The organism is Lysinibacillus xylanilyticus, from assembly GCF_001183605.1.
Classification (GTDB): Bacteria; Bacillota; Bacilli; order Bacillales_A; family Planococcaceae; genus Lysinibacillus; species Lysinibacillus xylanilyticus.
Genome location: NZ_LFXJ01000010.1, coordinates 576,715 through 634,385, shown reverse-complemented (window position 1 = coordinate 634,385; position 57,671 = coordinate 576,715). Strand labels below are relative to the sequence as shown.

Below are 57,671 nucleotides of genomic sequence, written 5' to 3'. Positions count from 1 at the left end.
TCAATGAAGTATAAAGCGCGTTCTACAAATGATATGATTTCTGAAAGTTTCCCAGTTTCTTTAACATTAGGTATCGAAGCTATGCTATTATCAATTGGTTTCGGTGTATTAATAGGCGTAATTGCCGCGCTTTATCATAATAAATTCCCGGATTATTTAGCAACGTCCTTTGCGGTGATATTTATTTCAGTACCTTCATTTATCTTAGCTGGTTTAATGCAGTATTTCTTAGCCTATAAGCTAGAGATGTTCCCAGTTGGTGGTTGGAAAGGCTTTTCCTACAGTATACTACCAGCCTTTGCAATCGCTTTCTCACACATGGGCTTTATTGCAAAATTAACACGCTCAAGTATGCTGGAACAAAACCATAGTGAATATGTAAAAATGGCTCGTGCCAAAGGGATTGGAAAATGGACAATCGTTTTCCGTCATACTTTACGTAACGCTCTACTGCCAGTTGTGACTTACCTTGGGCCACTAACTGCAGCTGTTGTAACAGGTAGTTTCATCGTTGAAAATATTTTCGCAATCCCTGGATTGGGTAAATACTTCGTACAAAGTATTACGAACCGCGATTACACTGTAATCATGGGAACAACAGTGTTCTATTCAATTATCCTATTATTTGCGGTATTTATTGTTGATATTCTATATAGCTTTATTGATCCGCGAATTAAATTGAAGGGAGCGAAAAAACAATGACGCAGCAACAAATTGACAAAGAAATGTTTAAAGTTGTCGGTGGAAATAGTGAAGCAACTGATAAATTGGCTGATAAATCCGTTTCCTTCTGGAAGGAAGTATTTCTCCGTTTTTCTCATAATAAATTGGCGATCTTTGGATTGATCATGTTGATAATAATTGTTTCAATGGCAATTTTAGTACCAATGCTTTCACAATATAAAGACAGCGATCAACTTGGTGTCTTTAATAGTCCACCATCTGCTGATTTTTGGTTTGGGACAGATGATTTAGGTCGTGATATGTTCGTTCGTATTTGGGCTGGCGCTCGTATCTCTCTATTTATCGGGATTACAGCAGCTGTTATTGACTTAGTTATAGGTGTTCTTTGGGGAAGTATTTCAGGTTTAGCAGGCGGTCGTGTAGATAATATTATGATGCGTATTGCCGATGTTTTAACAGCTGTTCCTTACTTATTAGTTGTAATTGTTTTATTAGTTGTTTTACAACCAGGTTTATTTCCTATGATTATTGCCCTTTCGATTACAGGCTGGATTAATATGGCTCGTATCGTCCGTGGTGAAGTATTATCCATTAAAAATCAAGAGTATGTACTAGCTGCACGAACTTTAGGTGCAAGCACTGGACATTTAATTTTAAAACATTTAATTCCAAATGCATTAGGTGCTATTTTAGTAACAATGACTTTAACAATTCCATCAGCAATTTTCACAGAGGCATTCTTAAGCTTCCTAGGTCTTGGAGTTCCTGCTCCACATGCATCTTGGGGTACGATGGCAACTGAAGGAATGAGAGCCATCAATAGTGCACCATGGCGCATGATTTTCCCAGCAATTTTCATCTCACTAACAATCTTTGCGTTTAACGCAGTTGGTGATGGCTTACGTGACGCACTAGATCCAAAACTACGTAAATAAGGAGGTGGCCGAAAATGATTAAAACAATTTTAGAAGTAAAAGATTTAAAGATAAACTTTAAAACGTATGCAGGACTTGTTCATGCTGTTCGTGGTGTAAACTTTGACTTAAAAGAAGGCGAAACACTAGCAATCGTTGGTGAATCCGGTTCTGGTAAGAGTGTTACGAGTAACGCATTAATGAAACTAATTCCACAGCCACCTGGTATTTATGAGTCAGGACAAATTTTATTTAATGGCCGTGATTTAGTACCTTTAAGCGATAAAGAAATGTCAAAAGTACGCGGAAATGAAATTGCAATGATTTTCCAAGACCCAATGACAAGCTTAAATCCAACTATGAAGGTCGGACGTCAAATAACTGAAGTTATTTTACAACATAAAAAAGTATCAAAAGCTGATGCTAAAAAACGTGCAATCGAACTTTTAACGCAGGTAGGTATCCCCTTCCCTGAAAAACGTTATAACCAATATCCGCATGAATTTTCAGGCGGTATGCGTCAACGTGTTGTTATTGCCATCGCACTTGCGGCTGATCCTAAGCTTCTAATTGCCGATGAGCCAACAACAGCATTAGACGTTACCATTCAAGCACAAATTTTAGAGCTAATGAAAGAAATCCAAAAAAATTCGAAAACATCTATCATTTTCATTACCCATGATTTAGGTGTCGTGGCAAACATTGCCGACCGTGTTGCAGTTATGTATGCAGGTCAAATCGTTGAATATGGTACTGTTAATGATATTTTCTATAATCCTAAGCATCCTTATACATGGGGTCTGCTTGGTTCAATGCCAGACTTAGATAACGATACAGATGAGCTATTACGCACGATTCCTGGTTCACCACCAGATCTTACGAACCCACCAAAGGGCGATGCGTTTGCTGCTCGTAATGAATATGCAATGGCTATTGACTATGAGCAAGAGCCACCGATGTTCCAAGTAAGCGACACACACTTTGCCAAAACTTGGATGATGCATCCTGATGCACCAAAAATTCCGCTTCCAGATGCAGTTGCTAAACGTATTGAAGGATATTTAGCAAAGGAGGCACACCAAAATGACTAAATCGGGCGTAAAAAAAGTTCTTGAAATTAAAAATTTAAAGCAGCATTTCGGTTCAGAAAGTAACCCTATTAAAGCTGTCGACGGTATTAGCTTCGATGTATACGAAGGAGAAACACTCGGTCTTGTTGGAGAATCAGGCTGTGGTAAATCAACAACTGGTCGTTCAATTATTCGCCTGTACGACATTACAGGTGGGGAAATTATCTTCGATGGTGAGAGCATCCATGGGAAAAAATCTAAAAATGAATTAAAGAAATTTAATCGTCAAATGCAAATGATTTTCCAAGATCCATATGCTTCATTAAACCCGCGTATGACGGCTGGAGAAATCATTAGTGAAGGCTTTACGATTCACGGTCTTTACAAAGATAAAAAAGAGCGTCGTGAAAAAGTTAATCAACTGTTAGAGGCTGTTGGCTTAAATAAAGAGCACGCAAACCGTTATGCACACGAATTCTCTGGCGGTCAACGTCAACGTATTGGAATTGCTCGTGCACTAAGCTTAGATCCAAAGTTTATTATCGCCGATGAACCTATTTCTGCACTTGACGTTTCGATTCAAGCGCAAGTTGTTAACTTATTAAAAGAACTGCAAAAAGAACGTGGCTTAACATATCTTTTCATTGCCCATGACTTATCAATGGTTAAGTATATCAGTGACCGTATCGCTGTTATGTACCGAGGTAAAATCATGGAAATCGGTAAAGCAGATGATATTTATAATCACCCTGTTCATCCGTATACAAAATCATTATTATCAGCAATTCCACTTCCTGACCCAATGTCAGAAAAACACCGTCAACGTATTCCGTACAAGCATACAGAAGTTGACGATAGCGCATCATACCATGAAGTTAGCGATCAGCATTACGTTTATGGTACTGCAGATCTTGTGAAAACTTGGGTTGCTAATCGATAATAACTTATAAATCCATCCATTGGTATTTTCCAGTGGGTGGATTTTTTGTATGAAGAAAGCTCGTACTAATAACAAAGAGTTGATTTCTTTCCGACCTGAGTGTTTCTTTCCTAGGATTGCGATGAGAAACTTGTGGCATTGTTCTAGAAGGCATTATCACACGATATGATACCTTACCTCTGCTCGCTTCAAGGTAATCGTGATTAATCCTCAGGGAGTCTCTAATCAACCTATATACATGGCACACGCTTTAACTAATATCTCCCCTACCTCTGGCGAAGAGCGTATAGTTATGAAAAACAGTCTTTCTCCCCATATATGAAGAAAGACTGTTTTTTTCTGAATAGCTTATTTTATTGGAGCGTCTGCTGTTAATTCAATAGTTTGAAGATGGTCTTGTGTATCATTTGCATAATCAACATTGTAATTTTTCACACGTTTATTTACTGGAATGATTTCCGTACGGAACATCGTTGGTATTGTTGTTGCTGTTTTACTCATATATTCTTGCCATGTACGGAATGCTTCTGAACGATATTTTGGATCCATTGCTTTTGCTGAATCAATGTCTTCTAACATTGTTGTTAAATCAGCAGCAACGTAACGACTCATGTTAAATTCTGCACCCTCACTATATAAACCTACCGGTGATGGATTTGTACCTGTTCCCCATGCAGCCATAAACATATCGATTTCTGGGTCATCGGCTTTTACTTTATCGTAGAAAGCATTGAATTCGATAAGACGGCCAGTTGTTAATTGCACATCTAAGCCAACTTCTTTCCAGTTCTGGCGGTAGTATTCTACAATCGCTTCATCTGTATCTGAACCAGCCATTGCAGCTAATCGAATAGAGAATTTCTTGCCGTCTTTATCTTCACGGATTCCGTCTCCATCTACATCTTTATAGCCAGCTTTATCCAGTAATTCCTTAGCCTTTTCGGAATCATAGTGATAACCCTCTAACGTGCCATCATAGTAAGATGCAAACACTGGCGGAATTAATGAATTTGCTCTTACACGTAGACCTTGATAGAATTTTTCTCCAACAGATTCAATATCCATCGCATAGCCAATCGCTTGACGTAAATTAACATCATTCATTTTTGATTTCTCATTAAAAATATTTTTACGATTTGCTTTATCGTATTTCCCTACTTTAAACCCTAAATAAGAATAGGCTAACTCAGGACGACCTAGAATCGCTACATTTGAAAGACCTTTCAAACTATCATATTGATTCGTTGGGAACGAAGTTGCGATATCATATTTTCCCGATTTCATAGCTTCACCGATTGAACTTGAAGGAACAACTTCGATAACCACTTTATCTACCTTTGGTTTACCTTGATAGTAGTATTCATTTGCTACAAGCTGAACAGACTCTCCATTTTTAATCTTGTCAAATTTAAATGCGCCAAGTGTTACAGGATTTTTACGAACTGCATCTGAAGCAATTAGGGCATCTTTAACTGGGATTGACGCTAGCTGATGCTTCGGTGCTGCATAACCCCATAGTCCATCACCACCTGAATAAATAGCCGGTGACACTTTCTTGAACGTAATTTCAATAGATTTTTCGTCAATTTTTTTAATACCAGAAATTGTCTCTGCTTTTCCATCATGATATTCTTCTGCACCAACAATATTTTTGAAATCGTCGTCATAGCGTACTCCCTCGTAATCAGGGTGACCAATAATTTCGTATGGATAAATTAAGTCTTCAGCTGTCAAAGGTTGACCGTCAGACCACTTAACGTCGCCTTGAATAGTAATCTTCGCCTTTTTATTGTCCTTATCAACATCTAATTTCCCAATACCTTTATCAGTTATCAAGAAATCTCCATCCGTTGCAAAAAGATTATTTGTTGTGTATTTCATTATTTCTGAATCGTAGGCATCGTCATATAATTCCCAAGAGAAAATCCCTTTAAAAGGCGTATCTGTTACAAGACCTACCCTTAAAGTACCACCTTTAATAACATCCCCTTCGTTTGTAATTTCCATAGGAAGCGTAGTTGTATCCACTTTATTTTCTTCTGATTGTTCCGGTTTATCTTTCTTGCCATCTTCCGTTTTTGCAGCATCTTTACCATCGTTATTGCAGGCTGCCAATACAAACATCACTGCCAAAACAACTGATAGTAATAACCAATTTTTTTTCATAGTAAATCCTCCCCTTTATCCCATTCTTTGTTTTGCGTCAGCTGCACGACGAAGTGCTTGACCGACATAATTTATACCAAGCATCAAGATTAAAATTAATATTGATGCGGGCAACCATACCCACCATTTTGTTGAAAGTACTAAAGGATTTGTTGCATAGTTTACAAGAGTTCCTAAGCTCGGAGTTGATGGCGGTAAACCAAACCCTAAGAAGGACAACCCCGTCTCAATACCGACATTACCAGCAAAGTTCAAAGTTACTTCAACTATCAAAATAGAACTTAAATTTGGTAAAATCCCTTTAAACATAATAGCGAGATTACTAGTCCCCATTGTTTTAGACGCATTTACATAATCTCTTTTCCCCTCCGATAGGGCTTTACTTCGAACTAAACGCGCGGTGCTCATCCATTGAAATAAACTTATGATCAATATCAATTCAAGAACACCATATTTTGGTATTATAGTTACAAAAACAATAATAATCATTAGACTAGGTAATGTTATAAAGAAATCAATAATTCGCATAAACAAATTATCAATAAATCCTCCGTAATAACCCATGATAATGCCAAGAGCTATCCCAGCAACACTAGTAATGATAGTAATGGCAAAAGCAATTAATATCGAATTCTTTGCTCCTATCACTAGCTGTCCAAGCATATCACGACCTGCTTCATCTGCCCCAAGTCTATAACCATTTACACCTGGCTCAGTGAAACGCTCTAACAGTTTAATCTTTAATATTTCTTCTTGATTTAAAAACATTGAAGCGACTAATATTACAACAATAAGTAACGTTATCCCGAAAAAGGACAGCATTGCTACTTTATCTTTTTTAAACTCTCGTAAAACGACTTGTATTCCCGTCGGCGGAGAGTTATCAAATTTGACTATTTCATTATTGTGTTGTTCCATTTGAAATCACCTCTCCTTAAACATTATTTTAGTAGTTAGTCTATGCGGATACGTGGATCAACAATGCTCATAATAATATCAGACAGTAGACTACCTAATAATGTTAAGAAGCCATAAAGCATAACTAGTGACGTAATAACACTATAATCTCGACTCATAATCGAATGGATAAACAACTGACCCATTCCCGGGAAACCGAAAATTGTTTCAATGAAAATAGAGCCACCTAATAAACCTGTTATTGTAAACCCTAAAAAAGCTGCGATTGGTAGTAAGGAATTACGGAAAATATGTCTCGTGTAGATTTTTCGCATTGGGACACCTTTGCTTCGAGCTGTTTTCACATAATCCTGTGTTTTTGCATCTATTATTTCTGAGCGTAAATATTGAATAATAGCAGTTGTACCTAAAATAGCATACGTAATAGCAGGTAGTAGCAAATGATAGATTTTACTCCAATAATATGCCATTGTACCTGGATCAGCCCCTACATCAACTGTCCCGCTAGTTGGGAACCACATGAGTTTATAGCCAAAAATAAAAACGAAAATTAGTGATAATACAAAAGTTGGAATGGCATAACTAATAAAACTATATAGAGTGATAGATTTATCTAATAATGAATCTTGATAGCGACCTGCCAACACCCCAAGTGGAATCGCAATCAAATATACAAAAATTGCACTGAGTAAAGAAAGCCAGAATGTATTTAATCCGCGCTCACCAATAAGTGTGGACACTGCAATTTTATATGTATAGCTTCGTCCAAAATCACCTTGAAAAGCGTTTGTAATCCAGTGGTAATACTGAACATACCAAGGGTCATAGAAACCTGCTTGTATACGAAGCTCCTCAAGCCTTGCAGGATCTGTCTCTGGTGTAATAAGCCCTGTAAATGGATCTCCTGGCATTAGTTTTGCCAATATGAAGATTAAAAGACTTAATACGAAAAGCTGAGGAATCATCACTAATACACGTCTAACAATTGTTTTCCACATTTTATATACCCTCCCGTTCAATGTCAGACATCGCTACTTTATGCGTATCCGAGATGGATTTTAATGGGTATACTTTACCATGCTCGTCATAATATTTATGCTGTTCTTTTTGATAATTGGCCTCGACATCTTGACGTGTTATTTTACGCTCCGAACGTGTTTCTGGCTCAATATTTGGAATAGCTGATAACAGACGCTTTGTATAAATATGTTGTGGATTCATGTATATGTCATTTCGAGTGCCTGTTTCAACAAAGCGCCCTTTGTACATGATAGCTATGTGATCACACATATGCTTCACGACACCAAGGTCATGTGAAATAAATAAATAACTAAGCCCAAATTCATTCTGAATGTCTTTCATGAAATTGAGCACTTGAGCTTGTACAGATAAATCTAGGGCAGATACAGGCTCATCTGCAATAATCATTTTTGGATTACAAGCAACCGCACGCGCGATTCCAAGACGTTGCTTTTGACCACCTGAAAATTCATGTGGATACTTTAACAATACATCTTCAGACATACCTACTATCGCTAATAACTCTTTAATGCGCTTACGTTCCTCTTGATCACTAAGCTTCATAAAATTTCGAAGAGGCTCTGCTAAAATGTCTAATACACGTTTTCTAGGATTCATACTTGAATGGGAATCTTGAAAAATCATTTGAATATCTTTGTTATATGCTGAATCACGTTTTCTGCGCTGGTTTGTAACATTCTCACCTTCATAGAAAATTTGACCCGAGGTGATCTTTTCTAGACCTATAATGGCCTTCCCTGTTGTCGATTTTCCAGAACCTGATTCTCCTACTAAACCGTATGTTTTCCCTTTTTCAAACTCCATTGTGACACCATCAACCGCATATACCTTATCGATTACTGTATTAAAAAAGCCTCCTCGAATTGGATAATGAACGTTTAAATCGCTAATTTGCATAAAGCTCATACAGTCCCGCCTCCTTCTTCACCTTCTAAATGAAAGTGTTTCCAGCAGGTACATCTAACAAAATGTCCTGGTGCAATTTCATGTAATTGTGGGTTTCTTTCATGTGCAGATGCATCAATCCACGGTATTCGCGCTGAAAATCGGCAGCCTTCCCGAGGTAAATTCATCAGCGATGGCACCATACCTTGAATAACTTCAAGTCTTTCATTTTCACTATGTGTTTGCGGAATAGAATTCAATAAAGAACGAGTGTAAGGATGTTTTGCATTAGTAAACAATTCCTGGACAGGTGCTTCTTCTACTACTTCACCTGCATACATCACTGCAACTCGATCAGCAATTTCCGCCACAACGCCTAAATCATGGGTAATTAAGATAATACCTGTTTCAGTTTCTGACTGTAGTACTTTTAGTAGATCAAGTATTTGAGCTTGGATCGTTACATCTAAAGCTGTTGTCGGCTCATCCGCAATTAAAATAGAGGGTTTACACGACAACGCAATGGCAATAACGACACGTTGCCTCATTCCCCCGGACAATTGATGTGGGAATTGTTTGGCCACACGCTCTGGTTTAGTGATGCCTACTTGATTCAATAATTCTAATACTCTCTCCTGGCGCTGTTGTTTTGAGAGCTTTGTATGATACATTAGCCCCTCTGCAATTTGTTCTCCAATCCGCATTAATGGATTAAGAGCTGAAAGAGGATCCTGAAAAATAAAACCAATATGATTACCACGTAAACTATTAAATTGTTCGTCATTTAGTTGCGTTAAATTTTGATTATTATAGAAGATTTCACCTGTAACTTTTGTATTTACAGTATTGTACAAGCCAACAATGGAAGTCGCTAATGTACTTTTACCACAACCCGATTCGCCAACGATTGCTAATACTTCATTCTTTTTAAGCGAAAGTGAGACATCCTCTACAGCAGCGTGGTATGTTTCTTTGATGCGGAAACTTGTAGTTAGATTTCTAATTGTTAAAAGGTCATTTGCTGTATTCAAACAATCTCCCCCCTCCTTTATTAAATAATCTGAAAAATAATTATACTTATCTATTAATTTTGCATCTGCATAATTGCGTCCGGAATCGGCTTTGTGTAAACACAAAGAACTCCTTTCCGATTCTGTGACATACGTCGGAGGCTTTAACTTCTTTCAGCGGTTGTTCGGACACCCACTGAAGAGTGACTTAAAACCGTATTCATCTCACCACCTATAGGGTGGGAGACTTCTGTAACTGCCGCTTCACTTACGTTACAAAAGAGATTTGTACCTGTCGCTACGCTTTCGGTAAAGAAAATAATTGCTGAAAGAAGTTTAAATTTATTTCAGAATTATATTTTTTGAAAAGTTTATTTACACCTCCATTAATATTTGTAAACACCTTTCATATTCTTTTTACTTTTTCAGACAACTAAATATCGATTGAATTATCTGAAAATTAACCGTGCTATTATTTTATCTAGAATCAATACATTAAATCAAGTAAATTTTTCTAAATATTAAGAAGATATGATAAATTTACCCTGTACATCTTTACAAAATAATTTTATAAACTTTATTTTTTCTTTACTGAATTGTTAGTCCTTTTTTCAACTTACTATGTACGCTCCGCTATATTTGTTATTTAAATATAACAATTATATATACTTACTTTATAAAAAAACACCATTTAATTACCTTGATTATATTTATATAACAGATAATAATCATTTACTCTCATTTAAATATATTGAAACTATTCATAATTGTTTTTAACAAATAGTTTTCTAGTTTAAAGTGCTAAAAATTTAACAATAATATTGATATACTGAAAAAGTAATTATTTCATTTCTTTTTACCTAATCATTTACGTACCTCTGGATTATATTCATTCCCAAAAAATAATTTCCTTTTCAAATAATATATGCAAAAATAAAGGTAATATATTCTAAAAGTTTTAAATAAAAGACTATTAACATAGATAAATAGTTAAACTCAAAGGAGTATTTCATGGGTAATAATAAAGAATCATGATTTACTTTAGAGAATATTTATAAAGAAGTGTTTGCAAATAGCGATATTACTAACAATATATATTGAAGCGAGGATGTCTATATTGTAAAAAAAGAAACACTTTATCAAAAATTTTTTAAAGTACAATCTTGCTTTTATGAGAAATAAGAAAGAATAGGTGAAAATGTACATATGAAAAATCGAGTAGTCCAATTACTATTTGTATTTACAATTGCAGCAATTATACTCATAGTCTTAAATAAGTCCCTCATTTCCTTATATACGTTAATCGGTATACTGTGGCCTATAACAATAATTGGGATTTCCTTCGTTATTTTTATTGAAAACCGTTCCCCGCAAAGTACATTGGCTTGGTTTTTAGTACTAGCCATTCTCCCTATTATCGGTGTACTTCTGTACTTACTTTTCGGAAGAAGTCGCTGGAGAAGAAAGAAACATTTACATCGTTCAGAAGAGAAAAGAATGCTATTCCGTGAGATTTTAGCAGGGAAAAGTTTAAATTTAGACGTCTCGTCCCCTTTAAATGAACGATCCACCTATTTAACACAAGTTATCCAAAAATTCGGTGGTGGTCCTGCTGCGAATGAAACAACAACAAAGCTCTTAACAAACGGTGATGAAACATTTACTGAAATCATACAAGCAATTGAAAATGCTACACATCATATTCATATTCAATACTATATTTATCGATCAGATGAAATCGGTACAAAAATTCGAGATTCCTTAATAAGGAAAGCAGAATCTGGCATAACCGTACGCTTTCTTTACGATGGACTCGGAAGTAATAAATTACGAAGCAGTTTCTTACAACCAATGAAAGATTCTGGGATTGAAGTAGTCGAATTTGATTCTATTCTTTCACCTTGGCTATTAGAAACCGTAAATTATCGGAACCACCGTAAGATTGTTATTGTAGATGGGACAATTGGTTTTACAGGTGGACTCAATGTCGGGGATGAATATCTTGGTCGGTCGAAGAAGTTTCCTATTTGGCGTGATAGTCATTTAAAAATAGAAGGAAAAGCATTATATAAACTGCAGGCCATTTTCTTAGAAGATTTTCTCTATGCCACTAGTCGTTTAAATGCTCATTCTTGGAATCAATTTATGGATAGAACATACTTTCCAAGTCAAGGAATTCATCAGGCAGAAGGTGCCGTACAAATTGTTGCAAGTGGACCTAGCTCAGATGATACAAGTATTCGGAATGCTTTATTGAAAATTATGGGCTCTGCAAAAAAGTCAATTTGGATTGCCACTCCGTACTTCATTCCTGATCAGGAAACATTAACATTATTACGTTTGAGTGCCTTATCTGGAGTAGATGTCCGCATATTATATCCTGGGAAAGGCGATAGCATCATTAGTGATCAAGCATCCCAATCATACTTTTCACCGCTTCTAAAAGCGGGAGTCTCTATTTACTCTTATAAAGATGCTTTTATGCACGCCAAGATTGTACTTGTTGATGATGAAGTTGCATCAATTGGTACAGCAAATATGGATATTCGTAGTTTTGAGCTTAATTATGAAATCATTGCGATCCTATATGAATCTAAAACGGTTTTAGATATAAAAAATGATTTTGAACAAGATTTTAAAGAATCCATAGAAATTACATGGGAGTCATTTCAAAAGCGGAGTATTCAAAAGCGCATGCTTGAATCTCTTATGCGACTCATTTCTCCTCTGCTGTAAATTAATAAAAAGACATGTTTACAGCCTGAAATGAATTGGTTCCATGAGAGTGAAGACTCGGCGACATAATAAAATAAAAGGATTCACACACAGTTTTGTGTATGAATCCTTTTTTGCTCTTTGGAAGGTGGATGTCGATAAAAATTAAAAGTTGGGTGATAAAATTTAAAAGTTGGTCGATAAATTGTGAAAGTTGAGTGATAAAACTAAAAAGTTGGTCGATAATTTCTGAAAGTATTTCGATAAAACTAAAAAGTTGGGATGTCATTTTGATCAATATACCTCGACATAATTGCGTCCGGAATCGGCTTTGTACTTAAGCCGGCAGATGTTTTTTTGCGCGAAAGCGAAGCGACAGCAACAAAGCGCCCAGCAAGAATGGAGATCAACAATCATTTTGCCGAATAGTCATACTTTTTTTAATTTGACGCAATAGTTTTTCAACAAGTGAAAGGGTGGTATGAAAAAATTCATACCACCCTTCTTATAGTTAAAGCGCTCCTGCTTTTAATTTTCCATGCCAGTCTTTTAAGAACGGAATGTCTCCTTCTTGAATAGCACCTGATTCATTAGCTGCTTCAATTAAATAATCGAAATTTGTTAGAGATACATATTTAATGCCTGCCTCTTCAAATGCTTGTTCAGCACGTGGAAGGTTGTATGTGTAGACACAAACAACGCCTAGTACTTCACAGCCTGCTGCGCGTAAGGCTTCTACAGCTGTAATGGATGAGCCGCCTGTAGAAACGATGTCCTCTACTACTACGACTTTTTGACCTGCTGCGTATTTTCCTTCGATTTGGTTACCACGGCCATGCTCTTTTGCTTTTGAGCGTACATAAACCATAGGTAAATCTAAAATATCACTTACCCAAGCCGCATGTGGAATGCCCGCAGTTGCTGTACCTGCTACGATTTCTGTTGTACCAAAGTTTTCTTTAATAAGAGATGCTAAACCGTTTGCTAATTGCTTACGAATTACAGGGTCAGAAATTGTCAAACGTGTATCACAGTAGATTGGGGATTTAATGCCTGATGCCCATGTGAATAGTTCTGTTGGATTTAATTCTACTGCGCCTACCTTTAACATAGCGTGTGCGATTTCGTTTTGTAATGTCATATTTATGCCTCCCATAATTCACTTACGATTTTATATGCTGCTACTGGATTTTGTGCACCTGTAACGGCACGTCCAACGACGATTAACGAAGATCCGTCACGTTTTGCGCCGTCTGGTGTTGCAATGCGCTTTTGGTCGTGTGCGTCGCCACCTGCTAATCGGATACCAGGAGTCACACGCAGGAAATCTTCACCGCACACTTCTGCAATAGCTTTTGCCTCGTGTACGGAGCAGACAACACCATTTAAACCAGCTTGTTTTGTTAAGCTTGCATAATGTAATACTGACTCCTGTAAAGATAAAGCAATTTTTTGCTCTGCCTGCATTTGCTCTTCTGTTGTAGAAGTCAGTTGTGTTACGGCAATTAACGCCGCACGTTCACGTCCTGCAGGAGTACCCGCTTCAAGCCCTTCTAGTGCTGCCTCCATCATTGGACGTCCGCCTGCAGCATGAACGTTAACTAAATCTACCCCCAGTTTTGCTAGGCCTTTCATAGCAGAGCCAACTGTATTAGGAATATCATGTAATTTTAAATCTAGAAAAATATCATGACCTAGATCTTTTACCTTACGAACAATATCCGGTCCTTCCTGCATATATAATTCCATACCAATTTTCACGAAAAGAGGCTCGTTAAAGTGCTTTAGAAAGTTGAATACTTCTGCTTCTCCAGGAAAATCTAGTGCAAGTATTGGTTTTGTATTCATAGACGATGGCTCCTTCCGATAATTTCTGAAATATGCTCTACTCCTAATTGATCGAGCTTTGCTGGTAGTTCATCAATAATATTTGGACAAACGAAGTGATCGACAAAGTTTGCTGTTCCAACAGCAACTGCAGATGCGCCAGCCGACATAAAGTCAATAACATCCTGCGCTTCTGTCACGCCACCCATCCCAATTATCGGAATATTGACAGCCTTATACACTTCATAGACCATGCGAATCGCAACTGGCTTTACGGCAGGACCAGATAAGCCGCCTGTACCATTGGCAATCACTGGCTTACCTGTACGCTCGTCTAAACGCATACCAATTAGTGTATTAATCATTGTAATGCCGTCTGCACCACCCGCTTCAACAGCTTGTGCAATTTCTACGATATTCGTTACGTTAGGAGACAATTTCACGTATACAGGCACTTCAGAAACAGCCTTGACAGCTTTAACTAACTCACGTGCAGTTGCAGGGTCTGTCCCAAATTGAATACCACCACATTTAACGTTAGGACAAGAAATATTAAGCTCTAATGCTTTAACATTTGGTGCAGTAGAAATGCGTTGCGCTACTTCTACGTAATCCGCTGTCTCTGTACCCGCAACATTTGCAATGATTGGCACATCATACGCTTCTAAAAACTTTAATTCTTCATTCATCACTTTTTCGATTCCGGGATTTTGTAAACCAATTGCATTCAACATCCCTGCAGCTGTTTCAGCCACACGTGGAGTTGGATTGCCGGGACGTGTTTCCACAGTCGTAGCTTTAATCATAATAGCGCCAAGCTTTGATAAATCATAAAGCTGTGCATATTCACGTCCAAAGCCAAAGCAGCCGGATGCTGGCATTATTGGATTTTTTAAATCTAAGCCTGGTAATTGAATGTTTAAACGACTCATAATGCCACCGTACCTTTCGGGAAAACTGGACCATCAGAGCATACTTTGACATAGTCTTTTGCTACTTGGTCTGTTGTTTTACATACGCATGCAAAGCAAGCTCCAATCCCACAGCCCATACGCTCTTCAAATGATAAATACCCTTCTTTTTCTGGATAAAAGCCTTCAAGTGCTTTTAACATTGGTAACGGACCGCAAGAATAAAAGACATCAAATTCAGGTGCTCGTGACTCTAAAACATTTGTGACAAAGCCCTTTGTTCCTTTAGAGCCGTCAACCGTTACATAATGCGTTTCTCCAAGGGCACTGAATTCTTCCTCATAGAAGCATACATCTTCCGATTGAAAGCCTAGCACATGAATTGTTTTAACACCACGCGCGTTCAATTGCTTGGAAAGCTCATGTAATGGCGGTACTCCAATTCCCCCACCAACTAGTAGAGCTGTGCCTCCCTCTTTTACTACTTCTACAGGGAACCCATTACCGATTGGACCAAGGACATTGACAAGCTGCCCTTCACGATTTGTCGCTAACACTTGTGTTCCGCGACCTTCCGCACGATAAATCATTGTAAATTCGTTGTTGTCTTTATCTATATTTGCAATACTAATTGGTCGACGTAAAAGCGGCTCCAATGAATCCGACACCTTTACATGGACAAACTGGCCAGGTGTCATATCCTGAACCAGTTCTCCACGAAGTGTCAATTCGAAAATGTTTGTCGCAATTTGCTTTTGAGAGACGACCGTCATTTTCTCTTGACGAATCATATTAATGTACTACCTCCGCTTTTGGCATTTGTTCTGCTGTGAATGTCATTGATTCAATGACACGAACCATCGCTTCTGCTGTGTCTAATGAAGTTAAGCAAGGTACGCCATTTTCTACAGACTCACGACGAATTCTGAAGCCATCACGTGCCGGCTGCTTGCCTTTTGTTAAAGTGTTGACAACAAGTTGTGCCTCACCGTTTTGAATTAAATCGATTAATGTTTCACCTTTTGCACCGATTTTGCCAACTACATCTGTGCGTACACCTGCCGCTTCAAATGCTTTAGCTGTACCTTCAGTAGCGACAATACGATAGCCTACTGTTGAGAAGCGTTTTGCAAGTGCAATTGCTTCTTCTTTATCTTTATCGGACACAGTGAACAATACTGTGCCTTCTGTGCGAATTTCCATGCCTGCTGCAACTAAACCTTTGTAAAGTGCTTTTTCTAATGTTGCATCTTTACCCATTACCTCACCTGTTGATTTCATTTCAGGTCCTAGTGTAATGTCAACACGACGTAATTTAGCGAATGAGAACACTGGTACTTTAACGAAGACACCATTTTGCTCTGGCGCTAAACCTGTTGGATAGCCTTGTTCTACGATTGATTTACCAAGAATCGCTTTCGTTGCGATATTCGCCATTGGAATGTTTGTAATTTTACTTAAGAACGGTACTGTACGAGATGAACGAGGGTTAACCTCGATGACAAATACTTCGCCCTGTGAAATTACATACTGAATGTTCATTAAGCCTATGATGCCAAGACCTTTTGCAAGACGAGTTGTATAATCCACTAACGTATCTTTTTGCGCTTGAGTTAATTTTTGTGGAGGATATACAGAGATAGAGTCACCAGAGTGAACCCCTGCGCGTTCGATATGCTCCATAATACCTGGGATTAATACATTTTCACCGTCACAAATGGCATCTACTTCAATTTCTTGACCCGTTAAGTAGCGGTCTACTAACACTGGATGATCAGGAGATGCTTCTACTGCGTTCTCCATATAGTGTTTTAATTCCTCTTGGTTGTAGACGATTTCCATCGCGCGCCCACCTAGTACGTATGAAGGACGAACTAGTACAGGGAAGCCTAAACGTTCACTAATCGCAAGTGCTTCCTCCGTAGATACAGCTGTTTGACCTTGTGGCTGTGGAATGTCCAAGTTACGTAATGCTTGCTCGAATTTATCTCGGTTTTCAGCACGGTCGATATCTTCAAGCGTTGTACCTAGGATTTTCACGCCATTGGCAACTAATTTATCAGCTAGATTAATAGCTGTTTGACCACCGAATTGTACAACTACACCAATTGGTTGCTCAAGGTCGATAATATGCATGACATCTTCGATTGTTAATGGCTCAAAGTATAATTTATCTGAAATCGAGAAGTCAGTTGATACTGTCTCTGGATTCGAGTTAATAATAATCGCTTCGTAGCCTGCTTCTTGAATTGCCCATACTGAGTGTACTGTTGCGTAGTCGAATTCTACCCCTTGACCAATGCGGATTGGACCTGATCCAAGTACTACAACTGACGGCTTGTCTGATTTAATCGATTCGTTTTCTTCCTCGTATGTGCCATAGAAGTATGGTGTTTCAGATTCAAACTCCGCTGCACATGTATCAACCATTTTATATACTGGGATAATGCCCGTTTCTTTACGATAAGCATATACTTCTTCTGGAGTTGTTTCCCAAAGCTCAGCAACTTTCTTATCTGCAAAGCCTAGACGTTTTGCTGTACGTAACACATCTTTATCGTTTTTATTGTCAGCAAGTGTTTGCTCCATATCTACGATGTTTTTAAATTTATTTAAGAAGAATAAGTCAATTTCTGACCATTCATGGATTTGCTCAATTGTTACACCGCGACGAAGTGCTTCTCCGATAAAGAATAGACGCTCGTCTCCTGCTTTGCGGATACGTTTTTCAATCCAAGAATCAGAGTTTTCTTCTGCATGTTTCAGCTCTAAGTGAACTTGACCTGTTTCAAGAGAGCGCACTGCTTTTAGCATAGCTTCCTCAAATGTACGACCAAGTGCCATTACTTCACCAGTCGCTTTCATTTGTGTACCTAGATTACGCTTCGCAGATTCGAATTTATCGAAAGGCCAGCGTGGAATTTTCGCCACGATGTAGTCTAGAGCTGGTTCGAAGCAAGCATACGTAGAACCTGTGACAGGGTTTTTAACTTCATCTAATGTTAAACCAACTGCGATTTTTGCTGCTAGCTTTGCAATTGGATATCCTGTTGCTTTTGATGCTAACGCTGATGAGCGTGATACACGAGGGTTTACTTCGATCACATAGTAATTAAAGCTATATGGATCAAGGGCTAACTGTACGTTACAGCCACCTTCAATTTTTAATGCTCGGATAATATCTAATGAAATATTACGTAGCATTTGGTTTTCTCGATCTGAAAGTGTTTGTGTAGGTGCCACTACGATAGAGTCACCTGTATGAATACCAACTGGGTCAACGTTTTCCATGTTACATACAACGATAGCGTTGTCGACAGCATCACGCATTACTTCATATTCGATTTCTTTATAACCAGCGATTGATTTTTCTAGTAAACATTGTGTTACTGGAGAATATTTTAGACCAGATGTTACGATCTCCTCTAGATCTTGATCGTTGTAGCAAATACCGCCGCCTGTACCACCAAGTGTGAAGGCAGGACGAACGATTACTGGGTAGCCGATTTTCGCTACAAAGTTTTTCGCTTCGTCTAAGTTATGAATAATATCTGATTCAGGTACTGGAGCACCTAGCTCATACATTAAATTACGGAATAAATCACGGTCTTCAGCTTTATGGATTGCTTCTAATTTTGTTCCAAGAATTTCAATACCAAGCTCATCTAGAATTCCTGATTTATCTAATTCAATGGCCATGTTTAAACCAGTTTGACCACCAAGTGTTGGTAGGATTGCATCTGGACGCTCTTTACGTAGAATTCGTGATACGAACTCAAGTGTAATTGGCTCAATATATACTTTGTCGGCAATTTCTGTATCTGTCATAATTGTTGCAGGGTTTGAGTTTATTAAGATAACGCGATAGCCTTCTTCTTTTAATGAAAGACAAGCTTGTGTTCCTGCGTAGTCAAATTCTGCTGCTTGTCCGATAACGATTGGACCTGATCCGATTACTAAAATAGTTTCAATATCTGTACGTTTAGGCATGTTGTTTCCCCTTCCCTGCTTCTACTTCCATCATTTCGATGAATTCATCAAATAGGTGATTTGAATCTTCTGGACCTGGTGATGCTTCTGGGTGATATTGCACCGTGAAGATTGGATATTTCTTGTGACGTACACCCTCACAAGTACCATCATTTAATGCGATATGTGTTATTTCTAAATCTGTATCTTTTAATGAATCAATATCGATTGCATAACCATGGTTTTGAGATGTTAAGTCTGTACGACCAGTGCGTAAATCTTTTACCGGATGGTTACCACCTCGGTGACCGAATGGTAATTTAAAGCTTTGTGCACCACAAGCTAGCGAGAAGATTTGGTGACCTAAGCAAATACCGAACATTGGTACTTTTCCGATTAAATTACGTACAGTTTCAATTCCTTCAACTACGTCTTCAGGGTTACCTGGACCGTTTGACAGCATAATTCCATCTGGATGCCATGCTAAAATTTCTTCTGCCGATGTATTGTAAGGGACAACGAGCACATCGCAATCACGTTTGTTTAACTCACGAAGAATACCGTGCTTCATACCGTAATCAATTAATACTACTCGTTTTCCACGACCTGGTGATGGGTAAGCTGCTTTCGGTGATACTTCACGAACATGATGGGTAATCGCTGGTGTTGCCTGTAATTTTGCTACTACCTCATCCACATTCACTTCTTCATCAGCCGCTGTTAAAATAGCCTTTACTGACCCTTTACTGCGAATAATGCGTGTTAATTTTCTTGTATCGATTCCTTCAATGCCCGGAATATCCTTTGAAGTTAAGTACTCATCTACCGTTAAATCACAACGGAAGTTTGAAGGTGTTTTTGCTAATTCACGAACTACAAATCCACGAATAGCCGGTGTGATTGATTCAAAGTCATCACGGTTAATACCGTAATTACCGATTAAAGGGTAAGTTAACGTTACGATTTGTCCGTAGAACGAAGGATCCGAAATTGTTTCCTGATAACCTGTCATCCCTGTTGTGAATACAACCTCGCCTTGCGAAGCTCGCTCACTACCGAACGCTGTACCTGTAAATACTGTGCCATCTTCTAAAATAAGTAAACGTTTTTTCATTACTCTGCCTCCTGGTATACGATATTGCCTTCAAAAATTGTTAGCACTGGCCAACCTTTTGCAACCCAACCATTGAATGGTGTATTGCGTCCTTTTGATACAAAGCCTTCTGCATCAATTGTTTGCTCTTTATTTAAATCAATTAAAATCATATCTGCCGAAGCACCAACTTCTAATGTGCCATATGGTAAATCAAATATTTGAGCTGCCTTTACAGACATCCAGTCAATCAACTGTTTTAATGTCCATTTCCCTGTTTCTACAAACTGTGTGTAAAGCAGTGGGAACGCTGTTTCGAAGCCTACAATGCCAAATGGAGCACCAACCATACCACAGCATTTTTCTTCCACTGTATGTGGAGCATGATCTGTAGCGATGCAATCAATTGTTCCATCCATCATAGCTGCGTGAAGCGAATCTTTATCATCCGCTCCACGTAGCGGAGGATTCATTTTCCAGTTTGCATCATCTGATGGGATATCCATTTCTTCAAGTAATAAATGATGTGGGCAAACTTCTGCAGTAACACGGATACCCGCTGCTTTCGCATCACGTACTGCACGTACAGATTCCTTCGTTGAAACGTGGCATACGTGGTAGCGTGCTCCAGCTGCTTCTGCCAGTAGCACATCTCGTGCAATTTGAACGGATTCACAAATCGATGGAATTCCTGGTAAACCAAGCTCTTGATTACGCTTCCCTTCATGCATCACACCGTCGTAAATTAGTGAGTTATCTTCGCAGTGTGCTACAACTACCACATCGTGCTGTGCTGCATCCTTCATTTGCTCATACATTGTTGATGCAAGCTGGATACCAACACCATCGTCTGAAAATGCGACAGCTCCGTGTGCTTTTAATTCTTCAATATTTGTACGAACCTCACCTGAAATGTCTCTTGTTAATGAACCGTATGGGAGTACTCGAATAACTGCACTTTCTTTAATAAGACCATTGATCAACTGCATATTTTCTACTGAATCTGGCACTGGTTTTGTATTTGGCATCGCACAAATTGTTGTGAAGCCGCCTTTTGCTGCTGAAGCTGAACCTGTAGCAATTGTTTCTTTATGTTCAAAGCCCGGCTCACGTAAATGTGTGTGTACATCGACAAAGCCTGGTGCAATAACTAAACCATTTCCTTCAATAATTTCTGCGTCTGCAACATCTATGTTTTGACCGATTGCAGTAATTTTGCCTTCTGCCATAGCGATATTTACTGTTTGTAGCTCGCCTTGTTCATTTAGCATTTGTACATTTTGAAGAACCTTTGTCATGTTACTCTCTCCCCTTTAAAATTGTTTCAACAATAGCCATTCGTGTATAGACACCATTACGAACCTGCTCGAAAATTCTAGAACGCTCGCATTCTACTAGCTCTGAAGCAATTTCTACATCACGATTGACCGGTGCTGGATGCATAATAATTGCCTTTTCCTTCATTTGTTTCTCACGTTCAATTGTTAAACCGTACTCATTATGATAGCTCTCTTTTGAGAAGCTTTTATTAACCTTATGACGTTCATGCTGCACACGAAGTAACATAATCACATCGCTTATTTCGATTAAATCATCCCAAGAATGATGCGCTTCGAAACTGCCTCCCCAGTCTTCTGGACAAAGGAAATGAACATTTGCCCCTAAGCGCTGTAACGCTAACGCATTCGATTTCGCTACACGGCTATGGCTTATATCTCCAGCGATTGTCACATTCAACCCTTCAAAAGAACCAAACTCTTTTCTGATTGTATAAAGATCTAATAATGATTGAGACGGATGCTGACCAGTGCCGTCACCTCCGTTAATAATTGACACATTGATGCCTTCAAGTAGTTCATTGTAATACGCATCTTCCTTTGCGCGAATGACTACTGCGTCCATACCAATCATTTCTAACGTCTTTACCGTATCGTACAATGTCTCTCCTTTAGTGACGCTTGAAAAGCTAGCATCAAACGGAATCACGATACAGCCAACTTTACGCTCTGCCATTTCAAAGCTTGTTTTCGTACGCGTACTTGGTTCAAAAAATAAATTTGCGACGTTGTACGGGTGAGATAATGATGATGCTTCACCATTCTCAAAAGCTTGCGCTCGATCTAGAATGTGGTTAATTTCTTCAATTGTTAAATGTTCCATCGATAATAAGTTCTTCATCATGTACCTCCACTGGGTTGTGTTTCATGAACGTTATGTATAACGTTCGCTAAAATCAATTTCGCCTTGGCGTAATTGCGTCCGGATTTTGAATTGTGTGAGCACAATTCAAAATCCGTGACATCCGCTGGAGGCTTTATCTTCATTTATCTCACCTTCAGGGGTGGGATGAATGAAGATAATAAAAGCCCCGTTGTTGTCATCAACGAGGCATAAGGAGGCGTGACAAACTACAGCAGGATACACTCCTACTTCTAGCTTATCTACAACTTCCCTTTTTTTGCCTCTCTGGACAATTCATTAAAAGGTACTTCTATGAATTTTTATTTTGATTGTATGGTACTGGTATATCCGCTTCTTTTTTACCTGGTAGAATGGCATTTAAAACAACACCGATAATCGCTGCTAACGCCATACCTTCAATACTTAGAGATTCTGAAATGACGAACTTTGCACCACCGATGCCAATGACTAAAATAACAGAGGCAATGACCAAGTTACGACTATTCCCAAAGTCGATATGATTATCAACTAACATACGTAATCCACTTGCTGCAATGATACCGAAGAGCAAGATGGAAACCCCACCAAGTACAGCTGTTGGAATCGTTGCAATAACTGCCATTGCTTTCCCGAAGAATGATAGTAAAATTGCTACGACTGCTGCGCCTGCAATGACATACACACTGTACACACGTGTGATAGCAAGAACACCGATATTTTCACCATAAGTTGTTTTCGGTGGACCACCGATTAATGCACTAATAAAAGTTCCAATTCCGTCCCCTAAAAGTGAACGGTGTAAGCCTGGCTCTTTAATATAATCTCGATTAACAACTTTTCCTAATACTAACTGGTGACCAATATGCTCTGAAATAGTTACGATAACGATTGGCACCATTGTTAGAAGTAGCTTTGTTGTGATATCAAAGTCATAGTGAACACCTGGAATTAAGAAGTCAGGTAGTGCAAACAAATCTGCTTTGGCAATTGGTGAATAATCAATAATGCCGATAATCATTGAGTAAATATATCCTACGATTAAGCCAATTAAGATTGGCATTGTGCTTAAAATACCTTTAAAGAATATCGTGAAAATAATGGCTGTAAATAATGTCACTAACGCTGCTGAGAAGTGTAAAAAGCTATATTTACCATCAACATTCATCGCCATATTTACCGCTGTCCCTGATAATCCAAGACCAATTACCATAATGACTGGACCTACTACAATCGGCGGTAAAATTTTCATAATCCATTTATACCCGCTCTTCCAGATGATTAGGGATACGATACCATATGTAATCCCGACTGCCATTGCACCAATCATCGCATGACCTGGATTTACACTTGTACCATCTTTATTTAAACCACCTGCGGCAAGTAAAATCGGTGCTATAAAGGCAAAGGATGAACCTAAATATGCTGGCACCTGAAATTTCGTAATTAATAAGAAGAACAGTGTAGCAATCCCACTTGTTAAAAGGGCAATTGCTGGACTAAGACCAACCAACTGAGGAACTAAGATCGTTGACCCAAACATTGCAAACATGTGCTGGAAACTTAATGTCACTAGTTGGACTGGAGTAGGTTTATCCTTAATATCTAATACTGCATTTGACATAATGTTTCCTCACTTTTTAGTTAGTCTTCTTTAAAAATGATGACGCAATCTTCTCCGTCTACCTCTTGTAAATTTACGACAATACGTTCTGCTCCAGACGTTGGAACATTTTTGCCGACATAATCAGCTCGGATTGGTAGTTCTCTATGACCTCTGTCGATTAGGACTGCAAGTTGAATTTGTGCAGGTCGCCCTAAATCCATTACTGCATCAAGTGCTGCGCGCACTGTACGCCCTGTGTATAGTACATCATCGACTAAAATAATTTTTTGATTAACGACCACATCATCAATATCTACTTGCTCAACATGTGCCTGTTCATTATCATGCTTTGTCGTTAAGTCATCTCGATATAGGGTGATGTCTAGCTCCCCCGTACGGATCGGTTTGCCTTCAATTTTTTCAATTCGTTCTGCAAGGCGTCTTGCAAGAAAAGCACCTCGTGTTTTAATACCAACTAGAATACATTCATCGATTCCTTTATTGCGTTCAATAATTTCGTGTGCAATGCGTGTTAACGCTCTTGCCATAGATGGGCCATCTAATAGCTCATTTTGTGCCATGTAAGTTTCCTCCTCTCTTTTATTTATTATTGGTCATGTGTCCATAAAAAAACCTCTCAAGGCGAATGGCCTGAGAGGGTTATATACGTGTTTAAATAGTATGTTGAAAAATTTGCAGCACAAATTTTTTACAACACATTCACATGTACCTTCTCAGCCTCTCTGGACTGTCATTAAAGGTGAATATTTAGTTAAGTTGTTCATTCACTTTCGTTAGTATAGACCTTCTTTTACTATACGTCAATGCTTATTTCTTAAATCATTTAATAATTGTTCATAATCAGCAGGAATTGGTGCTTCAAACTGCAAATATTCACCTGAAGTAGGATGATCGAAGCCTAATACATCCGCGTGTAATACTTGTCCACCAAAGTCTATTGTCTTTTTTGGTCCATATTTTGGATCACCAACGAGTTGGAAACCAATATAATTCATATGCACACGAATTTGATGAGTTCGTCCTGTTTCTAAGCGACATTCTACAAGAGTGTATTCGCCAAAGCGTTCGATAACTTGGAAGTGAGTTACTGCATGCTTCCCTTTATCGACAACTGCTTGTTTTTGACGATCTTTTTGATCGCGTCCAATCGGTGCATCAATCGTTCCTTTATCATGTGCAATATGCCCGTGAACTAGCGCCGTATATTTACGTGTCACTGTTTTATTGACTAGCTGATTCACTAACGATTCATGAGCTGCATCATTTTTAGCAACCATTAATAATCCTGATGTATCTTTATCGATACGGTGAACAATTCCTGGTCGCATAATACCATTAATGCCTGATAAATCTTTGCAATGATACATTAAGCCGTTTACAAGCGTACCTGTCATATGTCCAGGTGCTGGATGGACAACCATGCCCTTTGGTTTATTCACAACAAGGACATCTGCATCTTCATAAACAATATCAAGATCTAAGTTTTCAGCAATAACATCTAATGGCTCTGCTTCGGGTACATCAATTTCTACAATATCCCCTACTTTTACCTTATACTTCGCCTTGACAGTCTCTCCATTTACTTTGACAATACCCTCAGTAATCCAATTCCCGATTTGTGTACGTGACCACTCTGATTGCACACCCGAAAGCGCCTTATCAATGCGCTCTCCCTGTTGTTGTTCTTCCATTGTATATGTTACTTGCGTCATTCTTTCACCTGTTTCTTTCCTTTTTTATCTTCAACGATTAAGCCAATCATTAGTATCACTACCGCCATTGTTAAAGCAGCATCTGCAATATTGAAGATTGGGAAATCATAATTAATTACTGGAATTAAGACATTCACAAAATCGACCACTTCACCTCTAAATATACGGTCAATAAAATTACCTATAGCTCCGCCTAATAAAAGCATTAAGCCCACTTGAAAAAGAGGTTTACCTTTAGCCTCTTTATGATAAAAGTATAGGATTGCACAAATCACGCCTATTGTGACAATGCTAAATAACCACATTTGTCCTTCTAGCATACCCCATGCCGCTCCTCTATTGCGATGGGATAATATCCCAAACCACGGATCCCATACTGAAATTCGTTCGTATAACTCCATATTTTTCACAATTAGCCATTTTGTCCACTGATCTAAAATAACTACGAATACGGCCAATCCATAATATTTATACACAGACACTCCTCCGTTCGCTCAACATCTAACCTATTCTACCATAACAGCCCATCTCAGAATAACTAATATAGCATGAAAATATGGATCAATACTTTATGTGGGGTAGATTTCTGCTCCGATTTGGCGGTTTCTTGTGGGTGCTGGCTGAGCTATCTGTCGTTTTTCGACTTTGTATCCGTCTCTCTTGGCTTTCTTTCCGTCGCTTCGGCTCTTTTTTCCATCGCTCTAGGCTTTCTTTTCGTCGCCCTGGACTTCCTATCCGTCGCCCTGGACTTCCTATCCGTCGCTCTGAGTTTCATCCATCGTTTTGGCCTTTCTTTCCGTCTCTTTGTCGGCTCTATCCACGATTTTGGCGGTTCNAAAATATGGATCAATACTTTATGTGGGGTAGATTTCTGCTCCGATTTGGCGGTTTCTTGTGGGTGCTGGCTGAGCTATCTGTCGTTTTTCGACTTTGTATCCGTCTCTCTTGGCTTTCTTTCCGTCGCTTCGGCTCTTTTTTCCATCGCTCTAGGCTTTCTTTTCGTCGCCCTGGACTTCCTATCCGTCGCCCTGGACTTCCTATCCGTCGCTCTGAGTTTCATCCATCGTTTTGGCCTTTCTTTCCGTCTCTTTGTCGGCTCTATCCACGATTTTGGCGGTTCTATCCACGACTTTGGCTGTTCTATCCACGACTTTGGCTGTTCTATCCACGTATTTGACTGCTCTATCTACGACTTTGGCTGTTCTATCCACGTTTTTGGCTGCTCTATCCACGTCTTTGACGATTCTATTCGTCACCTTGGCCTTTCTTTACGTCGCTCTGACCTTTCTTTACGTCTCTTCGGCTCTTCTTTCCGTCGCTTTGACTTCTATCCGTCTCTTCGGCCTTTCTTTCCGTCTCTTCGTCGGTTCTATCCACGACTTTGGCTGCTCTATCCACGTCTTTGACTGTTCTATCCACGACTTTGGCTGCTCTATCCACGTCTTTGGCTGTTCTATCCACGTTTTTGGCGGCTCTATCCACGTTTTTGGCTGCTCTATCCACGTCTTTGACGATTCTATCCGTCTCTTCGGCCTTTCTTTCCGTCTCTTTGTCGGCTCTATCCACGCTTTTGTCGGCTCTATCCACGACTTTGGCTGTTCTATCCACGTTTTTGACGATTCTATCCGTCACCTTGGCCTTTCTTTCCGTCTCTTCGGCTCTTCCTTCCGTCACCCCGGCCTTCCTATCCGTCTCTTTGGCTCTTCTTTCCGTCGCTTTGACTTCTATCCGTCTCTTCAGCTCTTCCTTCCGTCGCTTCCGCTATCCTATCGTCACTTTCGTTCCTACAAAAAAAAGCTATTGCCATCACATCATAAGTAATGGCAGTAGCTTTTCAATTTTAATTCCATGTTATACAGATACAGAAGTTTCAGGCTGTTTCAGACTCTTTTGAATGCACACGCTTCATGAAATCATTGACATCAGCTGGAAGGTGGACCTATCCCTCATGATGCTAGTAGTGTTATAACAAATGTGTTTCACCAAAACTTTGCTAGTAAAGCACCTCTATCCTTTTTACATTTTGAACGTTATTTACTGTTGCTTATGCGCATTCCTAATGAATACACATCATTTAAGCATTGGTCTGAGGGGGGAGCTTGTTTACTTGAGGTTATAGAAGTATTGAAAAAAGATTATGGTATACATCTTTTTATGGGGATTGGTGGAGTTTTTCAGGACGCCATGCAAGTTAAGGAATCCTATAGCCAAGCTCGAAAGGCACGGAGGAAACCGCCCGTTCATAGTATTCATATACGATTTTACGAAGATTTAACAAAGCAGGAACAACTTCAAAAGGCTATTCAATATATCGAGGATCACTATGATGAGCAACTGACGATCAGTGATGTTGCCAAATATATCAATTTTAGTGCTACTCATTTTAGCAGATTGTTTAAAAAAGAAACTGGTCGCAATTTTGTGGATTACGTAGCCTTTACACGTATCATCAAGTCACTGCCGTATTTACGAAAATACGATTACACCATCGAAAAAATCTCCTTCATCTGTGGCTTTAACACACCTAATTATTTCAGCCTGACATTTAAGAAATATGTCGGTATATCCCCGACAGACTACCGCAATACGCAAGAAATATTATTTAAATAGTTCAGAACACGTAAATGAAGCATACAATTCGCTCCATTACAAAAAAGGATCTGCTAAACCTCAATGACAAAGTAAAAAACGCAAGCCCCCATTACCAAGGAGACTTGCGTTATTAATTTTATAGAATGCAGATTCTTATTTAATGTTTGTTTTAAGCGTAATACTTTTCTACAACTTCCGCACAACGCGTACATACTGTTGGTTGTGCTTCATTTGAACCGACTGTTTCTGAAATAGACCAGCAACGCTCACATTTTTCACCTGTTGCCTTTTCTACAACAATCGATGCATGTTCTAGAGCTAATGCATCTGAAGGTGCAGCTTCAATTGATGCTACTTCAAAGGCAGAAACGATTGAAAGCTGTGCAAAATCAATGCTTGCATCACTTAATAATGCCGTTACATCTTCTTTCGCATAAACTGTCACTTTCGCTTCAAGTGATTTACCGATTGTTTTTGCATTACGAGCTTCCTCTAATGCTTTTAAAATATCATCACGAACATCAATAATTTTCACCCATTTTGCACGTAGACTTTCGAAGTTTTCATGTTCATCTACCTCTGGGAAGTCTGTTAATTGTACAGATACCTCTTCTACAACACCTTGATCATGTAAGTAAGACCACATCTCGTCACTTGTATGAGGAATAATAGGTGACATCACTTTTACTAATGTCATTAATGTGTCATAAATAACTGTTTGCATCGCACGGCGATCTTTGTTGTCGTGGCCTTCGATGTACACAACATCTTTTGCAATATCTAAATAGAATGAAGATAATTCTACAGCAACAAAGTTATTCACTGCATGATAAACAGCTGCGAAATCATAGCGATCATATGCAGCACGTACAGTTTTTAATACATCCTGTAAGCGCATATAAACGTACTGATCCATTTCACGAAGATCTTCATATGCTACTCGATCTTTCGTTACATCGAAATCAGCTACATTTCCGTGTAAGAAACGGAATGTATTACGGATTTTTCGATAAACCTCAGATACTTGTTTCAACATATCCATTGAGATACGAACGTCGGCTGTATAATCTACAGAGGCAACCCATAAACGAAGAATATCTGCTCCGTATTGATCCATAACTTTTTTCGGGATAATTACATTCCCTAAAGATTTACTCATCTTACGACCTTCACCATCTAGCACGAAACCATGTGTTAATAGTCCCTTATATGGTGCATAGCCATTAATAGCTACAGAAGTAATTAATGATGAGTTGAACCATCCACGGTGTTGGTCAGAGCCCTCTAAATATAAATCAGCTGGATATTTCATTCCACGTTCTACTAGCACACTTTGGTGAGAAGAACCTGAATCAAACCAAACGTCCATAATATCGTTTTCTTTTGTAAATTCACCGTTCGGGCTACCTGCATGTGTGAAGCCTTCAGGTAATAATTCTTTTGCCGTTTTTTGGAACCAAATATTTGACCCATGTTCACGGAATAATGCAGAGATATGAGCGATTGTTTCTGGTGTAATAATTGGCTCTCCATTTTCAGCATAGAAAATTGGAATTGGCACACCCCATGCGCGCTGACGTGAAATTACCCAGTCTCCACGGTCACGAATCATATTATAAAGACGAGTTTCACCCCATGCAGGTGTAAATTCCGTTGATTTTACAGCCTCTAGTAACTCATCACGGAATGCATCTATTGACGCAAACCATTGTGGTGTTGCACGATAAATAACTGGTTTTTTCGTACGCCAGTCATGTGGATAAGAGTGTGAAAAGAAGTTAAGTTTTTCTAATGCGCCTACTTCTTTTAATTTTTCTGTGATTAATTTGTTTGCATCATTGTAGAATACACCTTCAAAACCAGGTGCTTCATCAGTATAGCAGCCGCTATTATCAACAGGGCTAAGAATTGGTAGACCATATTGCTTGCTAATATGATAGTCATCTTCCCCGTGTCCTGGTGCTGTATGAACACAGCCAGTACCCGCTTCAGCAGTTACGTGCTCGCCAACCATCACAAGAGATTCACGGTCATAGAATGGATGCTGTGCAACAATTCGATCTAATGCTTCACCTTTAATTTCTTGAACAATTTCATACGCTTCCCATTCAAGTTCGTTAGCAACTTTTTCTAATAATTCTTTTGCAATGATGAATTTTTTATCTGCAACTGCAACAACCACATAAATAAATTCAGGGTTTACAGAAATCCCTAAGTTTGCTGGAAGTGTCCAAGGTGTTGTTGTCCAAATGATAATTTTAGCATCTGCTGGGACAACACCTTTAGCATCTTTAAGCGCAAAGCTTACATAAATAGAAGGCGATTTAATATCTTGATATTCAATCTCTGCCTCTGCAAGTGCAGATTCAGATGATGGAGACCAGTAAACTGGTTTTAAACCTTTATAAATATAGCCTTTTTCAGCCATCTTTCCGAATACTTCAATTTGACGTGCTTCGAATTCAGGCTTTAATGTAATATATGGATTTTCCCAATCACCACGAACACCTAAACGGCGGAATTGTGTACGTTGGTTGTCGATTTGCTCGTAAGCATACTCTTCACATAATTTACGGAATTCAGCAACAGACATTTCTTTGCGTTTTACACCTTTGTTCGTAAGAGCTTGCTCAATTGGTAAACCATGTGTATCCCAGCCTGGAATATAGTTAACATGGTAGCCAGTCATAGAGCGATGACGTGTAATCATATCTTTCAGTACTTTATTCAAAGCATGGCCGATATGGATATCACCATTTGCATATGGAGGTCCATCGTGTAACACATACTCAGGGCGTCCTTCTGTGCGCTCCATCTGTAATTTATTGATGTCCATCTCATTCCATTTTTCTTGCATCTTCGGTTCATTCGCCGGTAAGTTTCCACGCATTGGGAAATCTGTTTTTGGCATTAATAAAGTATCTTTGTACTCAACCATTTTTCAATTCCTCCTTTATTTTACAAACAAAGAACATATGCACTAAGGCGCTCATTCACAAACGACAGTTATTAGGCTCATCACCATAACGTAGGGTTGACTTCAGTTCCGACTCGGCGTGTTCTTGGGACGTGCGATGATGCCATTCCTTAGTTCTAGTTATTGGCAAAATCAATACATTTCAAAAACGAAAGTATAGGCCACACGAATAGAAATGGCAGCCTTCCGCCATTTGAACATAAAAAAAAGCCTCTCAATCCCTCAAAGGGACGAGAAGCTTATACTCGCGGTACCACCCTAATTGTAGCACAAAATTGCACTACCACTCTTAAAGCACGTTAACGTTGTGCATCACGAAATAACTTACTGCATTCAGTTATTTTAGCTCAGAAGTGATGTTCATTGTTATTTGCTTGTTCGGGCTCACACTATCCCCAAATCGCTTAACTACGCCTAACAAATACTGTCTTCGTCTCTGCCTGTTTTGCATATGTGTTCAAAATAATTACTATTACAATAGTATATGAAAATCATACAATCACGTCAAGTTTCACTTATTGCGTGCCCATGTCTATAAAAGCGATTAAACTTGATCGGCTTCCTGTGCTTCTTCAACAGATGATTGAATTTCAGTAAGGTCAATATCATATTGTAGCAAATGGTCCCAATCGTCTGCATTTAGTAAATCCAGTTGTGCCTCTACAAGCATTTTAAAACGATTACGGAATACTTTAGATTGCTTTTTCAGCTCATCAATTTCTATTGTTACTTTTCGAGCTTTTGTTAAAGCCTCATTGATAATACGATCAGCATTTTTTTCTGCTTCCTTTACAATGAGTTTAGCTTCTTTTTGAGAATTTCTTCGTACTTCATCAGCTGCCTCTTGTGCAACAACAATTGATTTTTGTAATGTTTCCTCTAATGAGTTAAAATGTCTCGCTTGTTCTAAGGAAATTTCTAGTTGTCTGTCTACTTCCTTTTTTTCACGTAACAAAATTTCATAGTCTTTAATAATTTGATCTAAAAATTCATTTACTTCATCTTCAGCATAGCCTCTGAAAGATTTAGTAAACTCCTTATTATGTATATCAATAGGTGATAATGGCATACGATCCTTCTCTCCTTTACATGTACATTAGTACTTTCTATTATACAATTGTTCCAACAACTTAGCAGTAAAAATTAATGAAATTTACTTGATTTTTAGCTTTTTTGGGCCAATCGACCAATTTGCAAACGAATTTTATCTTTTTTTGTACGTCCTTCAGTCATCATAATTTTTATTCGACCGCTTCCACGTACAGATAAAATATCTCCTTCTTGTAATTCAAAAGCAACTGAATCCCGTTCAGTCCAATTGACACGTACCTTTTTACCTGTAATTAATGCTTGTACCTTCTGACGAGAAATTTTTAAAACCGTTGAGATAATCACATCTAAACGCATAGATGAAACAGTATGAAATTCTTCTAGCCACTCATCCTCGTTTTGTAGCAATGGCTCCGTTTCTTTAATCGATTCTATATGTACCTTTACTTTACCGATGCCTGTTAAATGTAAGCGTACATATTCCGCTACCTCATTCGCTACTACAAATTGTACTTGATGGTCATTGACACGAATATCACCGAACTTGCCACGATCCAATCCTAAAGATAACAAAGCTCCAAGGACATCTGGATGACGTAATTGGACAAATTTCATAGGATATTGAATCGTAAATATTGTAAGCTGAAAATCTTCCTCCATAGGCTCATAATAAGTAGGATAAACCAGCATGCGTTGTCTTTCCGCATCATCAAAGAGCCCAGCACTAGCTGTTTTTAAAGTGTCATACTGGCCAATTATCGATGCAACAATAAAGCGCTGTCGAGGATCCAGAAAATCAGTAAGCTTTGGAGCATATCGATCCTCTACCTCATGCTGCCAGCCCACAACCTGTTCAATAAAAGGCTGCTCATCTTTTCTAAAATGCTGTATTAAATGCTCCATATAACTTTCACCTCTATTATCTCTCTTTTACTAGTTCAATTTCATTGGTATTTTCAGGATTTTTTTAAAATAGGCTCATAACCATAACGTGGTGTTGATTTCCGTTCCGGTTGGGCGCTTTGCCGCTGTCGCTTCGCTTTCGCACAGAGCAAAGCTTCCTGGGATGCGTCCGATGAGACCAATCAACCTTTATACATAGCAAACGTTATCTCAGTTTTTGTCATTTCAAAAAATATGTACTTGACTTCACATTATACGCAAGTAGTACGTTTTCTGCGGGGATAATTAGAACTTCGATCCCTACTCAATTCTTATGAAATGAAGGGAATCATCACTAAATCGTTAACCCACCATCTTTTTAAATATAGTATTCCCCATAAATAAAAAATCCCCACCGTTCGTGAGGATTTCTTTTAAGCAAACATCTCGTATATTTTTAATATAACAATAAAAAGCCCTTTTTGAATATAATTAAGTAGGAATATTGCTACAATAGGTGAAATATCAATCATGCCAATTGGCGGGATGAATTTTCTAAAGATGGCAAGATAAGGTTCGCATACTTTTGCTAATAAACGTCCAATTGATGAGTTTTGAACAGCTGGCACCCAAGACATTAAAACATATGCGACTAACATTAGTGAATAGACATAAAATGCTATTGACACATACTTCAAGATTAAATAAAAAGTCATATAAACTACAATCCTCGCTATTAATTATCGTCTAAAATAAAATTCGAAATTTCGCCAGACACTTCTACATTTTCAGGTGTGCATAGGAAAATGTCTTTTCCAATTCTTTGAATATCACCGGCAAGTGCATATACTGTGCCACTTAAAAAATCAATAATCCTTACACCTTGCTCTCGCTCGATACGCTGTAAGTTGACAATCGTTGCACGCTTATTTTTTAAGTGTTCAGCAATGTCCTGTGCTTCGGCATAAACTCTAGGTTCAACTAATACAACTTTTGCGCCTTTGGAATTCATCGCTGCTTGCAAACTAACAATGTTGTTTGTAGGTGTTGTACTCTGCGGAAAAATTTCCTGAACAGGTGCCTTACGCTCTTTCATAACTTTTTTAGGCTTTACTGATTGAATCTGTTGCTGTTGTTGTACGGGTTGTTGCTGTTGAATAGGAGCTTGCGTGATTTCTTCTTCTAAATCTTCCTCAAGATAAAAGAAATTTTTAATTTTATTTTTCATGCTCATCCTGTTCCCCTCTTTCATTTCCAACAAGAGCCGTTCCAACTCGAACAAATGTAGCCCCTTCTTCTACCGCAATTTCAAAGTCATTAGACATGCCCATTGATAACTCGGTACAAGGTGCATGCGCGAATCCTTGCTCGGCTATTTGCTGTTGACATTGTTTTAATTGCTTAAAAACAGAGCGAATAATTGTATCCTCATCTGTATTTGGTGCCATCGTCATTAAACCAACAACTTGAATTTTTGTGAAATCCTTTAATGATTCAATAAAAGGCAGAACTTCTTCAATCGATAAACCATGTTTTGCTTCTTCGCCTGAGACATTAACTTGTACAAAACATTTGACAGGTTTGTCTGCTCTTTTTTCAATTTCTTGTGCTAAACTTAATCGATCTAATGCATGTAAATAATCAATACTGTTAATAACTTGTTTTACCTTACGAGTTTGTAAAGACCCGATATAATGCCAATGTACATCAGCTTGAATCGCCTCAACTTTACAATTTAAACCTTCAGGGCGGTTCTCTCCTAAATGCATAAGCCCTGCATCAATTGCTTCTTGTGTTCTTTCTACAGAAACTTCTTTTGTCACTGCAATAATTTGAACTTTCTCTGTTTCACGATTTGCATGTTTTTTTGCTGTTTGTATAAGATCATTAATTTTCTTTAAATTTGTTATGATTTTTGTCACTGTTTTTCCCAACTTTACAACAATAGTTTCTTTTATTGTAACAAGCAATGCTTGAATTATCAATGAATAGCCTGACCTATGTGAAAGTACATTTTACCCTACTAATGCTTAAAATTGCTTAATTTTTTAATATGCATAGAAATTTTGCTCTTTAGGATAATGCTTTCACTAAAATTACATCTTTTCCAACTACAAGTACATCCTTCATATACACTTTCCTAACAGATTCTTCTCCGCGAAAAAAGCCTAAATATTTACGAGGCTCTGCAATCATAAAAGCCGTTACATAGCCTGTTTCTTTGGATACCTCTGCATCTACCACAAATCCTAAAAAGCGTCCATTGCCTGCTTCAATAACTTCTTTTTGCTGTAACATTGAGAAACGCATTTTATCCCTCCCTAACTAAATCAATTACTCTCAACATCGTTTTATCTCAACAAACTATGTTTTCTCTTTATATTTATGTGTTTATTGTTGTTTAAATGAAAATGAAATGATCAAAGAATCTCTCTTTGGCACAACGAAGGGGTAATTTCCGTTCCGACTGGGCGCTTGTCGCTGACGCTTCGCTTTCGCACAGAGCAAAGCTTCCTGGGGGCGTCCGATGAGCCGCTTGGGCCAACAGATGTTTTTTGCGCGAAAGCGAAGCGGCAGCAGCACCGATGTTGGTCACAAAGGCGTTATCACAGGATGTGATGTTTTTAGCCTTCGTTCCCTGCCTGCTCGCTCCAGGGTCTCATCTGTGACGCTGATTCCCAAGGAGTTGCCCAGTCTCCACTCCAATCAACTGATTCACGCCACATCCGTTTTAACAAAATAACATACAAATTTTTAGTTTTATCAGAAGGCTTCCGGGAATTATCGCCCAACTTTTGAATTTTATCGACTAACTTTCACGTTTTATCACCCAACTTCTGAATTTTATCGACATCCGCCTTCCAAAGAGCAAAAAAGATTCACACATACTTTCTTATTCATTGACAAAATTAAAATGCGCACCGAGAATTCGGTGCGCATTGTTTTTTACTTATAATCTTTCTGCATTGTTTCAATTGCATTTTTTTCTAGACGTGAAATTTGCGCTTGAGAAATCCCCAATTCTTTTGCAATTTCAGTTTGTGTCTCACCGTAATAAAAACGCTTTGCAACAATCATTTGTTGACGATCATCTAACTTTTGCAAACTTTCCTTTACTGACACGTAGGCTACCCATTGATCTTCCGATACATCATCATCACGTAATTGGTCCATCATATAAACAGCGTCTCCACCGTCCGAATAAATGGGTTCCTGTAAGGAAACTGGGTCTTGAATGGCATCTAAAGCAAATAAAACATCTTCCTTTTTCATGTCAATCATTTCAGCAATTTCTTCAATCGTTGGTTCTCGTAAATTATCGGTTATCCATTGCTCTTTTGCCTGCATCGCCTTATACGCAATATCTCTTAGAGAACGAGAAACGCGTAGTGCATGATGATCACGCAGATGGCGACGAATTTCACCAATGATCATCGGTACAGCGTATGTTGAAAATCGTACATTATGCTTCAAATCAAAATGATCAATGGCTTTCATGAGGCCAATGCAGCCTACCTGAAATAAATCATCTGCCTGCTCACCCCTGTAGGCAAATCTACCGACAATACTAAGCACTAACCTTAAATTGCACATTACAAGCTCTTCCCTAATCTCAGTTTCTCCAGCTTGTAAACGAATGAATAATTCCTTCATTTCCTCGTGCTTTAAAATTGGCAAAGTCGATGTATCTAAGCCGCAAAGATCTACTTTAGTTCGCATATTCGATTCCTCCGGATGTTATTCTCTGACTAAACCGTTACATCAGTTTGTCCGAGAGAAACGAGAATATGCACAAAAGCTACGACCAATTTTAGGTAGGGTAAATTTCCCTCTCTAAGATATTGGCTGATTCAGATTTTCACGTAAATCTTGAATAATTTTCTTCTCTAATCGGGAAATATATGATTGCGAAATTCCTAAATGATCAGCAACCTCTTTTTGAGTCATTTCAATTTTCCCATTGAGACCAAAGCGACATTCCATAATATATCGTTCACGCGCACCTAGTAAATTAATGGCATGAAACATATGTTGACGCTCAATTTTCTTCTCTACATTGTCTAAAATAATATGCTCTTCAGTTCCTAAAATATCAGACAATAACAACTCGTTTCCATCAGCATCGGAGTTTAATGGTTCGTCTAATGAAACTTCACCCTTCATGCGACTTGTTTTACGTAAATGCATCAAAATCTCATTTTCAATACAACGAGACGCGTATGTGGCAAGCTTAATATTTTTATCTGTATTGAACGTTTCAATCGCCTTTATTAAACCGATAGAGCCAATACTTATTAAATCCTCAATCGGTGTACCCGTATTATCAAAACGTCTAGCAATATAAACAACAAGACGTAAATTACGTTCAATTAGTGTATCTCTAGCTCGTAAATCACCATTCATAAAGGATGCAATGACTGTAACTTCTTCTTCTCGACTTAGTGGCACTGGCAATGAATCATTTCCCCCTATATAGTACGTTTCACGACTCCGAAACTTACTCCAAAATTTTTTCAAGCTAGCAAGTAGCCTAAGAAGCAATAGTTCTCCCCCTCTATGAGTTATTTGAAAGCGCTGAAAAATGTAAAATTGCTGCTGTGCTATGTGGAAAATTTTTAGCTTTTTTTGTTAAAACGATATATTCATTCGTTTTCACTTGTGAGTGCTCCCCTTTGATATGCCACTCTTCAAAGCGAAAACCTAATACAACCGATTGCTGTTGTACTGTATTAACATGAATAAATCGAATGTAACGCTGATAACCTTCTGAAAACATGGATACATTATACGGATCAGTTTCTTGCCATTCTAATAATGATTTGCAAAATGCTGCAGGTAAATGTGGACGTAATGCTGAATAAGAGACAAAGTGAACAGGTTTTCCTGATAGTGGCTCAATCGCTTGATTTCCCGTATCTACAAATGCAGAAAGCGGTATCTTTACATCAAAAATTTTTAATGTCGTTTCAAACACAAACTGACCACTTAACCGCTCAAGCTTTACAAATCCCCATTGCTTATAAAAAGCAACTAGATTACCAACAGCTAATAGTAGGCAAATAATAATAAAATGGACAACGGAAAGATTCTTTAAATACGGTTGTAATGCTGTTAATAATCCACCGATAATGATTGTTGCTGTTAAAACTATAGGTCCTTGCTTTTGAAAGCTTCGAATCTTGAAACGAAAAGCTAGTCCGATTAGTAAGATAAAGCTTAGTAGCGTCGTCAACAGCATTTGTCCACCAATTACAGCTACAAAACTACTACAAATAGAACTCATTAATAATCTCGTGTTCTTTACAAAAACCCCTGTTACTTTTGCTGTAAACTTGAGTATCGCTAGATTAAAAAGTGTATTAATGAGCACCAGCCATTCTCCATACATAACAGCCGCCTCCTACATACAAAGTTATCATGTTACTCCCACAAATATTGTCAAACAATCGCATCATTTTATTAAAATGTTTTGACAAAATACATCTTTTCCTTACACATTTGAACATAATAAATTTTTAAGACGCTGAAAATAGTCAATGGAAAATCAATGAAATTATGCTGTCATATTAAATAAAGTATATGGCTTTTCAGCAAAACGAGGGGTTGATTTCCGTTCCGACTGGGCGCGAAGTTGGTCACCAAGGCGTTATCACAGGATGTGATGCTCTTAGCCTTCGTTCCTCTATTGCTGATCTCCGAGGAGTCGCCCAGTCTACACTCCAATCAACAACATTACATAGAATGTATCTTCCGGGCATGGCACTCTCTAACTTAAAGACAACAAATATTTTCTGTGCGACAGCGAAGCGACTACAACAACACAATGGAGGAATCGGGTCGATGCTCGCCCCCAAGAAAAACGAGTAGCTTAGAACAGAAATCATCCTCATATAAAGCGCTACAGCATTCATAAAGTAATAGTTTTTCAACAACAATAAAAAGCTCGTATTTCACATAATGTAAAATACGAGCTTTCTAAAAGGTTGGATGCTGATTATCCGCGATTTTTACGGTTACGTAAAAATGCTGGTACCTCAAGCATGTCATCCTGTACATAATTTTGTTGATTTTGACGTGGTTGTTCTTGTTGTACATGCACATCTTGACGTTGCTCACGAATCGGAGCTTGCTGTTGCTGTGCAGCTTGTCTATTTGTATTTAACGTCGGTCGTGTAGTATTACGCTGTTGCTGTATAGCTTCCTCTGAGAAACCAGTCGCAATTACTGTAACAATAATTTCATCTTTTAGATTTTCGTTAATAACAGAACCGAAAATCATATTTACTTCTTCATCTGAAGCTGATGCTACAATATCTGCAGCCTCTTGTACTTCAAATAGGCTAAGGTTTGAGCCACCAGTAATATTCATGAGGACACCTTTAGCGCCATCAATAGATGATTCAAGTAAAGGACTTGAAATAGCTTTCTTAGCTGCTTCTGCTGCACGGTTTTCACCTGTAGCAATACCGATACCCATTAACGCTGAACCTTTGTTAGACATAATTGTTTTTACGTCTGCAAAGTCTAAGTTAATAAGACCTGGCGTTGCAATTAAATCTGAAATACCTTGTACACCTTGTCGTAAAACATTATCTGCTTCACGGAATGCCTCTAGCATTGGCGTAGATTTATCGACAATTTGTAATAGCTTGTCGTTCGGAATGACGATTAAAGTATCAACAGACTCCTTCATGCCACCAATACCACCGATAGCTTGTGTTTGTCGTTTGCGACCTTCAAACGTAAATGGACGCGTTACAACACCGACTGTAAGAGCTCCTAAATCACGAGCAATTTGCGCGATTACTGGTGCTGCACCAGTACCAGTGCCTCCGCCCATTCCAGCTGTAACGAATACCATATCTGCACCACGTAGAACCTCTTCTAATTGTTCACGGCTCTCTTCTGCAGCTTTTTTCCCTACTTCAGGATTTGCACCTGCACCTAATCCACGTGTAAGTTTTGTACCAATTTGTAGCTTTATTTCTGCTTTCGATAAATTTAGCGCCTGTGCATCTGTGTTTACTGCGATAAAGTCAACACCTTGTACACCATGTTCTATCATTCGATTGACAGCGTTGTTACCGCCGCCACCAACACCAATGACTTTTATTACTGCAAGTTGATCAACACTTGTATCAAATTCTAACATTTCTTTTTCCTCCCACGGTAACTCGACTCTGTATCATTCATTACGCATTCAAGTTAATCAAAAAATTTATCAAATAATTTTTTTGCTCTTCCGATTACGCTTCCTTTTGATTCTGAAGGTGCCGCATATTCTTGCTTTTTAGGTGAAGCTGTAGGAGATCCTACAACTGCATATTCAATAGGCTGCGTATTAGTGCTTTTTCCATAAAAATCATCTTCTAAATAGGCGTAACGAATAAGTCCAACTGCCGTCGTAAATGAAGGCTCTCTAACGCCAATATAGTCAGGTGTATATATTCTAACACGTGTTTGCAAAATCTGGCGTGCCAGTTGAGCAATACCCTCAAGCTTTGCAACGCCTCCTGTCAAAACAACACCGCCTGGTAAATCTCTAACACCTAGACGGGCTAACTCGTCGATGACTAACTCAAATAATTCTTCCAAACGGGCGCCAATTATTTCTGATATAAAGCGCTGGCTGTATTGATCTGTTGAATCTGTCCCTACAACCGGTACTTCGAAGATTTCATCATCTGATGCGTCATCATAAAAGGCATGTCCAAATTGATGTTTAATTTGTTCTGCCTGTTCTGTTGGTGTTTTTAAAACGATTGAAATATCTTTAGTGATATGATCGCCACCAACTGGAATGACACCCGTATGTGTTAGCATTCCCTCTTCGAATACTGTGATAGTAGTTGAACCGCCTCCTAAATCGATGAAAGCGGTACCTTGGTTTTTTTCATCCTCTGTTAATGCAAAAAAACCTGCTGCTAATGGTTGTAAATAGATTTCTCGAATACTTAGACCTGCACGTTCTACACAGCGTAAAACATTGTGTAAAAGTGTTTTGGAAGTTGTAATCATTGTGGCATCCATTTCTAAACGAATACCAATCATACCTCGTGGATCTTTGATTTCATCTAAATTATCCACAATAAATTGTCTTGGAATAATATTTACTAGTTCACGTTCAGGTGGTATTGACATGACTTGTGCAGATTCTACCACTCTATCTAAATCATCATCTGTAATTTCTCTATTTTCACTGTTTACAGCGACAACACCTTTAACTAGCTGTAACATCGTCTGGTTAGCAGGAACACCTAAAACGACTTCATTAATTTGATATCCTGTCATTCGTTCAGCTTGATCTATTGCTTTTCGAATCGATTGAACTGTTGCATCAATATCAACAATTGCACCTTTTCGAACTCCATTCGATTTTACATTTCCGACTCCAATTACATGTAATTGGCCGTCGCTCATTTCACCTATTAATACCTTGATAGAGGATGATCCTATATCAAGAGAAATATATAAATCTTGCTGATTCAATTAGCTGCACCTCCTTGAAAAATGCTCTTATTCTCATTCTATTGTAAATTCGGCATAATGTCTAAGCAAATCGAGTATTTTGCCCAATTTTTCTCTCATTCTATGGAATTTTTGTTCCTTTCGTGACGTTTCTCATCTAACCGAGTTAGTAGAATACGCCTAATTATTGCTATATTTTGGAACAAACGTACTCCGAAGGCGAAAATGGCAGCTAAATACAAATCTATCCCTAAATACACACCTAAAAAGGCTAAACCTGCTGCCAAAGCTATATTAAAAAAGAATCCTGAGACAAATACTTTATCGTCATATACTTGCTGTAATTGAGCACGAATTCCGCCAAATAATGTATCTAAAGCTGCTAAAACAGCTATTGACAGATAATTTTCATATATAGAGGGTATTTGTATATTTGTTAACAAGCCAAGGGCAAGTCCAAATACCAAACCTAAAAATGGTAGCCACATATATTATTCTCCTTTTTCCACCTCTGTTAAATAATCATTCGTCAATGGCTGATCAAATGCTGGGATTGTTAAATGCTCAGTTGGTTCCTCTATTATTAAATTAAAGTTATCCAAATAAAAGGAATCGATAAATGTAGATGCTTGTAACGAGTTGTACATTTTTTGAGCTTCTTTATAAGAGCTTGTCCCAACATAAATTTCAAAGGGTGGTGAGGACAGTGGTACACTGTTCACTGTAGTCTTTCCATTTATGTCTCGAATAGCTGTCGTCTGAACTACGCGATTTCCATCTAAAGAGACACTCGCTGCATTGTTTTTAAACAAAGCATTTAGTAATTGGGTTAGTAAATCAGGCGAAATTTCTTTGATTTCATACCCCATTTCAACTAATTCAGGTGCTGGTTCAACTCGAAGTATAACTCCTGGACCTGTAACTTCCGATAGCCCGGCCTGTAGTTTTAAACGATTCAGCGTTTCATTTAATGCTGACTGTAAATTTGCTTTCTCAGATTGCTCATAGCGACCCACTACTTCATTAAGTGAGCGAATTTCTGCTAATAATGTGGAATGCCTTTGCTTCTCTTCTGCTAATTCCTCTCTTATGGCCCAAATATCTCGTGTATCTCGCTCAGCTGGTTGCTTTATGGTATTGTATTGTACCGCTATCATCAAACCGATAATAAATAGCACGATCGTTATTCGGGTAAACATATTTTTTTTCAAAATAGCCCCTCCTAGACGTATCGTAACCCCTCACAGATTTACGCTTTAAATATATGCTAATATCTATAAGCTACCTAGAGGCTATAACCAAATTTAATCTGTAAATATTAACAAGAAATCGTTTAACTTTCTACTTTTGCTTTTGGCATTGTAAGCTTTTGATCTTCTTCTAATGATACAACAATATTGTCGTTTAATAATTGATCCACAACGCCACCATTTAAGTTTAAGGCAGCTATTAATGTTGCTGAATCTCCTACAGCTTCGACGACGAATGGAGCTGGATGTTGCTTACCATCAATAGTGATGACTGGTCCATTACAGCGTATATAAGAATTCGCCAAAACACGTTGACCATTAATAGCAATTGCTTGCGCACCAGAAATTTTAAGCTCATTGAGTAATTTGAAAATATGGCTTTCATGCACAATATAATCATTAGGATTAGCGGATTTTGGATTGTAATCACCATCTTGAAGGGTAATACGTATCCCTTTTCCTTCTGCATTTAAATCCCCTAACAATAAGCGTAAATCCTCTGCCTCTTCAACAAGCTTTGTATAATCCTTTTTGCTAGCGACAAATGATTTTTCATACTTGCGAATTTTTTCTTGCAAAGCATTTGCCTCTTCTGATAATTCTTTATTGCGCTCTTGCTGCGCAATTAACTCCTCACGATAAGAATCCTCTTGCTCTAAAAGCTCTTTATTAGTCGAACCTGCATCTCGATTATCTTTTGCCTGGTTGTAGGAATAGCCAATGATAAACCCCATAGTCACACAAACAATAAGCAACTGAAATTGTTTTCTTGAAAGAAAATTTTCTTTGCTATTCTTTTTGTTCATCATTTTTCACTTCCTGGTTGGCCGCATCTTGATCTAAATCAATATTTGCTTGGTTGTACTCATTATTGAAAGGACGATAATACGAACCGACCTCTAAATCGATAACCCCCTTCTCCAAATTTGGAATTTGTGCTACAAGTGAGGGGTAATGATTTAGCTTCTCGGCTAAGGTTTGAATAACAGCCCGAACTTCATAGCCGTCGTTCATATAGAGCCTGATTGCATTAGGATTTGTCTCATTACTGTTTGTATTGATTTGAGAAATTAATGCTAATACTTCTGGGTTTAATTGTGCCAATTGCTTAACAAGCTTCTTAATTGTCTTTTCGCCAGTTATGCCGATAAATACAGGTGCATCAATCGGGATATCATCCCCAGCTTGTTCAAAGCGCTTGCCATTTTCAAGCAATGGATAATAAGTACCGTCACCAGCTAAGTACGCAACTTTTTTCCATTCTTCAATTTCTATTGTCACGCCTTGAAGCCAATTACGTTTAACATGTGCTTCTTTCACCCATTTATCCTTTAGTAATAATTTCTCTACTTCATCTGATTTAAATCCCCACATCGACTTTCCAGTTGCAAGAGTACTTGCCTTCAAATAATATTGTTCTTCTGCTAATCGAGCACCGTTGACTGTTATGTTGTTGATTTTACTGTAAGGAGATTGAAAATAAAGGAGTACTGCTAACACGATAAAGAAAAGTAATATTAGCACTATAAATTTCCGATTTGTACGCTTTTTTCGTCGCTTTTTTAGCGTAGGTATGCGATCTTCTATGTCGATTACTTTCTCCAAAAAAGTACTCCTCCTTTATATTTATTTCGCTAATTGATAAATAATACCTACTATTAGCCACATTGTTACTAAAGATGTTCCTCCATAGCTGATAAAAGGTAATGTGACACCTGTTACAGGAACTAAGCCAATTACTACTGCTATATTTAGAAACGCTTGTACAGTCAGCATTGTTACGAGTCCAATGATTGCGTAATAAGATGTTCTCGTTTTAGCCCGCACTGCAAATTTATAGCCTGCATAAATCGCCAGTACGAAAAGTGCTAAAATAACAAGTCCACCAAGCAATCCAACCTCTTCAAGAATTATTGCGTAAATAAAGTCATTTTGTGGTTCAGGTAAATATAAAAACTTTTGCCTACTTTGTCCAAAACCATGCCCGAAAATCCCAGCAGGGCCAATAGCCATTAACGATTGCACAGCCTGAAACCCACTACCTAAAGGATCAACCCACGGATCAATAAATGCCTCAATCCGCTTTAGTCGGTATGGCGCTGTGATAATCAAGCCTACTAACCCGGCAATCCCAGCAATCATAAACACCGCATAAAGCTTTAAAGGATACCCTGCCACAAAAAACAATAAAAACACAGAAACAACTAGAATAAAAACTGAACCAAAATCAGGCTGTAGCATAATAAGTACAACAGGCAATAATAAGATCAAACCATGACGCCAATTAATAATCGACGTACCTGTTTTATGCTGCGCTAAAATATGGCTCATATATACAATGACTGTAATTTTCGTTAGCTCTGCTGGCTGAATTGTTAAAGGACCTACGCCAATCCAACTTTGAGAACCATTTCGTACAAGTCCAATTCCTGGTATAAGTACAAGGACTAGTAAAATTAACGAAAATATATAGGCCATTTTCCAAAAGGACTGCTCTTTCAAAATATTTAATCGAATAGTGATTAAAAACACTACAATGGCTACGGCAAAGTATAAACTTTGCTTTATATAAAACGGCATTTTTCCACTATAATGAACGGCACTCCAATAGGTACCTGCAGAATAGACGAAAATAATGCCGATTATAGAAAGCGTCAATGTTGTGACGAGCAATAAATAGCTTTCTTTCCCTCTCAGTATTGCCATCCTTCCAAGTCAAGTATATTCTAAAATAGTTACAGGCTCATTACAGCTTCATTACAGCATCAATAAAAACATCGCCTCGTATTTCAAAGCTGTCATATTGATCCCAGCTTGCACATGCTGGAGATAATAGAATAACATCGCCTTCTGCCGACATCGGCGCCGCATAATGTACTGCATCCTCAACATTTTGGGCAATGACAGTTTGTTGTACTCCACACGATTTCGCAAATTCTACAAAGCGTAGTCCTGTTTCTCCAAAGGCAACAACACCTTTTACATGGCCCATACATGGACGTAATTCTTCAAACGAATGTCCTCGATCTAAACCACCTGCAAGTAAAATAACAGGTGCTTGGAATGCATCTAAAGCACTTTTTGTAGCTAAGCAGTTTGTTGCTTTTGAGTCATTGTAAATCTTGCGTCCGTTCCATTCACGCACGAACTGAGTACGGTGACGAACTCCCCCAAATTCCGCTAAAACTTCTTCCATTTTAGCTTTGTCACAGCCGACTAAAATACAAGCTGCGACAGCTGCTAAAATATTTTCTAAGTTATGTTTACCAGGCAAAGCGATATTTGCTCGATCTAGATACGGCTCACCTTGCCAGTAAATTGTTGTTTCATCAGCACTAATTCCTTCATCCGTACGTCCCTTAGAACTAAATGGTACCTTTTTAGCCTTTGATTTTGTTGCATAGCCAACAACAATCGGCTGATCAGCGTTATAAATAAAATAATCGCTTTCATCTTGATTACGTGTAACACCAAACTTTGCCTCTGCATAGTTGTCAAATGTTCCATGATAGTCAAGATGCGCATCATAAAGATTTGTTAATATAGCAATTTTCGGCTTAAAAGTTTCCGTACCCATTAATTGGAAAGAAGATAACTCTGTAACAATTACATTATCCTTTTGTGCCTCTTTTGCAACACCACATGCAACTGTTCCTATATTCCCTGCAATTAACGGTTTTAAACCACCGTTATTCAGCATGTCGAAAATCACTGTTGTCGTAGTTGTTTTACCATTTGACCCCGTAATACCGATAAATGGAGCTTCACTAATTAAATAGGCAAGCTCAATTTCTGTCCATACAGGGATTCCACGGCTTATTGCATCTGCTACTATTTTGTTGCTATAAGGAATCCCTGGATTTTTCACCACTAATTCAAAGCCTTCATCTAGTAAATCCTCTGGGTGACGGCCACAAATAACTGTAATTCCCTTTTGCAATAGACCTTGCGCATCTGGGCTTTCATCAAATGGTTTGGAATCATTGACCGTCACAAAGGCGCCAAGCTCATGTAAAATCTCAGCTGCAGCCACTCCACTTTTAGCTAAACCTAAAACAAGGACTTTTTTATGTTGTAAATCTGAAATGTTTCTCATAAGAACGCCTCCGATAAAACTGCAATCAATGCTACTGCTAAAGCAGTTGACCAAAAGACAAGTACTACCTTCCATTCTGACCAACCTGATAATTCAAAATGATGATGTATAGGACTCATTTTAAAAATACGTTTTTTACGAAGTTTGAAGCTACCTACTTGTAAAATAACGGATAATGTCTCAATAACAAAAACCAATCCAATTAATAACAGTAGGAATTCTGCTTTTACTAAAACAGAGACCATGGCTAAAGCTCCACCTAATGCTAGCGAACCCGTATCTCCCATAAATACCTTTGCAGGATTCGCATTAAAAAGTAAAAATCCTAATAATGCACCTGTTACCGCAAATGTAAATAAGGCGATATCAGATTGATCTTGGAACAGAGCAATAACACCGAATGCAGCAAAGGCAATAGATGCAGTACCTGCCACAAGCCCATCTAGTCCATCTGTTAAATTCACTGCATTCGAGAAGCCAACTAACCAGAAAATTAAAAAGGCTATATAGAAATTACCAAGTTCAATCGTCCAATCTGTAAATGGTATAGCAAGAGTTGTATCAAAAGATCCTACATGTAATAAGAAATAAGCCAAGACTGCAATGACAATTTGACCGATAAGCTTTTGAAGTGATGTTAGTCCTAAATTACGTTTAAAAACAACCTTTAAGCTATCATCTAACAAGCCGATTAACCCAAACCCTACTAATACCAATAACAGTACGACGGTTTGTGTTGTAAATAAATCTAAAAAGCTACCTACACCAACAGTAGTGAGGATAATGGCAAGTAAGAAAATAATGCCACCCATTGTTGGTGTACCAGCTTTTTTCATATGGGATTGTGGTCCCTCTTCACGAATACTTTGACCGAACTTTAATCGGCGAAGAAGTGGAATACAAATTGGTGCCAGGATAACTGTTACTATAAAAGCAATAGCTAAAATGGTAAGCGTTGTTGCGAGTTTCATTGAAAAATCTCCTTTAAATCTTGTTTCACTTTCTTCTTAAAGAAAAAAGCACAAACTTTCATGTATTTATTACTACCCTTCATAATAATAGTGGTTCTTTCCCATTTTTTAAAGGTAAAGTTATATTAGTTCTTTAAATAAAGATGAATGGTGCCATCTTGTTTGATAACACTATCCACTTCAGGCAGTTGATTGCCAATTTTAGTTCCTTCTCCATGCCATTCAATACGGAATGGATATTGTTGCTTGGCAATATCATCCTTCGTTTGACCAATAAAACTTGGTACCTTCACAGTGATTGGGTCACCCCAACGATAATCCTTTTCAAGCTGTTCCTTCGATTTTTCAATGCCAACAAAAGGTGCAACATCTTCAATAATTTGACCAACGATTGGAGCTGCTACCACACCGCCAAACTGCGTTGCCTTTTTCGGGTTATCTACTGCTACATAAACGACAATTTGCGGATTATCCGCAGGTGCAAAGCCAATAAACGATACGATATATTCGCCTTCTTTATAACGGCCATTCTCCACCTTTTGTGCTGTACCTGTTTTGCCGCCGATTCGTAATCCATCTCGATAAGCTTGACGCCCTGAGCCTTTCGCTACAACAGATTCTAATGCACCTCGAACCTTTGCAGACGTCTCCTCACGAATAACCTGTTTTTTAACTTCCGGTTTAGTCTCTTCTATAACTTCTCCAGAATTAGGATTAAGAATTTTCTTCACAACATATGGCGTATAAAGCTTGCCCCCATTTACTGCTGCGGCTACTGCTTGCACTTGTTGAATTGGTGTAACGGCAACACCTTGGCCAAATGAAGTTGTGGCCTGCTCAACAGGTCCAAAAGAATCTTTGGAAAATAAAATCCCAGAAGCTTCGCCAGCGATATTAGACCCTGTTTTTTTACCAAAACCAAAATCTTTAATATACTGGAGTAGTTTTTCATTACCTATTCGCTGACCTAATTCAATAAAGCCTGGGTTACAAGAATTTTCTACAACTTCAAGGAAGGTTTCAGAGCCATGACCTTCACGCTTCCAACAACGCAACCTTGCTCCAGCAACCATTGAATAGCCTGGATCATAAAAAGTATCCTTCTCTAAATCAACTACATTTTCTTCTAAAGCAGCACTAAGAGTTATAATTTTGAACGTTGACCCGGGCTCATACGTCATCCAAACTGGTAAATTCCGATCGTAAATAGCAGGCTCTACCGTTTGATATTCTGCTGGATTGAAGGTAGGAAATGAGGCTAACGCTAAGATTTCGCCATTGTTTGGATTCATGGCAATCGCCATTGCTTGGTCAGCATCATAACGTTCCATAGCCTGTGACAATTCACGTTCAACGACCTGTTGTACATCTACATCTATCGTTAGCTCAACCGTTGCACCATCTTCACCAGCCTTCCAGGCACTCTTTACGTTCGGTAAATTATTCCCTTTCGCATCTGTAAAGATCCGTATTGCCGAAGAATTAGCCTGTAACAGCTTTTCGTATTCATATTCAATCCCCGCTAAACCTTGTGAATCATAGCCCGTGAAACCTAAAAAACGAGAGAGTAGGGTACCGTATGGATAATCCCTTGAATAATCGACACCACTATATAATCCCTCAATTTGCATACCTTGTAACTCCACTGCTTTTTCATAGGGAATATTTTTTCCTTCAGGTGCCAGCTTTACTAAGTATGCTTTTTTCTTCATTTTTTCCAAAAGCTTTTGTTCATCCACTTCCAAAACTTGAGCAATTTTCGCCGCTGCGCCTTCAATATCTTTACTTTGCGAAGGCATAAAATATAAAGTTGGCGCAAGCTTATTTGTGACAATATTTTTCCCCTTACGGTCAGTAATGTGCCCTCGCTCATTGGCAAAAGGAATTTCTCGGTCCCAATTCTCTTCGGCTTTCTTAGTCAGGTCTTTTTGATCTAATACTTGCAAGAAGACAAGCCTAACAATAATCGCAACAGCTACAAACATAAACAATACGTATAAAATACGCAATCGCTTTTTGGAATGGATAGAAATCCACTTCATTCGACATCACACCTTGTTTTTTACAACGTATGAAATAAAGTGGGCTTTTATTCAGTTGTTTCACCCTCGGGTGGGGTCTCTACATCTTGCTTAAAGCTTTCAGCTGGTGTTTTAAGCTTCACGACAATTGGTGAACTATCTGAAATCACGGTACCTGCCGAGACACTTTGACTAGCTACAAAGCCTTCTCCTACAACTTCAATTTCTAAATTTGCCATTGACTTAAAAGCAAGTACATTACGTAACGACCAATTTGTGAAGTCCGGCAGTGTTACATCACCCTCTGTCTTTAAAAACACGAAGTTACCTTTAACGAGTTTTTGAGGACCTTTTGGATATTGGTCAATAATTTTACCGCCACTACCAACAATCACTGGCTGTATACCATCATTCGCAAGCTCTACTTGTATAGCCTCAGCACTTTGACCTGTGTAATCTTGTATTGATGTATCGTCAACATGCTTTACATCTTCAGGATTAACGTTTAAATACTTTAAACTATTTAACATAACAGGATTAAATATTTTTGAAACTGGTACAGACCCAAGTTCATTACCCTTTAACTTTGGTCTTTTCACTGAGACATACATAATGAGCTGAGGATTATCTGCTGGAGCCATCCCTAAAAAAGAATAAAGAAATTCATTTGCTCCCCATGAATACCTACCATTTCCTAGTGGAATTTGGGCAGTACCTGTTTTCCCTGCTACTTCATAATCATTTAGGATAAAATCCTTCGCAGTACCATCCTTAGCTGTTAAAGTAGACGCAAGAATTTCTTTTACTTGCTTCGCTGTATCGGCTGAAATTGGTTGTCCCTTAACAACCGGCTCATGCTTATTAATCGTCTTTCCTGTAGAAGGATCAACGATACGATCTATTACATACGGTTGCATCATTTTCCCTTCATTTGCAATCGCTGTTAATGCTTGAATTAACTGAATCGGGGTTACTGTAGAACCTTGACCGAACGTTGTTGTCACTCGTTCTACTGGATAATTCGATAAAAGTGTACCTGTCGCTTCATTTGGTAAATCAATGCCTGTTTTTTTACCAAACCCAAATCGATCTAGATAGTCAAAGAAGACATCCTCACCAATAAGCTTTAATAAATGTGCCATTGCAGTATTGGATGAACGTTGGAATCCTTCTAAATAAGTAATCGGACCCCAACCTCGCCCATTATTATGGTCTTTAATTACTTGATCAAGAACTCTGTATTGACCTGACATATACCATGCATTTGGAGTCCAAACCCCTGTATCAATAGCCGAAGCGAGCGTGAACGTTTTCATTGTTGAACCTGGTTCAATCGTCTCTTCAATAGCCTCATTTAGCCATTTCATATTATCGCCTTCGCGCGTATCAGGATTAAACGTAGGTCGCTGAGACATCGCTAGGATTCTACCAGTTTTCGGATCTGCCACAATAGCTGTCATCGATTCTGGGTTATATTCCTTTTCAACCTCTGTCATCGCTTCCTCTAAAAAGCTTTGAATTGTTTTATTTAGTGTTAAATAAATGTCATCACCATCTTTCGCAGGTGTCACCATTTTTTCACTATTAGGCAATAAATAACTGAAAGCATCTGTCTCATATTCAACCTTACCGTCTTTACCGGTTAGTTCTTTGTTATAAGTAAGCTCAAGACCCATTTTTCCTTTTGTCGTGAACGTACCATCCTTATTTTCCTCTTTTAGTGCAAAACCAATTAAGTGCGAGGCGAATATACCATTTGGATAATAACGTTTTAAATCGTTTACAAATAAAACCCCTGGTAATTTCTCTGCTTTGATTTTAGTCATAGTCTCATGACTTATTCCACGACCCGCACTTCCAAATTCAACTTGATAAGGCTTTTCGCCCTTATCATTTACTCTAGTAAGCTGCTTATAGATTTTATCTTCATCCATTGGAATATATTCTGCTAATATTTTTGCAGTTTTTTCAGCATTTACTACATGTCGAGGTTTTTTTGCATCCGTTGTGGCTTTTTCATTGACGACTGTGATTAGTCGATAACTAAGTGTATCCTCAGCAATGACTTGTCCATTTGTATCGTAAATTTTCCCACGGCTTGCTGTTATTGCACTTTCTTTGCTATATTTCGCAGCTGCTCTTGCCGCAAGCTCTTGTCCTTCCACTTCACCTGTCGCCTGTAACATAAACATTCTTGAGAACAATAGAAAAAAGAGCCCTCCATAAAAAATTAATAATAGAAAGGCTCCCCATTGGAATCGAAATCTCTTTTTTTTCATTCTCCCGGCACTACCTTTACATTTTTCTCATTTTGAGTTAAACCGAGTTCTTTAGCTTTTTTCGATAATTTTTCGTATGTAGAAAGTTCACTTACACGAACTGTCAAGTCAACATTCTGTTTAGTAATCTCTTCTGCTTCAGTTTCGATTTTTTGAATGTCCATGCTTGTCGTTTGAACTGCTGCTTGTTTATTCAAAACTAGTACCGATAATACAGCAACAATGCTAACTAAAACAATTAGCATTGTTCTTTCAAACTTCTGGTTCGTTTTTTTACGACGTATGATAGTGGGTTGTGGACTAGGGGGTGTTATCGGTTGTTGCACTTGTTGTTGCTGGTGCTGCCTTACACGAACTGCTGCCATTTACTCACGCCCTTTGTCGTTAATTTTCTCCACCACTCTAAGCTTTGCTGAACGAGCACGATTGTTTACTGCTAATTCTTCATCTGATGGAAGAATCGGCTTTCTCGAGATAAGCTTTAAAGTTGGCTTCATGTGATTAGGAATCACAGGTAAATTCGGTGGTAATTCCGGTAATGATGACGCTTCTTTAAAAATAGTCTTGCATAGGCGGTCCTCCAATGAATGGAACGTAATGACACTTATGCGTCCACCTACGTTTATCATATCAATCGCATCGACTAATGAATCCTCTGCCGCGCCTAGCTCATCGTTAACAGCAATTCGTATTGCTTGGAATATGCGCTTCGCTGGATGTCCACCTTTACGGCGAGCCGCTGCTGGAATACCCTCTTTAATAAGTTCTACAAGTTGGCCGGTTGTTTCAATCGGTGCCACCTTACGTGCCTCTTCGATTTTACGAGCAACTTGCTTGGAAAACTTCTCTTCTCCATAACGGAAAAATATACGTACTAAATCTTCATATGCCCATTCATTCACAACATGAAATGCTGTAAGTGTTGCCGTTTGATCCATGCGCATATCTAGAGGTGCATCATGGTGATAACTAAAGCCACGTTCTGGTGTATCTAGCTGTGGTGAAGATACGCCTAAATCATATAAAATGCCATCTACTTGCTCAATACCAAGCGCTAATAGCTCTTCTTTTAAATAGCGGAAATTCGAATGGACAAATGTCACACGCTCAATATATGGCGCCAATCGAATTTTTGCATTGTTAATAGCTGTCGTATCTTGATCGAAGCAAATTAAACGCCCTTTTTCAGATAATTGTTGTACTAAATATTCACTGTGTCCTGCCCCACCTAGAGTACAGTCCACATACACACCATCAGGATCGATGTTCAACCCATCAACTGTTTCTTTTAATAGCACGGTTGTATGATCGAACATACCACTTGCTCCCCTCAGGCCTTAACTTCATACAGTTGACACTTAAGTGTCTAAAAAAAGTTAAAAATCAAAGCCAATCATATTTTCTGCAATTTCATTAAAGGATTGTTCCGACTCACTAAAGTAAGTTTCCCAAGCATCTTTCGCCCATATTTCAATTCGATTCGAAACTCCTAACACGATACATTCTTTCACAAGATGTGCATGCTGCATAAGAGTTGAAGGAATATTTATGCGCCCCTGCTTGTCTATCTCTACTTCCGTTGCCCCAGAAAAGAAAAACCTTGCAAAAGCACGTGTATCCTTTTTGGTCATCGGTAATCCCTTTAATTTTTCTTCGAGTTTTCGCCATTCATCCATAGGATAGCCAAATAAACAATTATCAAGTCCGCGTGTCACAACAAATGTTTCACCTAAGGCTTCACGAAATTTCGCGGGCACGATTAATCGTCCTTTCGCATCAACAGAGTGTTGATATTCTCCCATGAACATGCTATTCACCCCACTTTATTAAATAATGTACCACATCGCCCCACTTTCCTCCACTTTTTTTAAAAAAAACTTGACATTTTAACACTCAATGTGTGAATAGACCTTTAACGAAATATTGAATCCATGCTAAATTACATAAAAAAAGAGCTATCCTTAGTAGGATAGCTCTCTATTTACTATTTATGTCGTCATTGTTCATCAAATCAACATTGTATTAAATTGTTAATTAGTTATAAAGTTACAAACATTGGGATTATAAATAAATTATATAGTGGTGATTGCCAATGCTATAATTTTGTTTTAGCATTTCAGTAATTAGCATAGGTCCAAACTCATTGAAATATTGATAAGGATTATAAGTTCTTTCCTGGAATCCTTCATTTGGATACAACTCATTTTGTATCGTCATAAATTTTCGGATTGACGTTTCGTGCTTGTTAAGAACAGTTTGTTTAACCTTTTGCTGTAAATACTCAAATTGCTTTAGGTGATTCTCTTTATTTTTCACAAGAATTTTATCTAGTAATAGATGTTGTTCTTCTAAATAAAGTTGAAGGGCACCATACTTTTCTAAAAGCTCTTGTTGCATCACCTGAATTTGTCGTTTCGCTTCAGTATCCTGTATTTCATCAATAAACTGTTCTTTAAGCTGTAACGCTTTCCCATCCCAAACATCAGCAACATTTAAACGATATTCACGTAACAGTTGTTCTACATGACGTGTGACAATCGTGATATGAAGACGTGGAGCAAAAATAGGCATTTGTAAGCCTAATATCGCAAATGCATCCTTCAATGTCGCCCAGTATGCAAGCTCCCCTGGTCCACCAACAAACGCAAGCACAGGCAATGTCATTTCCTGCATTAGCGGACGCGTCACAACGTTATTACTTAACTGCTCAGGATGTTTTTCAGCAATTCTTAAAACCTCTTCACGAGATAGCTTGATATTTGCAGCTAGATTGACAAATTGCTGATTTTTTCTTTCTAAAAGATGACGTTCCCCATCCTCTACATAGAATAAATTGGCCGCTTCGTTTGTTGCCAAAATAGGATTGCCATAACCTGCACGCTCAAGCTCCGCTTCTTTTTCTGTCACCACTCTAGCAATTTCTTCATTTTTATGAATGATACGGGTAAAATTCTCACGCTCATATTGGCGGAATTTAAAGTCTGCTGCATCAATCATTAATAAACCTTCATCTTTAAACAAATGGTTCATAAGTTGCGCAAAGAATTCCGTAAACGTTTCACTCTTATTAAGAATATCCACTAATTGTTTCATTAGCATTTCAGTGAATGCTGTTTCGCCCATATCCTTCGCAATCGTATTTATTAGTTGTGTCATAGACTCTTTGTTTATACTTGTTTCAGAAGCCATTGTTTTACGTCTTGAACGTTCACCGTAAACACGTTTTTTAATATCTTCACCACGTACTGTATACGTATGGTTAATTTCCTCTAAATCATGATCTTCACCAGCTATCCAAAAAACAGGAACAACCGGTCGCTGAAGTTTTACACTTTGCTCTTTCGCTAATGCAATGACCGAAATCGCCTTATGCACCGAGTAAAGAGGGCCAGTTAAGATACCCGCTTGTTGCCCACCGACAACCGCAACAGCTCCTTGCTCTAGTTGCTGCAAATGTTCATTCGCTTTCTTTGATAAACCGAGCGGCTCCATAAATTGACGTATGATGGCTGTTAATTCTTTTTGATCATATGCATGCTGATCTAAATATTGCGCTCGTTTTTCAAAAGATTTATCGTTATATTCGTATTCAAAAAACTCATGGATCGCAGTATTCGACGACCAATAATCTGCTAGCAAACGATTTTTTATGGGTACTTGGATTGACTCCAGTTTCATTTAACACAAACTCCTCTACTCACTAAATCATCTTCTTACTCTTCATAAGCAAACTTGAAATAAAATAAATCCCTTTACTGATATCCTTAGACAGAACATTCCAAGATTCAGAAAAACATAATACGATTTTTGTCAGATACTCAAACGTTGTCGTACATTGGAATTTTATTTAATTTTTTGCACATATAGAGTTATTAATAAAAAACAATATTTAATGCTTTTATTTTAACGCTTATGGCTTCAACATGAAAAGAAAATGCTTAGACAGCCTGTAAATATTCTATAACAGATTGAATAACGCCTACTATACAAATAACAATATACGCCGTACTTAACACTAAAAATTGAAAACGCCAAATTTTCTTAAGTAGCGATTTTACTTCAATTTCTTTTTTCGTTCGCCAATCAATATATGTAAAAATCATCGCCATCATTATCGCCAATGTTACTAACAACGCACTAACATTGACACTCCATAGTACACCAATTGCCAGTGGTACTGAAAAAAACAAACACAATGTTGTCAAGTCCGATGCCACTCCAAAAGCATGAGTGCCTCGTATTTTAACCTTTCGACTAATTAAATAGACAATTACAAAAAGGAGGATTGGACAAAAAATAATGATACTTATAATTATATGTAAAAAATCTTTCAACGTCTTTCACCGCTCTCCTCTATCGCAAGTACTTGGTGATATAAAGTGCGTAAAGTAGGCAAACCATGACCATTTGCTAGAGCTTTTTCTAGTATTACTCCTACAATCGTGTCAATTTCACTTTTTCTCCCATGTATCCGATCCGCTAGCATAGATGATGTATTACTTGCTGTTTTTTCACATAACTCTATTACCTTTAAAAAAGGTATGGCTTGTTCTATGCCTTCAAAAGCTTCCGTGAGTTCTTGATAGATAGTTTGCATTAATAAAAACGCTTGCTTATTCGTTACTAACTCTCCATTCCTCACTTGCAATATAGCCGTTAATGGATTGATTAAGCAGTTAAATACCGCTTTTTCAAATAACATTTGTTCAGCATTAGCAACCAATTCAACTGGAAATAAGGAATTTTTCAATTGCAACAAATCGTTAAATGCACCACTGTTCCCTCGCTCTACCGAAATTTTACAAACACCTACACCTCTATGTTGCACGGTTGACTGATCTATCATTTGAGCACCAAATGACACGGAGCAAAAAGCAATATTTTTTTGTGGCAAACGCAGCGCTTCGTCGTAATGCGCTAAACCATTTTGCATAAACAACAACGAAACTGTACTTGGTAACGCAGATAATTGTCCGTAAAGCTCTTGTAATTGACCGTACTTAACAGCAATTACAATTAAATCTTGTTGTGGTAACCTCTTTAATTTCGTAGTTGAAACAACTTTATGTACGGTTTTCGCTCCATCAACATTCACTCGCGTTAAATACTTCGCGTTAAGTTCATCTGCTTGTCCCTGCCTTCTCGCAACCAACGTTACAGCCATACCAGACTCAGCTAAAAAACTTGCCGTTAACTGACCTACAGCCCCCGCACCAATAATCGCTACATTCACAATACATCACACCTCCCTCATTTACAATGGACGACCTAACACAAGGGAACGCCCTCCTAAACAGTTCTACCGCAATTACATTTTAGCCGCAACCGACCATCATTAAATGACCCTTTTTGTCCCTTTCTACAGAAGGAGGTGCCTTAGAATAATCTCTAAGGCACCTCCTATGCAGGTTCTTTTATTATACA

The 57,671-nt window shown here is 38.2% G+C and carries 53 protein-coding genes and 1 other annotated feature (1 of these 54 running past the window's edge); of the genes, 7 read left to right on the top strand and 46 right to left on the bottom strand.

Going from position 1 to position 57,671, the window contains the following annotated elements:
• The 4 genes in view from ACZ11_RS20485 to ACZ11_RS20470 are tightly spaced (at most 17 nt apart) and all read left to right on the top strand, a layout consistent with a single transcriptional unit that may run on beyond the window.
• Positions 1-702, top strand: partial view of an ABC transporter permease gene (locus ACZ11_RS20485; protein ID WP_049668380.1) — the 3' portion only. 231 nt of this gene lie to the left of the window's left edge; only the last 702 of its 933 coding nucleotides appear in the window; the start codon falls outside the window, past its left edge; it ends in the stop codon at positions 700-702.
• Entirely contained in the window at positions 699-1,619 is a 921-nt protein-coding gene (locus tag ACZ11_RS20480; RefSeq protein WP_049668379.1) for an ABC transporter permease, read from the top strand. The genes ACZ11_RS20485 and ACZ11_RS20480 overlap by 4 nt, the downstream gene beginning before the upstream one ends.
• Positions 1,620-1,636: 17 nt before the next feature.
• A complete protein-coding gene (locus ACZ11_RS20475) occupies positions 1,637-2,689 on the top strand; it encodes an ABC transporter ATP-binding protein (RefSeq protein WP_400905795.1) in 1,053 nt (350 codons plus the stop codon).
• Complete coding sequence (locus tag ACZ11_RS20470) at positions 2,682-3,608, top strand: ABC transporter ATP-binding protein (RefSeq protein WP_049668377.1); 927 nt, start codon at positions 2,682-2,684, stop codon at positions 3,606-3,608. The genes ACZ11_RS20475 and ACZ11_RS20470 overlap by 8 nt, the downstream gene beginning before the upstream one ends.
• Positions 3,609-3,956: 348 nt before the next feature.
• On the opposite strand, the gene ACZ11_RS20465 is transcribed toward ACZ11_RS20470, so the two are convergent.
• The 5 genes from ACZ11_RS20465 to ACZ11_RS20445 are packed head-to-tail and all read right to left on the bottom strand — an operon-like array spanning position 3,957 to position 9,649.
• Complete coding sequence (locus tag ACZ11_RS20465) at positions 3,957-5,774, bottom strand: oligopeptide ABC transporter substrate-binding protein (RefSeq protein ID WP_049668376.1); 1,818 nt, start codon at positions 5,772-5,774, stop codon at positions 3,957-3,959.
• 15 nt (positions 5,775-5,789) lie between these two features.
• Positions 5,790-6,692 (bottom strand): ABC transporter permease, encoded by a 903-nt coding sequence (locus ACZ11_RS20460; RefSeq protein WP_049668375.1) that lies wholly within the window; start codon positions 6,690-6,692, stop codon positions 5,790-5,792.
• Between the two features lie 35 nt (positions 6,693-6,727).
• Complete coding sequence (gene opp4B / locus ACZ11_RS20455) at positions 6,728-7,690, bottom strand: oligopeptide ABC transporter permease (RefSeq protein WP_049668374.1); 963 nt, start codon at positions 7,688-7,690, stop codon at positions 6,728-6,730.
• Position 7,691: 1 nt separating this feature from the next.
• Positions 7,692-8,639 carry an ATP-binding cassette domain-containing protein gene (locus tag ACZ11_RS20450; RefSeq protein WP_049668373.1) on the bottom strand — a complete coding sequence of 316 codons (948 nt, stop codon included), beginning with the start codon at positions 8,637-8,639 and terminating at the stop codon, positions 7,692-7,694.
• A complete protein-coding gene (locus ACZ11_RS20445) occupies positions 8,636-9,649 on the bottom strand; it encodes an ABC transporter ATP-binding protein (RefSeq protein WP_049668372.1) in 1,014 nt (337 codons plus the stop codon). The genes ACZ11_RS20450 and ACZ11_RS20445 overlap by 4 nt, the downstream gene beginning before the upstream one ends.
• A 1,185-nt stretch (positions 9,650-10,834) precedes the next feature.
• On the opposite strand from ACZ11_RS20445, the gene ACZ11_RS20440 reads away from it, so the two are divergent.
• Positions 10,835-12,364, top strand: a complete 1,530-nt coding sequence (locus ACZ11_RS20440; protein WP_049668371.1) for a cardiolipin synthase — start codon at positions 10,835-10,837, stop codon at positions 12,362-12,364.
• Positions 12,365-12,854: 490 nt separating this feature from the next.
• Here the strand turns inward: ACZ11_RS20440 and pyrE are convergent, their stop codons facing one another.
• The 14 genes from pyrE to ACZ11_RS20370 all read right to left on the bottom strand — a co-directional run bounded on the left by pyrE (position 12,855) and on the right by ACZ11_RS20370 (position 27,334).
• Positions 12,855-13,484, bottom strand: coding sequence for an orotate phosphoribosyltransferase (pyrE, locus tag ACZ11_RS20435; RefSeq protein ID WP_049668370.1), 630 nt, complete (start codon positions 13,482-13,484; stop codon positions 12,855-12,857).
• Positions 13,485-13,486: 2 nt separating this feature from the next.
• On the bottom strand, positions 13,487-14,191 hold the full coding sequence (pyrF, locus tag ACZ11_RS20430; protein WP_049668369.1) for an orotidine-5'-phosphate decarboxylase: 705 nt from the start codon (positions 14,189-14,191) through the stop codon (positions 13,487-13,489).
• Positions 14,188-15,102: a dihydroorotate dehydrogenase gene (locus ACZ11_RS20425; protein WP_049668368.1), complete on the bottom strand. Its 915-nt coding sequence runs from the start codon at positions 15,100-15,102 to the stop codon at positions 14,188-14,190. The genes pyrF and ACZ11_RS20425 overlap by 4 nt, the downstream gene beginning before the upstream one ends.
• A complete protein-coding gene (locus ACZ11_RS20420) occupies positions 15,099-15,872 on the bottom strand; it encodes a dihydroorotate dehydrogenase electron transfer subunit (protein WP_049668367.1) in 774 nt (257 codons plus the stop codon). The genes ACZ11_RS20425 and ACZ11_RS20420 overlap by 4 nt, the downstream gene beginning before the upstream one ends.
• A 1-nt stretch (position 15,873) precedes the next feature.
• Positions 15,874-19,071 (bottom strand): carbamoyl-phosphate synthase large subunit, encoded by a 3,198-nt coding sequence (gene carB / locus ACZ11_RS20415; RefSeq protein ID WP_049668366.1) that lies wholly within the window; start codon positions 19,069-19,071, stop codon positions 15,874-15,876.
• Positions 19,064-20,164, bottom strand: coding sequence for a carbamoyl phosphate synthase small subunit (locus ACZ11_RS20410; protein WP_049668365.1), 1,101 nt, complete (start codon positions 20,162-20,164; stop codon positions 19,064-19,066). The genes carB and ACZ11_RS20410 overlap by 8 nt, the downstream gene beginning before the upstream one ends.
• Entirely contained in the window at positions 20,164-21,441 is a 1,278-nt protein-coding gene (locus tag ACZ11_RS20405; protein ID WP_049668364.1) for a dihydroorotase, read from the bottom strand. Before ACZ11_RS20405 ends, ACZ11_RS20410 begins: the two co-directional genes overlap by 1 nt.
• A 1-nt stretch (position 21,442) precedes the next feature.
• Positions 21,443-22,321, bottom strand: coding sequence for an aspartate carbamoyltransferase catalytic subunit (locus ACZ11_RS20400; protein ID WP_049668363.1), 879 nt, complete (start codon positions 22,319-22,321; stop codon positions 21,443-21,445).
• A gap of 313 nt (positions 22,322-22,634) precedes the next feature.
• The gene (locus tag ACZ11_RS20395; protein WP_049668362.1) at positions 22,635-23,945 is read right to left on the bottom strand and encodes a uracil-xanthine permease family protein; all 1,311 of its coding nucleotides are present in this window, start codon (positions 23,943-23,945) and stop codon (positions 22,635-22,637) included.
• Between the two features lie 20 nt (positions 23,946-23,965).
• On the bottom strand, positions 23,966-24,508 hold the full coding sequence (pyrR, locus tag ACZ11_RS20390) for a bifunctional pyr operon transcriptional regulator/uracil phosphoribosyltransferase PyrR (RefSeq protein WP_049668361.1): 543 nt from the start codon (positions 24,506-24,508) through the stop codon (positions 23,966-23,968).
• A 240-nt stretch (positions 24,509-24,748) separates the two neighbouring features.
• Positions 24,749-25,660, bottom strand: a complete 912-nt coding sequence (locus ACZ11_RS20385) for an RluA family pseudouridine synthase (protein ID WP_049668360.1) — start codon at positions 25,658-25,660, stop codon at positions 24,749-24,751.
• On the bottom strand, positions 25,657-26,136 hold the full coding sequence (lspA, locus tag ACZ11_RS20380; protein WP_049668359.1) for a signal peptidase II: 480 nt from the start codon (positions 26,134-26,136) through the stop codon (positions 25,657-25,659). Before lspA ends, ACZ11_RS20385 begins: the two co-directional genes overlap by 4 nt.
• A 561-nt stretch (positions 26,137-26,697) precedes the next feature.
• Positions 26,698-26,916 (bottom strand): hypothetical protein, encoded by a 219-nt coding sequence (locus ACZ11_RS26720; RefSeq protein ID WP_049668358.1) that lies wholly within the window; start codon positions 26,914-26,916, stop codon positions 26,698-26,700.
• Positions 26,906-27,334: a hypothetical protein gene (locus tag ACZ11_RS20370; RefSeq protein WP_049668357.1), complete on the bottom strand. Its 429-nt coding sequence runs from the start codon at positions 27,332-27,334 to the stop codon at positions 26,906-26,908. Before ACZ11_RS20370 ends, ACZ11_RS26720 begins: the two co-directional genes overlap by 11 nt.
• A 300-nt stretch (positions 27,335-27,634) precedes the next feature.
• On the opposite strand from ACZ11_RS20370, the gene ACZ11_RS20365 reads away from it, so the two are divergent.
• Entirely contained in the window at positions 27,635-28,270 is a 636-nt protein-coding gene (locus ACZ11_RS20365) for an AraC family transcriptional regulator (RefSeq protein WP_236690914.1), read from the top strand.
• 151 nt (positions 28,271-28,421) lie between these two features.
• Here ACZ11_RS20365 and ileS read toward each other — a convergent pair whose 3' ends face one another.
• The 7 genes from ileS to ACZ11_RS20330 form a co-directional block, all read right to left on the bottom strand.
• Positions 28,422-31,190 carry an isoleucine--tRNA ligase gene (gene ileS, locus ACZ11_RS20360; protein WP_049668356.1) on the bottom strand — a complete coding sequence of 923 codons (2,769 nt, stop codon included), beginning with the start codon at positions 31,188-31,190 and terminating at the stop codon, positions 28,422-28,424.
• Between the two features lie 262 nt (positions 31,191-31,452).
• Positions 31,453-31,675 (bottom strand) — a binding site (T-box leader).
• 98 nt (positions 31,676-31,773) lie between these two features.
• On the bottom strand, positions 31,774-32,298 hold the full coding sequence (locus ACZ11_RS20355) for a DivIVA domain-containing protein (RefSeq protein ID WP_049668355.1): 525 nt from the start codon (positions 32,296-32,298) through the stop codon (positions 31,774-31,776).
• 95 nt (positions 32,299-32,393) lie between these two features.
• Entirely contained in the window at positions 32,394-33,182 is a 789-nt protein-coding gene (locus ACZ11_RS20350) for a YlmH family RNA-binding protein (protein WP_049668354.1), read from the bottom strand.
• Positions 33,183-33,595: 413 nt separating this feature from the next.
• Positions 33,596-33,877: a YggT family protein gene (locus ACZ11_RS20345; RefSeq protein WP_049668353.1), complete on the bottom strand. Its 282-nt coding sequence runs from the start codon at positions 33,875-33,877 to the stop codon at positions 33,596-33,598.
• A gap of 20 nt (positions 33,878-33,897) precedes the next feature.
• Positions 33,898-34,395: a cell division protein SepF gene (locus tag ACZ11_RS20340; protein WP_049668352.1), complete on the bottom strand. Its 498-nt coding sequence runs from the start codon at positions 34,393-34,395 to the stop codon at positions 33,898-33,900.
• Positions 34,379-35,083 carry a YggS family pyridoxal phosphate-dependent enzyme gene (locus ACZ11_RS20335; protein WP_400905022.1) on the bottom strand — a complete coding sequence of 235 codons (705 nt, stop codon included), beginning with the start codon at positions 35,081-35,083 and terminating at the stop codon, positions 34,379-34,381. Before ACZ11_RS20335 ends, ACZ11_RS20340 begins: the two co-directional genes overlap by 17 nt.
• 151 nt (positions 35,084-35,234) lie before the next feature.
• The gene (locus ACZ11_RS20330) at positions 35,235-35,471 is read right to left on the bottom strand and encodes a PRC-barrel domain-containing protein (RefSeq protein ID WP_049668351.1); all 237 of its coding nucleotides are present in this window, start codon (positions 35,469-35,471) and stop codon (positions 35,235-35,237) included.
• A gap of 217 nt (positions 35,472-35,688) precedes the next feature.
• Here ACZ11_RS20330 and ACZ11_RS26015 point away from each other — a divergent pair, with 217 nt between their 5' ends.
• Positions 35,689-35,904, top strand: a complete 216-nt coding sequence (locus ACZ11_RS26015) for a hypothetical protein (RefSeq protein ID WP_134008213.1) — start codon at positions 35,689-35,691, stop codon at positions 35,902-35,904.
• A 203-nt stretch (positions 35,905-36,107) separates the two neighbouring features.
• On the opposite strand, the gene sigG is transcribed toward ACZ11_RS26015, so the two are convergent.
• From sigG to ACZ11_RS20230, 20 genes are all read right to left on the bottom strand, one after another.
• Positions 36,108-36,881 (bottom strand): RNA polymerase sporulation sigma factor SigG, encoded by a 774-nt coding sequence (gene sigG, locus ACZ11_RS20325; RefSeq protein WP_049668350.1) that lies wholly within the window; start codon positions 36,879-36,881, stop codon positions 36,108-36,110.
• 114 nt (positions 36,882-36,995) lie between these two features.
• Positions 36,996-37,703, bottom strand: coding sequence for an RNA polymerase sporulation sigma factor SigE (gene sigE, locus ACZ11_RS20320; RefSeq protein ID WP_049668349.1), 708 nt, complete (start codon positions 37,701-37,703; stop codon positions 36,996-36,998).
• A gap of 13 nt (positions 37,704-37,716) precedes the next feature.
• Positions 37,717-38,550 carry a sigma-E processing peptidase SpoIIGA gene (locus ACZ11_RS20315; RefSeq protein ID WP_049668348.1) on the bottom strand — a complete coding sequence of 278 codons (834 nt, stop codon included), beginning with the start codon at positions 38,548-38,550 and terminating at the stop codon, positions 37,717-37,719.
• A gap of 606 nt (positions 38,551-39,156) precedes the next feature.
• Positions 39,157-40,314 carry a cell division protein FtsZ gene (ftsZ, locus tag ACZ11_RS20310; RefSeq protein WP_049668347.1) on the bottom strand — a complete coding sequence of 386 codons (1,158 nt, stop codon included), beginning with the start codon at positions 40,312-40,314 and terminating at the stop codon, positions 39,157-39,159.
• Positions 40,315-40,367: 53 nt separating this feature from the next.
• On the bottom strand, positions 40,368-41,651 hold the full coding sequence (gene ftsA / locus ACZ11_RS20305) for a cell division protein FtsA (RefSeq protein ID WP_049668346.1): 1,284 nt from the start codon (positions 41,649-41,651) through the stop codon (positions 40,368-40,370).
• A 95-nt stretch (positions 41,652-41,746) separates the two neighbouring features.
• Entirely contained in the window at positions 41,747-42,118 is a 372-nt protein-coding gene (locus ACZ11_RS20300; RefSeq protein WP_049668345.1) for a small basic family protein, read from the bottom strand.
• Between the two features lie 3 nt (positions 42,119-42,121).
• The gene (locus tag ACZ11_RS20295) at positions 42,122-42,841 is read right to left on the bottom strand and encodes a DUF881 domain-containing protein (RefSeq protein ID WP_049668344.1); all 720 of its coding nucleotides are present in this window, start codon (positions 42,839-42,841) and stop codon (positions 42,122-42,124) included.
• Between the two features lie 122 nt (positions 42,842-42,963).
• Complete coding sequence (locus tag ACZ11_RS20290; protein WP_049668343.1) at positions 42,964-43,689, bottom strand: DUF881 domain-containing protein; 726 nt, start codon at positions 43,687-43,689, stop codon at positions 42,964-42,966.
• Complete coding sequence (locus ACZ11_RS20285; protein ID WP_049668342.1) at positions 43,670-44,485, bottom strand: cell division protein FtsQ/DivIB; 816 nt, start codon at positions 44,483-44,485, stop codon at positions 43,670-43,672. The genes ACZ11_RS20290 and ACZ11_RS20285 overlap by 20 nt, the downstream gene beginning before the upstream one ends.
• A gap of 21 nt (positions 44,486-44,506) precedes the next feature.
• Entirely contained in the window at positions 44,507-45,586 is a 1,080-nt protein-coding gene (gene ftsW / locus ACZ11_RS20280) for a putative lipid II flippase FtsW (RefSeq protein ID WP_049668341.1), read from the bottom strand.
• A gap of 40 nt (positions 45,587-45,626) precedes the next feature.
• Positions 45,627-46,976: a UDP-N-acetylmuramoyl-L-alanine--D-glutamate ligase gene (gene murD / locus ACZ11_RS20275; protein WP_049668340.1), complete on the bottom strand. Its 1,350-nt coding sequence runs from the start codon at positions 46,974-46,976 to the stop codon at positions 45,627-45,629.
• Complete coding sequence (gene mraY, locus ACZ11_RS20270) at positions 46,973-47,947, bottom strand: phospho-N-acetylmuramoyl-pentapeptide-transferase (RefSeq protein WP_049668339.1); 975 nt, start codon at positions 47,945-47,947, stop codon at positions 46,973-46,975. Before mraY ends, murD begins: the two co-directional genes overlap by 4 nt.
• A 125-nt stretch (positions 47,948-48,072) precedes the next feature.
• Positions 48,073-49,989: a stage V sporulation protein D gene (locus ACZ11_RS20265; protein ID WP_049668338.1), complete on the bottom strand. Its 1,917-nt coding sequence runs from the start codon at positions 49,987-49,989 to the stop codon at positions 48,073-48,075.
• Positions 49,990-50,036: 47 nt separating this feature from the next.
• The gene (locus ACZ11_RS20260; protein ID WP_049668337.1) at positions 50,037-52,247 is read right to left on the bottom strand and encodes a penicillin-binding protein; all 2,211 of its coding nucleotides are present in this window, start codon (positions 52,245-52,247) and stop codon (positions 50,037-50,039) included.
• On the bottom strand, positions 52,244-52,612 hold the full coding sequence (ftsL2, locus tag ACZ11_RS20255; protein ID WP_049668336.1) for a cell division protein FtsL: 369 nt from the start codon (positions 52,610-52,612) through the stop codon (positions 52,244-52,246). The genes ACZ11_RS20260 and ftsL2 overlap by 4 nt, the downstream gene beginning before the upstream one ends.
• Positions 52,613-53,563 carry a 16S rRNA (cytosine(1402)-N(4))-methyltransferase RsmH gene (gene rsmH, locus ACZ11_RS20250; protein ID WP_049668335.1) on the bottom strand — a complete coding sequence of 317 codons (951 nt, stop codon included), beginning with the start codon at positions 53,561-53,563 and terminating at the stop codon, positions 52,613-52,615.
• Between the two features lie 60 nt (positions 53,564-53,623).
• Complete coding sequence (gene mraZ / locus ACZ11_RS20245) at positions 53,624-54,055, bottom strand: division/cell wall cluster transcriptional repressor MraZ (RefSeq protein WP_049668334.1); 432 nt, start codon at positions 54,053-54,055, stop codon at positions 53,624-53,626.
• Positions 54,056-54,308: 253 nt separating this feature from the next.
• Positions 54,309-55,925, bottom strand: a complete 1,617-nt coding sequence (bshC, locus tag ACZ11_RS20240; RefSeq protein ID WP_049668333.1) for a bacillithiol biosynthesis cysteine-adding enzyme BshC — start codon at positions 55,923-55,925, stop codon at positions 54,309-54,311.
• 260 nt (positions 55,926-56,185) lie between these two features.
• Positions 56,186-56,581 (bottom strand): DUF3397 domain-containing protein, encoded by a 396-nt coding sequence (locus ACZ11_RS20235; RefSeq protein ID WP_049668332.1) that lies wholly within the window; start codon positions 56,579-56,581, stop codon positions 56,186-56,188.
• Complete coding sequence (locus ACZ11_RS20230; protein ID WP_049668331.1) at positions 56,578-57,480, bottom strand: ketopantoate reductase family protein; 903 nt, start codon at positions 57,478-57,480, stop codon at positions 56,578-56,580. The genes ACZ11_RS20235 and ACZ11_RS20230 overlap by 4 nt, the downstream gene beginning before the upstream one ends.
• Positions 57,481-57,671 lie beyond the last annotated feature (191 nt).

What these genes read in the sequence shown, in the direction of transcription:
- ACZ11_RS26015 (WP_134008213.1), top strand. Translation starts at nt 35,689, where the DNA reads ATGAGCCGCTTGGGCCAACAGATGTTTTTTGCGCGAAAGCGAAGCGGC.
- ACZ11_RS20260 (WP_049668337.1), bottom strand. Translation starts at nt 52,247, where the DNA reads ATGAAAAAAAAGAGATTTCGATTCCAATGGGGAGCCTTTCTATTATTA.
- ACZ11_RS20330 (WP_049668351.1), bottom strand. Translation starts at nt 35,471, where the DNA reads ATGCGTTTCTCAATGTTACAGCAAAAAGAAGTTATTGAAGCAGGCAAT.
- opp4B (WP_049668374.1), bottom strand. Translation starts at nt 7,690, where the DNA reads ATGTGGAAAACAATTGTTAGACGTGTATTAGTGATGATTCCTCAGCTT.
- ACZ11_RS20345 (WP_049668353.1), bottom strand. Translation starts at nt 33,877, where the DNA reads ATGACTTTTTATTTAATCTTGAAGTATGTGTCAATAGCATTTTATGTC.
- ACZ11_RS20440 (WP_049668371.1), top strand. Translation starts at nt 10,835, where the DNA reads ATGAAAAATCGAGTAGTCCAATTACTATTTGTATTTACAATTGCAGCA.
- ftsL2 (WP_049668336.1), bottom strand. Translation starts at nt 52,612, where the DNA reads ATGGCAGCAGTTCGTGTAAGGCAGCACCAGCAACAACAAGTGCAACAA.
- ACZ11_RS20385 (WP_049668360.1), bottom strand. Translation starts at nt 25,660, where the DNA reads ATGACGCAAGTAACATATACAATGGAAGAACAACAACAGGGAGAGCGC.
- ACZ11_RS20405 (WP_049668364.1), bottom strand. Translation starts at nt 21,441, where the DNA reads ATGACAAAGGTTCTTCAAAATGTACAAATGCTAAATGAACAAGGCGAG.
- ACZ11_RS20395 (WP_049668362.1), bottom strand. Translation starts at nt 23,945, where the DNA reads ATGTCAAATGCAGTATTAGATATTAAGGATAAACCTACTCCAGTCCAA.
- ACZ11_RS20300 (WP_049668345.1), bottom strand. Translation starts at nt 42,118, where the DNA reads ATGTGGCTACCATTTTTAGGTTTGGTATTTGGACTTGCCCTTGGCTTG.
- ACZ11_RS20410 (WP_049668365.1), bottom strand. Translation starts at nt 20,164, where the DNA reads ATGAAAAAACGTTTACTTATTTTAGAAGATGGCACAGTATTTACAGGT.
- ACZ11_RS20470 (WP_049668377.1), top strand. Translation starts at nt 2,682, where the DNA reads ATGACTAAATCGGGCGTAAAAAAAGTTCTTGAAATTAAAAATTTAAAG.
- sigG (WP_049668350.1), bottom strand. Translation starts at nt 36,881, where the DNA reads ATGCGAACTAAAGTAGATCTTTGCGGCTTAGATACATCGACTTTGCCA.
- mraZ (WP_049668334.1), bottom strand. Translation starts at nt 54,055, where the DNA reads ATGTTCATGGGAGAATATCAACACTCTGTTGATGCGAAAGGACGATTA.
- pyrR (WP_049668361.1), bottom strand. Translation starts at nt 24,508, where the DNA reads ATGGCACAAAATGAGCTATTAGATGGCCCATCTATGGCAAGAGCGTTA.
- ACZ11_RS20465 (WP_049668376.1), bottom strand. Translation starts at nt 5,774, where the DNA reads ATGAAAAAAAATTGGTTATTACTATCAGTTGTTTTGGCAGTGATGTTT.
- ACZ11_RS20340 (WP_049668352.1), bottom strand. Translation starts at nt 34,395, where the DNA reads ATGAGCATGAAAAATAAAATTAAAAATTTCTTTTATCTTGAGGAAGAT.
- ACZ11_RS20350 (WP_049668354.1), bottom strand. Translation starts at nt 33,182, where the DNA reads ATGGAGCATTTAATACAGCATTTTAGAAAAGATGAGCAGCCTTTTATT.
- ACZ11_RS20425 (WP_049668368.1), bottom strand. Translation starts at nt 15,102, where the DNA reads ATGAGTCGTTTAAACATTCAATTACCAGGCTTAGATTTAAAAAATCCA.
- pyrE (WP_049668370.1), bottom strand. Translation starts at nt 13,484, where the DNA reads ATGACATTACAAAACGAAATCGCACACGCTATGTTAAAGGTAGGCGCA.
- bshC (WP_049668333.1), bottom strand. Translation starts at nt 55,925, where the DNA reads ATGAAACTGGAGTCAATCCAAGTACCCATAAAAAATCGTTTGCTAGCA.
- ftsW (WP_049668341.1), bottom strand. Translation starts at nt 45,586, where the DNA reads ATGGCAATACTGAGAGGGAAAGAAAGCTATTTATTGCTCGTCACAACA.
- ACZ11_RS20480 (WP_049668379.1), top strand. Translation starts at nt 699, where the DNA reads ATGACGCAGCAACAAATTGACAAAGAAATGTTTAAAGTTGTCGGTGGA.
- ileS (WP_049668356.1), bottom strand. Translation starts at nt 31,190, where the DNA reads ATGGTTGAGTACAAAGATACTTTATTAATGCCAAAAACAGATTTCCCA.
- ACZ11_RS20400 (WP_049668363.1), bottom strand. Translation starts at nt 22,321, where the DNA reads ATGAAGAACTTATTATCGATGGAACATTTAACAATTGAAGAAATTAAC.
- ftsZ (WP_049668347.1), bottom strand. Translation starts at nt 40,314, where the DNA reads ATGTTAGAATTTGATACAAGTGTTGATCAACTTGCAGTAATAAAAGTC.
- rsmH (WP_049668335.1), bottom strand. Translation starts at nt 53,563, where the DNA reads ATGTTCGATCATACAACCGTGCTATTAAAAGAAACAGTTGATGGGTTG.
- ACZ11_RS20290 (WP_049668343.1), bottom strand. Translation starts at nt 43,689, where the DNA reads ATGATGAACAAAAAGAATAGCAAAGAAAATTTTCTTTCAAGAAAACAA.
- murD (WP_049668340.1), bottom strand. Translation starts at nt 46,976, where the DNA reads ATGAGAAACATTTCAGATTTACAACATAAAAAAGTCCTTGTTTTAGGT.
- mraY (WP_049668339.1), bottom strand. Translation starts at nt 47,947, where the DNA reads ATGAAACTCGCAACAACGCTTACCATTTTAGCTATTGCTTTTATAGTA.
- pyrF (WP_049668369.1), bottom strand. Translation starts at nt 14,191, where the DNA reads ATGAATACAAAACCAATACTTGCACTAGATTTTCCTGGAGAAGCAGAA.
- ACZ11_RS20420 (WP_049668367.1), bottom strand. Translation starts at nt 15,872, where the DNA reads ATGATTCGTCAAGAGAAAATGACGGTCGTCTCTCAAAAGCAAATTGCG.
- ACZ11_RS20315 (WP_049668348.1), bottom strand. Translation starts at nt 38,550, where the DNA reads ATGTATGGAGAATGGCTGGTGCTCATTAATACACTTTTTAATCTAGCG.
- carB (WP_049668366.1), bottom strand. Translation starts at nt 19,071, where the DNA reads ATGCCTAAACGTACAGATATTGAAACTATTTTAGTAATCGGATCAGGT.
- ACZ11_RS20265 (WP_049668338.1), bottom strand. Translation starts at nt 49,989, where the DNA reads ATGAAGTGGATTTCTATCCATTCCAAAAAGCGATTGCGTATTTTATAC.
- ACZ11_RS20450 (WP_049668373.1), bottom strand. Translation starts at nt 8,639, where the DNA reads ATGAGCTTTATGCAAATTAGCGATTTAAACGTTCATTATCCAATTCGA.
- ACZ11_RS20460 (WP_049668375.1), bottom strand. Translation starts at nt 6,692, where the DNA reads ATGGAACAACACAATAATGAAATAGTCAAATTTGATAACTCTCCGCCG.
- ACZ11_RS20355 (WP_049668355.1), bottom strand. Translation starts at nt 32,298, where the DNA reads ATGCCATTATCACCTATTGATATACATAATAAGGAGTTTACTAAATCT.